Here is a 54,771-nt window from a genome sequence, read left to right as displayed (position 1 = left end):
ATTTGCTAACGGCCAAGAACTGGCGTATATCGGCTCAAACGTATAGCGTTGCCATCAACGCTGGTGCGCCCACTGTTTCGAATGAGTATGCTAGCTCAGCAGCCTGCGAGCGCGACAATTTTCTTAAGTTTAATACCAACAAGTCGCTTACCGCTGATGAGGGCGCTACCAAATGCAGCTCATCAGACCCTCAAACGCAAAGTGGCAGCTGGGACTTGACTACCAACGATACGAAGCTGACCCTCGCTGACCCTATGCAGGGCGGGGCAACTATTCCTTTCGATGTAGTAGACCTGTCGGCCACTACTTTGCACATACGATACGCTGCAACTGTCGCGCTTGGTGGCATTTCTACTACTTCTATCAACGACATCACTTTTACCGCTTTCTGATAGGTGCTCTTTCTAGAGGCAAAAAACTAAAGCCGTCAGTTCAAGAAGAACTGGCGGCTTTGTTTTATTCATAAGCAAGCGTCTGCTACACCGGTAGTAAGGCCATTGCCTGCGCAATGAGCTGGGCGTGGTGGCGGCCGTTCTCAATAAACCAGCGGCTGGTGGCCAGGCCGCCGCACACGGTGCCGGCCACGTACACGCCGGGGCGGGCCGTTTCGTGGGTCGTTACATTGAAGATGGGCGGGCGGGCATCGTCGGTTTCATCCAGCGGCAGGGCCAGCATATCCACAAGTAGCGTATAATCAGGGCGGTAGCCGGTGAGGGCGTACACGTAGTCGGCTTTGAGAGAAAGCGGACCATCGGGCGTGGTTACCTCCACCGAGGTGGGCGTAAAGGCGTCGATGGTTGTGTTGAAGTACGCCGTAATGCGGCCTTCCTTGATGCGGTTGAGCAGGTCGGGCCGAATCCAGTATTTCACGGTTTCGGCCACTTCGGGGCCGCGCACTACCAGCGTGACCCGGGCCCCGGCGCGGGTGAGCGACAGCGCCGCCTTGGCCGACGAGTTTTTGGCGCCAATCACTACCACGTCTTGGCCGGCGTGGGCGTAAGGCTCTTTAAAATAATGGTTTACGTGCGGCAGGTCCTCGCCGGCAATGTTCATGCGGTTGGGCACATCGAAGAAGCCGGTGGCTACTACCACGGCGCGGGCCGCGATTTCGCCCTTGCTGGTTTCGACCACAAAGTCGCCGGCCTGGCCGCGCAGGCCGGTCACGCGCTCGTAGAGGTGCAGGTCGAGGCGCTCGGCGGTGGCCACGCGCTGGTAGTAGTCGAGGGCGTCTTCGCGGTGGGGCTTGTAGCTGGCCATTGGGAAGGGGTGGCCGCCAATTTCGAGCAGCTCGGGCGTCGAGAAAAACTCCATCTGGGTAGGGTAGCCCACCAGCGAGTTTACCAGCGCGCCCTTATCCACCACGGCCACAGTGAGGCCCTGGCGCTGAATTTCGAGGGCGCAGGCCAAGCCTACGGGGCCAGCCCCAATCACAACGGCGTCTAGCATTTCAGTTAACATTTAATAGGTATCATTTAACAGCTCACTTGGTAACCCAACGGCCCGCCGCTAGGTTGGGTTCTAGTGCTGAACTTTACGGGTAGAATCAGCCACATCTATCAGCCGGCCATTTCGCCTGGTAAATGTTAAATGATACCTGTTAAATGAACACCTTGCGTCACTGTGACCTGTGCGGAGCTACCAGCTTCGAGCCCCTGCCCTTCTACTATCTCTTTGACGGCCAGCGCCTGCAAGGTACCCGCTGCCTGAGCTGCGACCTGGCTTTCCTGGACCCGCAGCCCACGCCCGCGCAGCTCGAAAAGCTCTACGGCAAGGAGTACTTCACCGACCGCCCCAACTACGACCGCACCGAGAAGGACAAGGCGTTTATCGAAGAAGGTAAAGCACTGGATTTGAGCCAGGTGAAGGAAGATAAATTCACCCGCTACATGCAGCAGCACTACCCCGGCCGCCGCTTCCGGTACCTGGAGGTGGGCTGCGGCCCCGGCTACACGCTCAAAAGCCTGCAAAGCCTGGGCTGGGAAACTCACGGCCTCGAAATAAGCGCCCACGCCGCCGACTACGCCCGCCGCGAGCTGGGCCTGCCCGTGGTCACCGGCAACATCGAAACCACCGAAGACTTCCAGGAAAGCCAGTTCGACCTCGCCTACCTCGGCGACGTGCTGGAGCACCTGCTGTCGCCGGCGGCGGCCATCCGCAAGTTTGGCCACATCCTGGCGCCCGGCGGGCTGCTGGTACTGGCCCTGCCCAGCGTCACCAACCTACCCAGCATGCGCCTGGGCTTCGCCGCTTACAAAGCACTAGGCCGCCAGCGCCGCATGGATATCCCACCCTACCACCTCTACGAGTTTACGCCAAACACCATTCGTAAGATGCTGGCTAAGAATGGGTTCTCAGTAGTCGATTTGCTGAACCCGGTGAAGGCCCCGGCCAATATCCGCCTGGGCGGCAATGTGGTGGAGCAGGCCACCAAGCTTGGCACGCAGTACCCTACCTACTGGCTGAACAAGCTCACCGGCCGCTTCGGCGACCGCATGTTTGTGGTGGCTCGAAACGAGAAGGCGCAGTAGCGCACCCGTCGTGCGTTTAGAGCTTCTGCGTTCTAAACGCGTAATCTATGTCATCGCCAAGTAGGTAGCGGTCAGTCAATTGCTGTTCAGATTCTTCCTCCACGCCCTCGCCAAGCAGCGCCTCTAGCTGGATGAGCTCGAACAGCAGGTACTGGTTGAAATCGGTGAAGACTTTGCCCTTCCGCACCGGGTCGTGGGAGTAGAGGTAGAGTTCGCCCGTGGCTTGGTCGAAGCACAGTGGGTCATTGCCAGGGCTATCGGCAAAATAGACCATGCCGGCCACCTCCTCCGGGGTGAAGTATAAGCTAACGAACTCAAAGCCAGCCGTTGCCAGCGGCTCTACTTCCGCAAGGGGCAGCAGGCCGTACATAAAATCCGAGCTTTGGCTGCCGCCAAAAGCCAAGTAGTAAGCGCGCATAGTGGCGGGTAGCGGGGCACTCAGCCTGGCTTCGCAAGCCGCCAGTTGCGGCGGCGTCACGCCCTCACACGCAATGTCATAACCCTCCAAGTGCTGGCGCAGCTTAGCTTCCCAATCCGGCTCCCCGATGCTAGTGAGCGGAAATTTGAATGAGCTTTCCATTGATAAATAGCTTTTTATGGAGGGCGCTATTTAGAAACGTGTTGAGAATCAAGTAGAACGTCCTGCTGAGCTTGTCGAAGCAGGACGTTCTACTTGATTCTTAACACGTTTTATGTACTTTGCTATACTATTAATTATCAGCTACTTAGCTGCTTGCTTGCGCCAGGTTTTCCAGGCCCCGGTGCTCCACAGCGCCACGCCGATGAGCACGGGCTGGCCGAACAACCGAGCCAGCCGTTTGCCATCGGTATCGAGGTTGAACGCCGACAGGTGCTGCGTGTACTGGTGAATATTGCCCGGAAAAATGGCCACGTAAAACGCCGCCAGCCCCAAGCCCATGCGTACCCGGTTTTTGCCTTTCAGGAAGAGCAGCGCCAGCCCCAGCCCGATTTCGACCACGCCCGAGAGCAGCACCACGGTGTCTTTGCTCATGGGTACAAAGTCGGGTACTTGCGCCTGAAAATCGTGGCGCACGAAGGTGAGGTGGCCGGTGCCGGCCCCTACCATAAAGCTGCCCAGCAGGCAGCGGGCCACGTCCTGTAATGGGGTAGTTTTGGGGGCCGGGAGGTTGGCTAGTTGGCGAAGGGTGGTTTCCATGCCCCTGCATACGGCTAGCTGCTGGCTAAGGTGCGCGGCGGCTTAGCTCACGGCCAGTACCCGCACCGGCTTGCCATTGAACAGCACTTCTTCACCGGGCCGCCGCCCGTGCAGCGCCACCGCCAGCGGCGCGGCCGCCGACACGGCCATAAACTCCTGGCCCTCAGCTGTGGCTAGCCGCCCCGCGCTGATGCTCACGTAGAACAGCCCCAGGCTGGTGCTGGCCAGCGCGCCGGTGCGCACGGTATCGCTGGGCAGGTCGGGGTTTATTTTTTGCAGCGTGGCCAGTAGCTGCTGGGCCTCGTGCAGCTGGGCGGCGTGGCGGTCGCGCTCCTGCTGGGCCATGGCGCGGCCGGTTTCGTACTTGTCGCCGGCGCTGCTCTTAGTTTCGGAATTGGACGACTCCTGGGCGGCGGCCATGCCGGCGCGGGCCGCGTCGAGGCGGGTTTGCACGTAGGCCAGGCAGGCGGTGTGGAGGGTGGGTTTGGGAAGCATACGCCGCAAAGCTAGTTGGCCAGCCACTGCGTGGCCCAGTATTGGCCGGGCCCGAAGAACAGGCGCAGCACCTCATCCATTAGCTTGGGGCCATTGGCGCTGTTGGTGAAAATCAACAAGCTTTCTTGCTTGCCGGGCAGCGTCATAAAAAAGCCTTTGAAGTTGCCGTTGTCGCCCCATTGCCATTGGGCGAGGCCCTGGCTGGTGGTGGCCAGGCCCACGCCGCAGGCCCAGGCAATGTAGGGGTCGGCCGCGGTGGTGGGCTGGCCGCAGCGGTCGGCAGGCGTGGCGGCGATGAGCAGCAGCTTAGCGGTAGCCGGGCGCAAGCCCTGGCCCGTGCGCAGCGCTTGCAGAAAGCGGCTGTAGTCGGCCGCCGTGGCGTAGAGGCTAAACCCCGCATTCGGCTCGGTAAAGTGGTCGATGGGCGAGGGCTTGCCCGCGCCATCGTGGCCGGCGCTGGCTGTGGCAGCAAATGACTCGCGCCACTCGAAGCTGCTGTTTTTCAGTCCTAACGGCTTGAATATCTCCTCCGTAGCCAGCGTTTCCAGCGGCTTGCCGGTAATGTTCTCCAGCGTTTTTTGCAAAAACGTGTAGCCCTCGCCCGAGTAGTTCCAGCAGCTATCAGGGGCGTATTTCACCACTAGGGCCGAAGTTTTCCAGCCGGGGCTTGTTGGGTTTTCAGCCCAATTGGGTAGGCCGGCCGTGTGCGAGAGCACCATGCGCGCCGTAATGCGGGCGGCCCGCGCCTGGCCTTGCAGCCGGGGGTAGGCAGCGTATTGCAGCAGCGGCTTGTCGAGGTCGAGCAGGTGGCGGTCGAGCAGGCGCAGGGCCACGTAGGCCAGCATTTCCTTGCCCAATGAGGCCGCCTCAAACGTGGTGGCCGCCGTAACGGGCTGGCTGGTCCCCGCTTCGCGCACCCCCAGGTTGTAGGCCTCCACGGTCTTGCCCTTGGTGTACACCACTTGCATGCCGGGCACGCCGTGGCGCTGGAGCAGGGCCGTGAGTTCGGCCGCTCGTTGCGCCAAAGCCGTTTGAGTAAGGAGGATGAACAGGAATAATAGAGAAATCCGCATGGGGCGGTAGGGTATTGCTTAGCTAGGCCTGGTAGCTCAGTTTCTGGCCTATGAGGCCATACTGGTGTAAATCATGGCTACATAGGCCAGGCAGGCGGCGTAACGGGTAGGTTTGGGGATAGCAGCACCGATACCTATCGAATATGCTGGCTTAGGAAATCGCGCAATGGTTGTACTTCAGCCGCGTCTAAGTCCCAATACGCTGGGTTATCGAAGAGTTTAGCGCTGCGGCGCTTCTCTAGCTTTCGCTCTTCGGCTGGGGTGAGCGGCAATACTTCCAGGTATGCAAAAATGCGAGACTTGTTGACTGGCAATCGGTAGGGTTGGCCATCGGGGGCCTGTAATCCGCGCACGCAGGCCTCATAGGCGGAAAAGCAGTTTGTGACCTGTCGATTACCCACCGGAATTAGGTCGTTCAACAAATCTTCAAGTTGACCGTCTTGTCCATCGTCCGGCAACAGAAATAACTCAAAGGAGAGTTGGTTATCCGCCTTCATTTGCAGCAGTTTACCTCTGCGATAGGTGTACCCGCCCTGCTGCCCGCCCGGCCGGTCGGCATCGTAAATAACCAGGTTTAAGATATCTTCCTGGAGTGACTGTTTCAACTCAGGAAACAGGTTGCCCCCAACCAGCTTCGTCCAGCCCTCGGTTGGGTTAAGATTAATTTGATTATTCCCAACCGTAACGCCTGTGAATGCTTTGCCCGCTTCCTGCCAGCTTGCGACTTTGCCTAGCTTCACCAGTAAGGCAGCTACCAGTTCCTGGTCCTCGTAGCCTTCCACAAATACGTTGATTTTCATGGCTACCGACGCTTAGTTACGCACTTCAATGTCGTTGTCCATTGCAAACTCAAGCTGCTCATAGTCGTAGCGGAAACTGCGCACGGTATCGTCTTTGGCCCGGATGAGGGTGTAGGCGGCTACATCGTCGCGGTAGTCTTTGTATTCCTCATCGTCAAGAACCCAGGTGAGATGACGTAGGGCTTCAGCACTGTGCGTAGTGGCAAAAACCTGCACATCGTATTCACGGGCGGCTTTTAGAATACCCTTCCATAGAATGCGCAGGGCGGAATAATGAAGGCCGTTGTCAATTTCATCGATTAGAACAACGCCACCTCCAACATTTGCAAAAGCAGAAATAACATCAAGCAAACGTTGCACACCTTCTCCCATCAAATTTAACGGTACTAATGTTTGAAACCCTTCACAATCAAGATAAATTTGATTGTTACCCCCTAGCTGTATTTGTCTAATACGGGAATCAACAGTTTGAATAAGTAGCAACAATGGCCCTTCTCGTTTATTTACTTTTATAGCTTCAATTTTATGGCTTAATGTTTCTTGGTCAATCGTAGTCGTCAAAATTTCGGAAAAAGCGTGACGCGCTGTGAACGGAAAATCAAAATCCCCTGCAACTGCTTTTTCAGCGCCTTCAGAAACCGGAATGGCATAAAACTGTTCGCGTTCTACTCGGCCAGTTTCGAATATAATAGGGACTGAAACGGCAGGAGATTCTATAGCCGACATTAATACTGTTGTCGAATTTCTCAACGAGAAGTTAGATGCCCCTTGCTCTCTCGTTACTGCACGATTTTCTAGTCTAAGGATAATATTTTCTAGCATCAAATGGGGATTCGAATTATTAGTAAATCCTCTATGAGCAACAGATAATTTAATAAGGCGCTTAATATCAAATAGATAGAATAGATATTTAAAATCGGCTCTCTCCCCGTGCAATCCCCGTTCTCGTTCAATGATAGAAAGCCAGTCAACACCCCCTACTCCCAATACAGCAATTAGCGCTTCTAACACTGACGTCTTCCCCGAGTTATTCTTCCCCACCAGCAAATTTACCCGCGCCAGCTTCTCTAGCTTCAAGTGCTTTAGGCTGCGGAAATTCTCGACTTCGAAGGAATCCATTAACATAGCAGAGCCGCTCCTCGGCTAGTCGGGGAGCGGCTCAAATGTCGGGCTAAAACAGTGATTACTGACCTAGTGTGCCTTCAGCCAGTTGTCCCCCACACCCACTTCCACTTCCAGCGGCACACCGCGGGGCAGCAGCAGCGCCTGGGTCATCAGCTCGCGGATTTTGGGGGTCACGTAGTCCACTTCCTCGCGCACGGCATCGAATACGAGTTCATCGTGCACTTGCAGTATCATCTTGGTGCCTAGACGTTCCTTCTCCAACCAGGCGTGGATGTTTATCATGGCCAGCTTGATGATGTCGGCGGCCGTGCCCTGGATGGGGGCGTTGATGGCGTTGCGCTCGGTGTAGCCGCGCAGCGTGGCGTTGCGCGAGTTGATGTCGCGCAGGTAGCGGCGGCGCTTGAGCAGGGTTTCGGCGTATTCGAGCTCGCGGGCGCGGTTGATGCTGTCGTCCATGAACTGCTTCACGCTCGGGAACTCCTGGAAATAGGTGTCGATAATGTCCGTGGCCTCCTTGCGGCTGATGCCGATGCGCTGGGCCAGGCCAAACGCCGAGATGCCGTAGATGATGCCGAAGTTCACGGTCTTGGCCTTGCGGCGCATTTCGGCATCTACCTCACTAAGAGGCACATGAAAAACCTTGCTGGCTGTGCTGGCGTGCACGTCCTGCCCCAGCCGGAAGGCCTCAATCATAGTGGCGTCACCCGAGAAGTCGGCCATGATGCGCAGTTCCACCTGCGAGTAGTCGGCGGCCAGCAGCACGTGGCCGGCATCGCGCGGCACGAAGGCCTTGCGGATTTCGCGGCCCTTCTCAGTGCGGATGGGGATGTTCTGGAGGTTGGGGTTGGTGCTGCTGAGGCGGCCAGTGGCCGTCACGGCCTGGTTGAAGCTGGTGTGCACCCGGCCATCAACCGGGCTCACGAGCTGCGGCAGGGCCTCCACGTAGGTGCTGCGCAGCTTGCTGAGCTGGCGGTATTCCAGGATGAGGCCGGCGATGGGGTTGTCGGCCGCCAGCTGGCTCAGAATTTCCTCGCCGGTAGCGTACTGGCCAGTCTTAGTTTTCTTGATTTTGCCTTTCCCAATGTCCATTTTATCAAACAGCACCTCGCCGAGCTGCTTGGGCGAGCCGATGTTGAATTCCTGGCCGGCTTCGCGGAAAATCTGCGTTTCCAGCTCCTGCACGTAGCCTTGCAGTTCGGCCGAGTACTCACCCATGGCTACCGAGTCGATGCGCACGCCCGCAAACTCCACGTCGGCCAGCACCGGCACCAGCGGGTTTTCGACGTCGTTGAGCAGGCCCAGCAGGCCCAGTTCCTTGAGCATGGGCTCGAACACGTGGCGCAGCTGCAGGGTCACGTCGGCGTCTTCGCAGGCGTAGTCGCTCACGGCGGCCGGGGCGAGGTCGGCCATCGTTTTCTGGTTCTTGCCCTTGGCCCCGATGAGGTCGGTGATGGGCACCGGCGAGTAGTGCAGGTAGGTTTCGGCCAGCACGTCCATGTTGTGGCGCATGTCGGGCTCGATGAGGTAGTGCGCCAGCATCGTGTCGAAAAACGGTCCGTTCACCCGCACGCGGTAGTTCTTGAGAATCAGCAAGTCATACTTGATGTTTTGCCCGATTTTCAGAATGTCGCTCTCGAAAAACGGGCAGAACTCCTCCACCAGCGCCTGCGCCGCGTCGGTGTCGTCCTGCGGTACGGGCACGTAATAAGCCTCGCCTGGTAGCCAGCTAAACGACAGGCCCACCAGCCGCGCCGTCTGGGTATTTAGGCCCGTAGTTTCGGTGTCGAAGCTTACTTCCTCCTGCTGTAATATAAAGTCTAGCAAGGACTTACGCAGCTCCGGCGTATCGACCAGATGATATTGGTGGGGCACGTCGGCCAGCTTCTTCTTGGGGCCGGTGTAGTACTCGCCGGCCTCGCCTTCCTCAAACTCGCCGTTTTCGGCGGCGTTAATAATCGCCGCGCTGCCTTCGCCAAACAGCGAGCCCTGCGCGCTCGGCGCGGCCACCTTGGGCCGGCGCGCCCCACGCCCCACGGGAGCGGCCGGGCTACGGTCGGCGCTAGGCGCGGCCGCGCCGCCGCTGCCCAGTACCCGCGCCGCCAACTGCCGAAACTCCAACTCATCGAACAACTGCCGCAGCTGGGCCTCGTCGGGCGCGTCCAGAGTCAGGGCCTCGGGCTCGAAGTCGATGGGCACGTTCACGTGGATGGTGGCCAGCTCCTTGCTCAGCAGGCCCTGCTCGGCAAAGTTGCGCACGTTTTCCTGCTGCTTGCCCTTGAGTTGGTCCACGTTGGCAATCAGGTTTTCGACCGAACCGTACTTCTGAATCAGGGTCTTGGCCGTTTTCTCGCCAATGCCGGGGATGCCGGGAATATTGTCGCTGGCATCGCCCTGAAGGCCCAGAATATCAATTACTTGCTCCACCCGCTCAATCTCGAAGCGCTCGAGCACGTGGGCCACATCAAGCACCTCGGCCGCGTTGCCCATGAAGGCGGGCTTGTAGATTTTGATGCGCTCGGTCACCAGCTGGCAATAGTCCTTGTCGGGCGTCATCATAAACACGTCGAAGCCGTGGGCCTCGGCCCGCTGCGCCAGGGTGCCAATCACGTCGTCGGCCTCAAAACCCTCCATTAGCAAGATGGGGATGTGGAAAGCCTTGATAATCTGCTTGATATAGGGTAGGGCCGTGCCAATATCCTCGGGCATGGCCTGGCGCTGCGCCTTGTAGGCCGGAAACTGCTCGTGCCGAAACGTCTTGCCCGCATCGAAGCACACGCCAATGTGGGTGGGTTTTTCCTTGAGCAGCACCTCCACCAGCGTGTTGGTAAAGCCCAGAATGGCCCCCGTATTCAGCCCCTTGGAGCTGATGCGCGGGTTTTTGGAAAAGGCAAAGTGCGAGCGGTAGATAAGGGCAAAGGCGTCGAGCAGGAACAGCTTTTTGGCGGGCGCGGGCGTAGGGTCAGACATAGAGGACAAAGTACGGGCCAGCAGGGAAAAATGCTGGCTAGCCTACGTTTTTTTGCTAAGGGCAGTGGCCCGGATGGCCGCCGCTAGCCCCGGCTGTTCGCCCTAGCATAGAAGGCTCGCGCCCTTATGTTTGTGCAGCTAAATTCCCCGATTTGTATACTTTCTACTTTTCCGATGCTCCGCAACAATCATCAACGGGCCAAGCAGGTAGCTACCGTTTACTTGCTTTCAGTGGTCGCGTCCATTGGCCTGTGCCTGGTCGATGGCTTTGGCCTCACGCGGGCTGACTGGCCGGTCAATGGCCAAGGCGTCACTACGTATCTTACCCTCAATACCTTCTACGTTCGGCTGTTCTTGCTACTGGTCAAGTTTGGGCTGATTGTCGGTGGCTACGTAGTTCTTATTTGCTGGCTGCGGCGCGCTTACTACAACCTGCATCAGCTGCCCGACGTCTACCCCGAGTATTCCGACGGCTGGGCGGCAGGTGCCTGGTTTGTGCCTTTCATCAATCTGGTACGGCCTTTCACTATCATGCGCGAGGTATGGCAGTTTACCCAGCGCGCGGCCTTTAGCCAGGTAGCGGTGCCCACTACGCTACTCGGCTGGTGGTGGGGCGTCCACTTGGTCAACAGCACGCTGTCAACGGCAATCGCGCGGTCGAATGCCGACGCTACCTCGCCCGAAGTGGCCCTCAAATCCGAGATTATCAGCCAGCTATTCAGTATCGCGGCCGCCGTGCTCACGTGGCGCGTTGTGCAGCGAGCGGCCACCTTCGAAGATGCGCTCATCTACCGGCTTAAGCTGGAAACTCTGGGCCAGCTCCAAGAGCTGCCGGCGCTGGCCGCCGACCAGTCGGACTACGGCCAGGAAGACGGCTACTAACGCAAAAAGGCCGCCTGCGCATTGCAGGCGGCCTTTTTTGCGGCGGTGCTGTTGCCTAGAAGTTAGGTGACAGCGAGTACTTGTGGTAGAAATCGTCAATGATTTTGACGGCCTCGCTGGCGTCGTCCACGATGTGCACTAGGTCCATGTCCTCGGCCGAAATATTGCGCTCCTCGCCCAGCATCACGTCCTCAATCCACTTAAACAGGCCGCCCCAGTAGGCCGAGCCCACCAACACGATAGGGAAACGGCCGATTTTCTTAGTTTGAATCAGCGTGAGCGCTTCAAACAGCTCGTCGATGGTGCCGAAGCCGCCGGGCATGCCCACGAAGGCCTGCGCGTACTTCACAAACATCACCTTGCGCACAAAAAAGTAATCGAAGTCGATGCACTTATCCTGGTCGATGTAGATGTTGTGGGTCTGCTCGAAGGGCAGCTCAATGTTGAGGCCCACCGACTTGCCGCCCTCGGCGCGGGCGCCTTTGTTGCCGGCTTCCATAATGCCGGGGCCGCCGCCCGTAATCACGCCGTAGCCGTGGCGCACCAGCTTGGAGGCGATTTCCTCGGCCAGCTTATAGTATTGGTTATCAGGCTTGGTGCGGGCCGAGCCGAAGATGCTCACGCAGGGGCCGATTTTGGACATCTTCTCGAAGCCCTCCACAAACTCGGCCATCACCTTGAAAATCTGCCAGCTATCGGCGATTTTAATCTCGTTCCAGTCCTTGTCCACAAACGCTTTGCGGATGCGCTGCTCGTCGGGGTCGTGGCCGGTTTTGGCCAAGCCCCCGGTTTGCTGGCGCAGCTCCGTGATGCTGGTCAGCTTGTTATCGTTTACGTTGGGCTGCACGATGGTCTTGCCGGAGCCCGCATTTAGGTTGTCGTCGGAGGACTTGGTACGACTGGTTTTCTTAAGTTTTGACATACTGCCAGGGTGGGGAAAAACGAAACCGCCCCGGCTCGGAAAGCGGGGCGGCCAAAAGTAGGGGCGCGAAGATAGTGTGTAGCGTAAGCTTTAGCTTGCGAGTGAGCGCCAGCGAGTAATCACGTTGGCAGGCGCTCGCTTACGCTACTGCTCGCTGCGCTCACTCGCAAGCTGAAGCTTATGCTACTTCGCTCTTATCGCAATAACGGGGTCGAGGTTGGCGGCCATCACGGCCGGGATGATACCGGCCAAAATGCCGATGCCCACCGACACTAGCAACCCCAGCGAGATATTGCCGAAGCTCAGGGTGAGGGCCAGCGCATCCTGCGGCACCAGCGTGATTAGCCAGACAAGAAAAATGCCCGAAGCCCCACCCAGCAGACACAAAAACACGGCTTCGAATAGAAACTGGAACAGAATAAAGTAGTTCTTGGCCCCCAGTGATTTCTGAATGCCGATGATGTTGGTGCGCTCGCGCACCGACACAAACATGATGTTGGCGATGCCGAAGCCGCCCACCACCATGGCAAACGAGCCGATGATGGCCCCCGCTATCCCAATGACGCTGAAGAGCTTACCAATCATGTCGGCCAGCATTTCGGGGCGGTTGAGGGCGAAGTTGTCTTCCTCACGGGGCTTGAGGCCGCGGATGATGCGCATGTCGCCCTGCATCTCGGCCTCCAGGTTGAGCAGGCCGGGGTCGTCATCGCGGCCCTTCACGGCCAGCGAGGGCGAGGGGCCACTCATGCCAGTGCTGCTCATGGCGAAGATGCTGGCAAACGAGCCGAACGGAATGAGGCAGTTGGAGTCGTTGCTGGGCGTGTCGAGCAGCTTTTTGCCCTCCTTCTTCATCACCCCAATCACCGTGAAGTAACGGCCCTGGGTCTTAAACTGCCGGCCCACGGGCTCGCCCTGCGGGTAGAGGTTTTCGGCGATGGTGGCCCCGATGATGGCCACCGGCCGGCCGCCATCCATTTCCTGCTGCGTGAAGTAGCGGCCCACCTCAATGGGCACGCTCGACACGTTGCGGTACTCGTAGCTCACGCCCTGCAAGGCACAGTCGCTCACCGAGTTGATACCATCCTTGAGGGTGTTGCCGCCCTTGGCCACAAAAATGGCCACGCCTTTTTGGCTGGTGGCGGGCAGCATGCGTTGCAGCTGCCGAAACTCGCGCACCGTGGGCACGGGGCGGTTGAAATACTTCCACCAGGGCCGGTCGGGGTCAAACACCCAGGGCCACTTGCCCACGTACACCACCTTGTCGCCCAGGAAATTCATGCTGCTGCGCACGTTCGACTCCAGCGAATCGACCACCATAAACACGGCGATAATGGAGAAAATACCCACCGTGACGCCCAGCAGCGACAAGATGGTGCGCAGCAAATTGGCCCGCAGCGCCTGCCAGGCAAAGGCGAAGCTTTCGAGTACGAGGCGAAGGGTTAGGAACATGGTGAGGCAGAATGAGAAGCCAAATAACGGCAGGCCGCCCGCCCCGCCGGCCAACAGCCAACGGCTACCAGGTTATTTTTCTGGAGCAACTAGCGCCAAGTGCCCAGCGTACCAACAATATAAAAACAAAAGCGTACCTTTGCCCCCCGAATTTTCGGTAACTTCCCCCTAGTACTGCCCATCATGGCGATGAAACTGCATGAGTTCAAGTTCGAACTCCCCGAAGAGCTGATTGCCAGTCACCCTGCCCGCCACCGCGACGAATCGCGCCTGATGGTGGTACACCGCGCCACCGGCCAAATTGAGCACAAGATGTTCAAAGACTTGCTCGACTATTTCGTGGAGGGTGACGTCTTCGTTTTCAACGATACCAAAGTGTTTCCGGCCCGCATGTACGGGCAAAAAGAGCGCACCGGCGCTCAAATTGAAGTATTCCTGCTCCGCGAGCTCAATAAAGAAGGCCGCCTGTGGGACGTGCTCGTGGACCCGGCCCGCAAAATTCGGGTGGGCAACAAGCTGTACTTCGGCGAGTCCGACATCGTAGCCGAGGTGATTGACAACACCACGTCGCGCGGCCGCACCATTAAGTTCCTGTTTGACGGCACCGACGAGGAGTTCCGCAAGGCGCTGCACGAGCTGGGCGAAACGCCCGTGCCCAAAGAAGTGCTGAAGCGCGAAACCGAGCCCGCCGACAAGGAGCGCTACCAAACGATTTTTGCCGAAAACATTGGTGCCGTGGCTGCCCCCAGCGCCGGCCTGCACTTCTCCCGCGAGGTGATGAAGCGCATGGAAATCAAGGGCATAGAGAAAGCCTACGTGACGCTGCACGTGGGCCTGGGCACCTACCGCAACGTAGACGTGGAGGACCTTACCAAGCACAAGATGGACTCGGAGCAGTTCTTCGTGAACGCCGACGCGGTGAAGGTGGTCAACAAGGCCATGGACACCAAGAAGCAGATTTGCGCCATCGGCAGCACCACCATCCGCGCCCTCGACGCCTCGGTGTCGGCCAACAGCCGCATTAAGGTGACCTCGGGCTGGAACGACAAGTTCATCTACCCGCCCTACGAATTCAAAATTGCCGATTCGCTGCTCACCAACTTCCACTTGCCCGAAAGCACGCTGGTGATGATGGCCTCGGCCTTCGCCGGCTACAAGCTGATGATGGAAGCCTACCAGGAAGCCATCAAGGAGAAGTACCGCTTCTTCGCCTACGGCGACGCGATGCTGATTCTGTAAGTAGCTGATAGTTAGATAGAATAAACAAAACGTCTGTCATTGCGAGCGTAACGAAGTGGAGCGCGGCAATTACACTAGAACGACTCGGCTGGTTTGCGCTGGTATCGTTCCGGTGCGATTGCCGCGCTCCACTTCGTTACGCTCGCAATGACAGACGTTTTTACTAATTCAATCGACTTAAAATCAATTCGCTACGCCATTATTGTGGCGGGCGGCAGCGGGCTGCGCATGGGGGCCGACCGGCCCAAGCAGTTTCTGCTGTTGCGTGGCGAGCCAGTGCTGCTGCACACGTTGCGGCGCTTTGCCGAGCCCGCGCTGGGCGTGACCCAGCTGGTGGTAGTGCTGCCGGCTGACCAGTTGGGCTATTGGCAGCAACTTATTGAGCAGTACGCGATTACTATTTCGCACCAGCTGGTGGCGGGCGGGGCCACACGCTGGGCCTCGGTGAAGGCCGGCCTGGCCGCGCTGCCCGCCGAGGCCCCCGCTGGGGCGCTGGTGGCCGTGCACGACGGCGTGCGCCCGCTCGTTACGCCGGCCGTGATTGAGGCGGCCTACCAGGGGGCGGCGCAACACGGCGCGGTGGCCGTGGCGGTGCCGCCCAAAGACTCGGTGCGGCTGCTGGGCGCGGCCAGCTCGTCGCCGCTCGACCGCCGTCGCCTGCGCCTCATGCAAACGCCCCAAACCTTCGACCTGGCGTTGCTGCGCCGCGCCTACCGCCTGCCCGAGCTACCCACCTTCACCGACGATGCCAGCGTGGTCGACGACCTGCACCCCGTGCAGCTAGTGGAGGGCGACTACCGCAACCTCAAAATCACCACGCCCGAGGACTTGCTGCTGGCCGAAGCAATTTTGTCCGAACCGCGGATTTAGCGGATTCATCGGATTAGTCGGATTTTGGTGGCAAGCCTGGCGAGCCCCAGCGGGGCGGTATGTCAATAGCAACTAACCCACGCAAAACCAAAGCTCCGGAGGAGCGACACCAGACGTCTACCAACGTCTGGTGTCGCTCCTCCGGAGCTTTGGTTTCTAGCTATTCTCGATAACTATTAACATGCCGCCCCGCTGGGGCTCGCCACCGAAATCCGACTAATCCGATGAATCCGCTAAATCCGCGGTTCGGACATTACTTGAGGTAGATGGTGCGGGTGCGGCCGTTGATGGTGACGGAGGCGATGTTATCGCAGGCCGAGGTGCCGGTGGGGTCGTAATCGAGCAGCATAGCCTTCTCCTTGGAGTTGGTGATTTGGATGGTGCCGGCCACGAAATGCCGGGCGCAGCCCAGGGTGAATTTCTTGATGAGCGGGCTCTGGATGGTGGCGTCGTAGCTGATGTTGCGGCGGTTGGTACCCGTGATGGAGCCCGTGATGCTGTAGGCATCGTCGAGGATGGTACGGGTGCCGAAGCCGGCCGTGCGGGCGTAGCGGCGCGTGGAAGTCCAGGCTGTGGTGCCGCCGTTGTTGGCGAAGATGATGCTGGCGTTTTGCACGCTCAAGTCAAACGAGCCGCCGCCCAGGTTGGTGATGACGCGGGTGCCCAGGTGCTGGTTGTCGTTGACGAAGTAGTTGGTGCGGTTGATGGTGACCACTGCGCCGGCCAGGCGGTAGGGCCCGCTAAACACGGCCGTGATGACGCCACGGCGGTAGCGGCCATCGGGGCACAGGCAGTTGGTGGGGCCGAAGTCGAGGGTGAGCGTGCGGCTGGCGGCGTCGTAGCTGCGCTTGGCGCAGCCCGAGAGCAGGCCTTGCAGCTCGGTAGCGTCGGCTACGGTGGCGCTGGCCGAGGCGGTGGCATCCTGGGGGGCGGCGGCCTCCACGAGGTCAGCGGTGGCGGCGTTTTCCTCGTCGCCGAGGCCGGCATCCTGGGCCGAGGTTACGTCGTCGGCCACCACGTCGGCGCGCTGGCAGGCGGTGGTGAAGAGCAGGCCGCTGGCCAGGGCGGCCAAAGCGAGGGTGCGGAGAGGAGTAGCGTGGCGCATACGGGGCGGTAAAAGGTGGGAGGCGAAGGGGTTATACCACTCAGAGCGGTGGCTCAGCCCAGGGTTTAATGCACGCTGAAAATAAAATTGGGCGGGTACCTCAACAGCCACCGTTCTGCCTTAGTTGGTAGTCAAGGTCTTATAAAAAGAGGGTAACTAGTTAGCTAAAATGTTCGTAATCAGCTAAATTACCTCTCATTCCTTTTCCCAAGTCCTATGTTCCGCTCCACTTTGCCCCTGTTGGGGGCCTGCCTGCTCGCCTTAAGCTCGTGCGGCTCCGGCACCGATACTACTAGTACCACTGCCGCTACCGGGGCAGCCGCCGACTCTACCGCTGCCATGACGGGCGCGCCGGCCGCCGATAGCTCGGCCTCGGCCATGGCACCCATGGCGGGCAAGGCCGACCCCAAAGGCCCCACGGCCCCCCACGCCGACGATAAAGAATTTATGATGTCGGCCGCGCATTCTGACCAGAACGAGATTCAGTTCAGCAAAATGGCCCTGGCCAAGGGCGTGACGGGTATGACTAAAGCCTTCGCTGAGAAGATGATAGCCGACCACACTAAGAGCACGGCCGACCTCAAGCCCATTGCGGCCAAAGCCGGCGTAACGCTGCCCACCGACATGGACGCCGACCACAAAGCCATGGCCCCGATGATGGACAAGCTGAGTGGTAAGGCCTTCGAAGACAAATACAACACTCAGATGGTGGCCGACCACCAGAAAACGGCCAATACCATGGCCGCCCATCAGCAGATGACCAAAAATGCTGATTTGCAGAAGTTTATCACCAATATCTTGCCCGTGGTAGAAAGCCACCTTTCGATGGCCGACAAGGATGCCAAAATGAAGATGTAAGTAACCGGCCCAGCGCCCTGGCGCTACGGTTCGGGCCCGCAAAAAGCCGCTTCGGAAAGTCCGGAGCGGCTTTTTTGTGGGCGGGCGCTACTTTTAGTTGTCCATCAGTACTACGCTATGAGCCAGCCCGATACCGCTCTCGACCACCACGACCGCACCGAGTTTCAGCTGGAGCGGCTCATCCTGTTTACCGACGCCGTGTTTGCCATCGCCATCACGCTGCTGGCCATCGAAATTCGGTTTCCCGAGCTGCACCGCCTGCCCACCGATGCCGACATCTGGCGGGGCCTGGGCGAGCTGGCCCCCAAGTTTATGGGCTTCCTCATTGGCTTCGCCATCATTGCCCAGTACTGGACGGCCCACCACCGCATTTTCCGGTTTGTGCGCAACTACGACACCAAGCTACTGTGGCTCAATATGTTGTTTTTGCTGTTTATCGTGCTCATGCCGTTTTCGTCGGGCCTATTCAGCTCCTTCGGCATTGTGCGGGCGGCGTTTATAATCTACGCCATCACCATTATGCTGGCGGGCCTGGCGCAGGTGCTGCTGCTGCGTTACCTGCTGGCCCCGGCCCACGCCCTCATCCTGCCCGAAGACCGCACCCACCCTGACCTCGATACCTGGCGGCCGCTGGTGGCGGTGGTGGGCTTCGGGCTGGCTATACTGGTGGTGGTGCTGCTGCCCAGTGGCAGCCCACTGTCGCTGCTTATTCCGTTCACGTCGCTGCTCACGCTGCCGTTTTCGTGGCTGCACCGGCGACGGCACGCGCGCCTGCACCGCGCGCATTTAGCTGGTTTGCAGTCTATTGGTGAGGTAGCGGAGGGAGCGGAGCCGGTAGTGGCTGCCTAGCGTGTACGTCAGCTTGCTATACGCAAAAGCCTCCACGTTGCACAACGTGGAGGCTTTTGTTAACCTATTGGTTGATAATTACTTAGCCGCTACGGCGGCGCCGGCTTCGCTGAGGCGGATGCTCATGTGCGAGGCGTGGTAGCGCACCTGGCCATCTTGCAAAAGCAGGAGCTGCGGCGACTGGTGCTCCACGCCCAGCTCGCTGGCAATCTGGCCCGAGATGGGGCGGAAGCGCAGCAAGTCGAGGTAGTAGATGGCCGTGTCGGCGGGCAGCGAGTTATCGGGCCACTGGCGCTCAATCTTCGACTTGGCCGCCGCGCTGATGGAGCAGGTAGTGCTGTGCTTGAAGATGATAACCGGGTGCTCGTGCGACTCTTGCACCAGTGCGTGCAGCTGCTCAGATTCGGTAAGGGGAAGCCAGGGGGTAGCCATAAAAAAGGGGGAAAATTGAAGACAGGGGAGAAAGGCAGCCCGGCCACTGGCCGGGCTGCCAGGCCCTTTAACCGCAGAGCTAAGGCTTGGGTTCGCGGGCCGCGCGGCGCAGCAGGCCCGGCCGCCCCTTGCGGGTGACGCGCGGGGCACCATCGCGGCCAAAGCGCGGCTCGTGGGTGGGGCGGGGGCGGGTGGCGGCGCTGCCCAGGCTGGCGGGGTCGAGGTGGCTGTCTTTGTAGGGCGCTTCTACGCGGCGGGCGTCGCGCTGGGCCTGGCGCTCGGCGGCGCGCTGCTTGGCCTGGGTGGTGGGCGCTATCTGGGCGGGCACCTTAGCTAGTAGTAAGCCCGCAAGTAAGTAGGTAAGCATGAGTACGATGCGAAAAGCAGCTACTCGCCGGGCGCGGGCTGCGTGGGGTCGGGCTTGAGTACAAGCGCTTTTTTATCCTTCTTCTTTTTGGGCTGGGGGGCCGGCTCGGGTTCCGGCTCGGTGAGGTCGGGCTTGGGAGCTATTTCTTTGGTGCTCTTGGCTTTAGGGCTTTTAATTTTGGGCTCGGCAGGGGCTGTGGGCTCGGCGGCGGGTGGGCCGGGGTCGGGGCCGGTATCGAGGGCGGGGTTTAGGGGCTGGTCCTTTTCTTTCTTATCGCGGCGGGGCGCGTCTTTGCCGTGGTCGGTGTGGCCTTTTTTGCGCAGCTTGCGGTTTTCGGCGCTGGCTTCGCGCGGGGTGAGGGGGCGGGTGTCGTAGTGGTGCAGCTTGCGGCCGTTGATGGCCATCCGGTCAAGCTTACCCTTTTTTACCAAGCCCTGCTTGTCGTATTTCAGCTTGGTCCCCTCGGGCAACTCGCTGTACGACATGGTTTTCTTCTTGTCACTGGCCCCCGCGCCGCCGCTGGGCGCGCCGGGCTCCCCGCCGCCGTCGGTGCTGGTGGCATTAGTGTCGGTGGCGTCGGCTGCCTTCAGCGAAGTGCCTTTGTGGCGCGCTTTTTCGGCCGCCCGGGCTTTGGCCTTGGCGGTGGCGTCCATTTTGGGCGTGCCCAGCCGGTGGGGATGAAACACGGAGTCGTACACTGCGCAGCCGCTCAGCAGCCACAGGGGCAGCAGCAGGACAACGCAAACGGGTAGCTTTCTAAATATAGACTTCACAGCAAGGAGATTGGGCCAGGCACAAGCAAGATACGGGCCATGCGCCGCGGCTAGTAGTCGCGCAGGGCCCGCAGTTGCTCGCGCAGCCGCTGCTGGGGCAAAAAGTCGGCCTCCAGCTGCGGCGCAAACGGCACGGCCGTATCGAGGGCGGCCACGCGGCGCACTGGTGCGTCGAGGCTGGCAAAGCAGTGCTCGGCAATCCAGGCCGCGATTTCGCCGCCCAGACCGCCAGCCAGCGTGTCTTCGTGCAGGACAAGCACGCGGCCTGTTTTGCGCACCGAGCGGCCCACAGCCTCGGTGTCCCAGGGCAGCAGCGTGCGCAGGTCGAGGATGTCGGCCTTCACGTCCAGCTCTTTGCAAGCGGCCAGCGCCCAGTGTACGCCCAAGCCGTAGGTAATGATGCTCAGGTCGTTGCCTTCCTGCGCCAACGCCGCCTGCCCGATGGGCGTGGTGTAGTACGCCTCCGGCACTGGCCCGCTTAGCGAGCGGTACAGCAGCTTGTGCTCAAAGTACAGCACCGGGTTGGGGTCTTCAAAGGCGGCGCAGAGCAGGCCCTTGGCGTCGTGCGGGTTGCTGGGGTACACCACTTTCAGGCCCGGCACGTGGGTAAACCACGCCTCGGTGCTTTGCGAGTGGAAGGGCCCGGCGGCGGTGCCCGCGCCAGTGGGCATGCGCACCACCACGTCGGCGTTCTGGCCCCAGCGGTAGTGGCTCTTAGCTAAGTTATTGACAATCTGATTGAAGCCGCAGGTGACGAAGTCGGCAAACTGCATCTCCACCATGCTCTTCTTGCCCCGAATGCTCAGGCCCAGCCCAGCCCCCACAATGGCCGACTCGCAGAGCGGTGTGTTGCGCACGCGCCCCTTGCCAAACTCGGCCACGAAGCCCTCCGTTATCTTAAACACGCCGCCATACTCGGCAATGTCCTGGCCCATGAGCACCAGTTCGGGGTAGCGCTCCATGCTCTGGCGCAAGCCCTGCGAAATGGCGTCGATGAATCGCTTCTCGGGTTGATTATCATTAGTTAATGAATCATTGCTCACTGCTAACTGCTCATTGTTCACTGCCGAAGGCGCATACATATCGGCCAGCTCGGTGGCCGCGTTGGCTACGGGCACGGGGGCCGCTTCGGCTTCCTGCCAGCCTTGCTCAATCTCCTGCTTGATGGTTTCAAGCAGTTGGGCGCGGCCCGTTTCGCTGAGGATGCCCTCGGCCAGCAGCCACTTTTCGTAGTTCTCGACCGGGTCTTTGGTGGCCCACTCCTGCATGAGCTCGGCGGGCACGTACTTGGTGCCGCTGGCTTCCTCGTGGCCGCGCATGCGGAAGGTGAGGGCCTCCACCAGCACGGGGCGCGGGTTTTGGCGCAGGTCGGCGGCCAGGGTGGCTATTTTATCATACACCTCCAGCACGTTGTTGCCATCGACCTGCACGGCCTCCATGCCATAGGCGGGCCCTTTATCCACGAACGACTTAAAGCGGAACTGCTCGTTGCTGGGCGTGCTGAGGCCGTAGCCGTTGTTTTCGATGAGGAAAATAACCGGCAGCTGCCACACCGCCGCCACGTTGAGCGCCTCGTGAAAATCGCCCTCGCTGGCCCCGCCATCGCCCGAGTAAGTGAGCGTCACGCGGGGCTGCTGGTCGAGCAGGTCGGCCAGCGCAATGCCGTCGGCCACGGCCAGCTGGGGGCCGAGGTGCGAAATCATGCCCACAATGTGGTGCTCGTTGGTGCCGAAGTGGAAGCTGCGGTCGCGGCCCTTGGTGTAGCCGGTGGCCTTGCCCTGCCACTGCGCAAACAGCCGCCCCAGCGGCACCCCGCGCCCCGTAAACACGCCCAGGTTGCGGTGTAGCGGCAAAATGTACTCGTCGGGGTTGAGCGCCAGCGTGCTACCCACCGAAATGGCTTCCTGCCCGATGCCTGAAAACCACTTGGTTACCTTGCCCTGGCGCAGCAGAATGAGCATTTTTTCCTCAATCATCCGCGGCTTCAGCAGCTCGCGGTACAGGCGCAGCAGCAGGTCGTTGGGGTAGTCTTTGCGGTCGAATATCATGAGGATGGCGGGGCGGGTTGGGGGCGGCAAAGGTAGCGGCGGCGCTCATACGGGCGGGCTGGCTTCTCGGCGTACACTAAAATAAGGCTACTGCTATACCTCGGCAGTTAGCTCACACGTAGCTTTGCCGCTTCACCGGCTTTTCATTGCATGACCTACTCCTACTTTCTGCCTTTTATACTGCTCATTACCTTGCCCGCCACGGCCCAAACTGGGGCGGCTTTAGCTACTGCCAGCCCCGCCGATACGGTGCGGGGGGCGTTTCGCGGCACGCTGCCTGACTCGCTGGCCGAGGTGCCCACGCCGGGCGGTACGTTTCGCTTGCAGGGGCCGGAGCAGCCCATTCGTCCTTTTCTAACTATTCAGGACCAGCTGCGCATGGTGGCCGGCGTGCAGGTAACGCCTTACGACGGCAGCCCCGGCAGCGGCAGCGTGGTGCGCATTCGGGGGGCGAGCGTAGCGCTAGGGCAGGCCCAGCCGCTGTATGTCATCGACGGCCTGCCCGCCCTCAACGACGAGCTGACGGTGGGCCAGGCCCCCGGCATGACGGCGCCCCTGCCGCCCTTTTTGCCGCCGAGTAGCAGTAGTCCTTCGCCGAGCACCATCGCGGAGCAGCACGCCGAAGCGGGGGCCAACCCGCTGCAGCTGCTGCCACCCGAAAGCATCGAGAGCGTGGAAATACTGGCGGGCCCCGCCGCCGTGGCCCGCTACGGGCCGCTGGGCGCGAATGGAGTCGTTAGCATCCGCACCCGCCGGGGCCAGGAAGGCCGGCCGTTGCGCGTGCGTTACGCCGCCTACGCCGGGGTGCAGCAGGTGCGCCAGCGCTACGACTTGCTGCCGGCCGGCGAGTACGCCGCGCTGGTCAACGAAGCCATGCGCAACGACAACTCGCCAGCGCCCTACCCCAACACCAACCTGGGCGCGGGCACCGATTGGCAAGCCGAAACCTACCGGGTGGCAGGCTTGCAACAGCACCAGGTAAGCCTGGATGGTAGCCATGCCAACACCACGTACTTGCTCAGCGCCGACTACCGCCAGCAGCGCGGCGTGCTGCGGGGCTCCGACCTGACGCGCTTCGGCCTGCGCCTGGCCCTCGACCAGCGCGTAGGAACCCACCTGCGCCTACACGGCACTGCAGCCCTGGGCCAGACCGACCAGCGCCTGCCCTACACGCAGGGAGACCGCGGCAGCACCCTCGCCGCCCTGCTGGCCCCGCCCACCCAGCCGGTGCGCACCGACCAAGGCAACTACAGCGGCTACGGCTCTTTTACGGGGCAGTACGACAGCCGCAATAATTTCACCAACCCGCTGGCCATCAACGACTACACGTACCGTAGCCCGCGCACCCGCCGTCTGCTCACGCAGCTAGCCGCCGATTACGAGCCACTACCACACCTCACGGTGCAGGCCGCCGCCAATTTCCAGCGTACCCTGCTCGACGCCGAAAGCAGTGCGCCACCCTTCTACACGTATCAGGCCCCGGCCAGTAGCCAAACCTATGCTACCCAAATTTACCACACCAGCCAGTGGGCGGCCCAGCTGGCCGTGCGCTACCAGCGGCAGCTGGGAGCCCGGCACGAAGTAGGGGCCGAGGTGAATTACCAATACCAGGCCGCCGACTTGGTATCGCGCACCGATTACTACTTCAGCAATAAACCTGCGCCCGGTACCGGGACCAGTTATAGCAGTGGCTTTTACCAGTTGGGGCCCGGCGAAACGCGCCTGCACCGGCCCTGGGCTAGCCTGCATTACACCTTCGACAGCACCCTGACGGTGCAGGCTGGCCTAAGCTATGGCCATTACCGCGGCGATAGTGGCACCCAGTATTACCCTAATGCCCAACTTAGCTGGCAGGCTCGCCCTGGCCGCGCCGACCTGCGCCTGTGGCTGGGTGCGGCCCGCACCGGCGTGCCGCTGCTGGGCTACGGGCCTTTCGGGCCCACCCCACTCATTGGGGGAGGCGCTTACCCGGACTACCGCTACCAATCGCCCCTCCACACCGACCAGGTTGAAGCAGGTATGCACTTGGGCCAACGCGGCGGCCACCTCACGGGTCAGCTCGTGGCCTACCAGCGCACCAGCTATCACGCGCTGATTAGCAACGCTCTAGCTGTTCCAGATTTTGTTAATAACGGGGTTCCCATTACTGGGTTTGACGAGGCTACTATCCGCAACCGGGGCCTGGAATTAACGTTGACTGCTAGGTGGCAGTGGGGCCGCCTGCAAGGCGCTACTTCGCTGGCAGCCAGCTACAACCACAACCGCCTGCAAGAGAACAGCCCAATTAATGCGAACAGTACGCCCCAGTCGCTCGGGCCGGTGTACGACAACCAGCCCACTGGCGCTTTCTACGGCTTCCAGCAGGACGGCCTGAACGCCAACGGTACGTTGCGGTTTCGTACGCAAAGCAGTGGCGGCCAGACTCTTTTAACCCAAGCGATAATCGGCAGCGGTATTCCGGCCCAGCTCGCGAGCATGAGCCAACAGCTGCGCCTGGGCCGCCTGGGCCTCGACGCGCAAGTAGACGGCATGTTTGGCTACCAGGTGCTGAACTACCAACGCGACTTGCTGGACACACCAACTGGCTACACCAACAACGCCACCACCGTGCGCGACCGGTGGACGCCCACGCACCAAAACACGGCCATTCCGGGGGCGGGCTATTCGGGCAATTTTAACTCTACCTACGGCACTCCCCTAACAGACCGCCTACTGGAAAACGGCAACCATGTGCGGCTGTCCTCGCTCACCCTCACCTACCGCCTGCGCCAAACGGCCACCCAAGACCTTAGCCTGTGGATTGGCGGCCAGAACCTGCTGGTGCTAACTGGCTACCGCGGCTACGACCCCAACGTGAGCAGCGGGGGCCCCACCCCCTTGCTGGCTGGCCGCGACTATGGGGCGGTGCCCGTGCCCCGCACCTGGCTGCTGGGTGTGCGGGCTTCTATTTAAAAGTTGCAAACCAAACTAAGCATAAAGCGCAGGCTGGGGCGGGAGTCCCGGCCTGTCTGCTTTTGTGTTCGTCCGGGTCACCGCCTACCCAGCCCTACGCTAGCTAGCCCCCGCCGCCGCGCGTCCCGCCGCCCGGCCCGAGAAGATGCAGCCGCCCAAAAACGTGCCTTCCAGCGCCCGGTAGCCGTGCATGCCGCCGCCGCCGAAGCCCGCCACCTCGCCCGCCGCAAACAGGCCGGTAATGGGCTGGCCGGCCGCATCCAGCACCCGGCCTTGCAGGTCGGTTAGCAGGCCACCCAGCGTTTTGCGGGTGATGAGGTGCAGGCGCACCGCAATGAGCGGGCCATTGGCGGGGTCGAGCAGCCGGTGGGGCTTGGCCGTGCGAATAAGCTTGTCGCCCAAGTACTTGCGGGCGCCGCGCACGGCCGTCAGTTGCTCGTCTTTGCCAAAGGGGTTGGTGAGCTGGCGGTCGCGGTTTTCAATTTCGGCCTGGATGGTGGTCAGGTCGAGCAGCGGCTCGGGGGTGAGGGCGTTCATGCCGGCCACCAGGTCGGGCAGGTTGTGCTTGACTACGAAGTCGGCCCCTTTTTCCATGAAAGCCCGCAGCGGCGGGGTGCCGCCGCCGCGCACCCGGCCCAGGGTTTGCCACACGCTTTTGCCGGTGAGGTCGGGGTTTTGCTCCGAGCCCGAGAGGGCAAATTCCTTTTCGATAATCTTCTGCGTGAGGATAAACCAGGTGTAATCGTAGCCCGTTTTTTGGATGTGGGCCAGCGTGCCCAGCGTGTCGAAGCCGGGGTAGAGCGGCCCCGGCAGCCGCCGCCCCACGGCATCGAACCACAGCGACGACGGCCCCGGCAAAATGCGGATGCCGTGCATCGGCCAAATGGGGTCCCAGTTCTGAATGCCCTCCGTGTAGTGCCACATGCGGTCGGAGTTAATGAGCTGCCCGCCAGCCGCTTCCGTAATGCCCAGCATGCGGCCATCGACGTGCGCGGGCACGCCCGAAATCAGGTTTTTGGGGGCCGTGCCCAGGCGGGCGGGCCAGTTGCGGCGCACCAGCTCGTGGTTGCCCCCGATGCCGCCGGCCGTGACGATAACGGCCCCGGCGCACAGCTCAAACTCGCTCACCACGGTGCGGCTACTCGACTGGCCCCGGCCCACGGCGCTGGGCTCCAGCACCTCGCCGCGCACGCCCGTTACGGCCCCATTGGTGAGTATCAGCTCATTAACCCGGTGCCGAAACCCGAACGTGAGCAGGCCGCTGGCCTCGGCGGCGCGGGCTTGCGCAATGAAGGGCGCCACCACGCCCGGCCCGGTGCCCCAGGTCACGTGGAAGCGCGGCACCGAGTTGCCGGGCCCGCTGGCCCCCGCGCCCCCGCGCTCGGCCCAGCCCACCACCGGAAAAAACCGCACGCCCCGCGCCCGCAGCCAGCTGCGCTTCTCGCCGGCCGCCCACTGCACGTAGGCCTCGGCCCAGCGGCGCGGCCAGGCGTCCTCGGGCCGGTCGAAGCCCGCCGTGGCTTGCCAGTCGGCCCAGGCTAGGTCGTAGCTGTCGCGAACGCCCAGCCGCCGCTGCTCGGGCGAGTTCACCAGAAACAGCCCCCCAAACGACCAGAAGGCCTGCCCGCCCAGGTTCTGCTCGGGTTCTTGGTCGAGCACCAATACTTTTTTGCCGGCGGCGGTGGCTTCGGCGGCGGCTACCAGGCCGGCCAGGCCGGCCCCGATAACGAGAACATCGGCGGAAAGTGGGGTTTTCATGCCGAAAGATAGTCGGCGTGCCGACTAGTTTTGCGTACACTTTTTTGGCACTGGGGCTGTTAAGTTTGTCTTATTGTATAGTTGTTTTTTCAATCCGAGATGATTCACTTTCAGGAATTTACCCTACCCAACGGCCTGCGCTGCCTGGTGCACGAAGACTTTACCACGCCGCTGGCCGTGCTCAATATCTTGTACGACGTGGGCTCGCGCGATGAAAGCCCCGACCGCACGGGTTTTGCACATCTATTTGAGCACCTGATGTTTAGTGGTTCGGTTAATATCCCGAACTATGACGAGCCGCTGCAAAAAGTGGGCGGCGAAAACAACGCCTTCACCTCGCAGGACATCACCAACTACTACCTCTCGCTGCCGGCCGCCAACATCGAAACCGGCTTCTGGCTCGAAAGCGACCGCATGCTGGATTTGGCTTTTTCGGAGAACGGCCTCGATGTGCAGCGCAAAGTAGTAGTGGAGGAGTTCAAGCAGAACTACCTCAACCAGCCCTACGGCGACGTGTGGCTGAAGCTCAAGCCCTTAGCCTACCAAAACCACCCGTACCAGTGGAACACCATCGGCAAGGAAATCAGCCACATCGAGGAGGCTGAGATGGCCGACGTGCGCGCCTTTTTTCGCCAGCACTACGCGCCCCAAAACGCCATTCTGGTAGTGGCTGGTGCCGTGGCGTTTGATGAAGTTAAGCGCCTGGCTGAGAAGTGGTTCGGGCCCATTGCGGGCGGCGAGCGCCAGCCGCGCCAGCTGCCCCAGGAGCCCGCCCAAACTGAAGCCCGCCGTGCCGAAGTAACGGCCGCCGTGCCGCTTTCGGCCCTCTACAAAGCCTACCACATGCCCGCCCGCCTCGACCCGCGCTACCACGCCATCGACCTGCTGGGCGACTTGCTGGGCCGCGGCAAAAGCTCGCGCCTGCATCAGCGCTTAGTTAAAGAGCTTCAGCTCTTTAACAATATCTCCTCCTCCGTGACGGGGGCCCTCGACCCCGGCCTGTTCGTGGTGAGCGGCAAGCTCAACGCCGGCGTGGCCCTCGAAGAGGCCGACCGCGCCGTGGAGGCCGTGGTGGCCGAGCTGCTGCGCGACGAAGTGCCCGCCGACGAGCTGCAAAAAGTAAAAAACCAGGCCGAAGCGGGCTTGGTCTTCGGCGAAATCGAGCTGCTGAACCGCGCCCTGGCCCTGGCCATCGGCAAGCTGCTCGGCAACGCCAACCTCGTAAACGAGGAGCCCGCCCAGCTGCAAGCCGTGACGCCCGCCGACCTGCGCGCCGCCGCCGAGCTGGTGCTGCGCCCCGAGAATTGCAGCACGCTTTATTATCAAGCGGCCGAGTAATAACTTGATTATTAGCTATTTATGATTCACGCAGAAGGTATTTGTCATTGCGAGTGCAACGAAGCAATCGCATTCGAATGACACCCGAACAGTTCGTGCTGGTGCGATTGCTTCGTTGCACTCGCAATGACAAATACCTTCTGCGTGAATCTTACACTACTAAAAAAGGCCCGTTGCAAGAGATTGCGACGGGCCTTTTTGGTCACTATGGATTGGCTATTTCACGGTGCCGAGCGTGGTCTTGGTGCGGGCCGCGCCTTTAGGCGCAGGGCCGTCGTAGGATGGCGTGTTTTTGCCATTGTCCTCCACATTCACCGGTTGGCCGGGCGCGGCGTACACGTTGTTGCCTTTGCCATTGTCGTTGGTGCCGCGCAGCGGGTCGGCGGCGCGGGCGGCGGGCGTGGTGTTGGGCACCATGCGGGTGGTTGGCTTGCGGGCCGGGTTGGCCTTGGGCGAAGTTTGGGCGTGCGCCGATAGGGTCAATACTGCTGCCCCCAGCAGGGGTAGGCAAAGACTGCGAATGGAAAGCATAAAGGCCTGATGAAGAAGGTGAACAACCGTGCCGCAGCGGGCTAAGCCAGCTGCCGGGCAGGTCATACTACGCAAAGCGGCCACGAAAGGCTAGCTTCCGTGGCCGCAGAGAGGCAGGCAGAAAAAAGGGAGAAAAGCGGGCGACTAGCGCCCCGTAGAAATGGTGGTGCTGGCCACCTCGCGGCGCAGGGGCCGGCCGTTGTAGTCGGTCGTTACGCCGTGGCCCACTTGGTTGATGGGCATGCCGGGGGCTACCGACAGGTTGGCGGTGGGGCGGTGCTGGCCATTGCCTACCTCCTGAGCCGACGACACGGTTTCATCACCCCAGCCGTTCCAGCTAGTGCTGCTGGCGGTGGCGGGCACCTGGGCGGCGGCTACGGCGGCTTGGGCAGCTTCGGCCTTGGCGGCGGCTTCGGCAGCGCGCTTCTCCCGGGCGGTGAGGGTGCGGCCGGTGCGGGCCACGGGGCGTGCGTACGCGCTGGCGGCCGGCTTTGTGGCGGGAGCGGTTTGGGCAGTAGCCGCCTCGGTGGCGAAGAGAGCAAGACCCAACAGCGGAAGGAGGAAACGGCGTGCCATGATACAGAGAGGAAAAGGATGGGAAGGGGGTTGAAAGCTGATAAGGCTTTTGCAAAGCCGGTGCCAGCTTTTGAAAAGCAGCCTGGCTAAAACGCTTTACTTATTTTTGCCAGGTAGCCAAATTGCTCATTATCAAGTAAATAATTTTTATTGGCAGTTGGCGCGGGCCGGCGGTTTATACCGCCTTGCTGCCGGCCGTACCTTTGCAGGTATCATGCAGGAATCTATTTCGGGCCTGGCCGCTGAGGTGGCCGCCGCCGACGTCAGCACCGCCGCCGCCCTCGACCAGTTTCGCCTTCTCTACCTGGGCCGCAAGGGCCGCCTGGCCGACCTTTTTGACCAGCTCAAAACGGTGCCCGCCGACGACCGCCGCGCCATTGGCCAGCAGCTCAACGGCCTCAAGCAGCAGGCCCAGGCCCGTTTCGACGAGGCCCAGGTTGCCGTGGAAGCTGCCGCCGCCAACCAGCCCGCCGACGCGGGCTTCGACTACACGCTGCCCGCCGTGCCCCACACGCTGGGCACCCGCCACCCCCTGAACCTGGTGCGCGAACAAATGCTGCGCATTTTCAGCCGCATTGGCTTTGCCGTGGCCGAGGGCCCCGAGATTGAAGACGACTGGCACAACTTCACAGCTCTCAACTTTCCCGAAAACCACCCGGCGCGGGATATGCAGGACACGTTTTTCGTGCCGCCCACTGAGGGCGATACCCAGCCCGGCCTGCTGCGCACCCACACCAGCACCGTGCAGGTGCGGGTGATGGAAAACGAGCCGCTGCCCATCCGCCGCGTGATGCCCGGCCGGGTGTACCGCAACGAGGCTATTTCGGCGCGGGCGCACATGCTGTTTCACCAGGTAGAGGGTCTCTACATTGATGAGAACGTGAGCTTTGCCGACCTCAAGCAGACTATCTATTACTTCGTGCGTGAGCTGTTTGGCGAGGATATCAATATCCGGTTCCGGCCCAGCTACTTCCCCTTCACCGAGCCCAGCGCCGAAATTGACATCACCTGCCTCATTTGCAAGGGCGCGGGCTGCAACATTTGCAAAGGCACCGGCTGGGTCGAGATTGGTGGCAGTGGTATGGTAGACCCCGCCGTGCTCGAAAATTGCGGCATCGACTCGGAGAAATACTCGGGCTACGCCTGGGGCATGGGTATCGAGCGCATCACCATGCTCAAATACCAGGTGAAGGACCTGCGCCTGTTCACCGAAAACGACGTGCGCTTCCTGCGCCAGTTTGAGGCGCTGTAACCCGCTAAGAAACCCTAAACCGCCCCGCCGTGTTGCCTAACGCGCAAGTAGCGTAAGCTTTAGCTTGCGAGCAAGCGCAGCGAGCAGGCGGGACCGGACGGCCCTTGCGCAAGCTGCTCGCTGCGCTCACTCGCAAGCTAAAGCTTACGCTACACCCGTGCTAATCCGTGATTTATGAAAGTTAGAACCCTTAAACAGAATAAAGTCAACGTTATAACGCTGGGCTGCTCCAAGAATCTCGTCGATAGCGAGGTGCTCATGGGCCAGCTCAAGGCCAACGACTTCCAGGTGACGCACGAGGCGAAGAAGTCGGATGCCAACATCGTGATTATCAACACCTGCGGCTTTATCGACAACGCCAAGCAGGAAAGCATCGACACCATTCTGCGCTACGCGGAGGAAAAGGAGAACGGCAAGCTGGAGAAGCTGTACGTAACGGGCTGCCTGTCACAGCGTTACAAAGACGAGCTGGAGGTGGAGATTCCGCAGGTCGATGCCTATTTCGGTACCCTGGAGCTGCCCCAGATGCTGAAAGTGCTGGAGGCCGACTACAAAAAGGAGCTCGTGGGCGAGCGCCTGCTCACCACGCCCAAGCACTACGCCTACTTCAAAATTGCGGAGGGCTGCAACCGCCCGTGCTCGTTTTGCGCCATCCCGCTGATGCGCGGCAAGCACGTGGACCGGCCCATGGAAGACCTCGTGACCGAAGCCAAGCGCCTCGTGGGCATGGGTACTAAAGAGTTGATTCTCATTGCCCAAGACCTTACCTACTACGGCCTGCAAGCCTACGGCGAGCGCAAGCTGCCCGAACTGCTGGAGCGCCTCTCTGACGTTGCCGGCGTGGAGTGGCTGCGCCTGCAATACGCCTACCCGTCGCAGTTTCCGCTGGCGGCGCTGGATGTGATGCGCGAGCGCGACAACATTTGCCGCTACCTCGACATGCCGTTGCAGCACATTTCGGATAACATGCTGAAAAGCATGCGCCGGGGCATCACGGGCCGCCGCACCAAAGAGCTGGTGCGCGAAATCCGCGACCGGGTGCCGGGCATTGCCCTGCGCACCACGCTCATTGCCGGCCACCCCGGCGAAACGGAAGCCGACTTCGAGGAGCTGTGCGAGTTTGTGCAGGAATCGAAGTTCGAGCGCCTGGGCATCTTCACTTATTCGCACGAAGAAAACACCCACTCGCACACCCTCGCCGACGACGTGCCCGCCGAAGTAAAGCAGGAGCGCGCCGACCGCATTATGGAAATTCAGCAGCAGATATCGCTGGATTACAACGAGTCGCGCGTGGGTCAGACGTACAAAGTGCTCTTCGACCGGCTCGAAGGCGGCTACTACGTGGGCCGCACCGAGTTTGACTCGCCTGAGGTAGACAACGAAGTATTGGTGCTGGCTACCAACAACTTGCATATCCCGCAGGGTAGCTTCGCCAACGTGCACATCACGGGCGCGTCGGACTTCGATTTATACGGCGAAGTAGTGCGCTAGCGCCTTTTTCAACATCCGTCATGCTGAGCTTGCGAAGCACCTTATCACCTCTGAACAATCGTTCGAGCGCGATAAGGTGCTTTGCAAGCTCAGCATGACAGTTTAAGGCCGTTCCTAACTTTTTGGGTTGCGCCGGGTTTTGGCCTGAATTTCGCGCCCACTTTTCCCCGCGCTCATGGCTGCTGCCGACTGTATTACCCTGCCCTACGCTGCCACCGGCGCGTTTTCGGGCCTCCTCACCGACTACTTGGCCCAGAAGCCGGCCCTGGCGCCCTTCTACCATCGCTTCCCCGAACTCGCTGCTTTTCAGGCCCAAATCGACGAAAAGCAAGCCAGCTACTCGCCCGAAGCCCGCCAGCGTCTTGTGGCCGACCTGCGCGCTCAGTACGCCGAGCTGGGCGGCGAGGTGCCGCCCACCGTGGCTGCCAACCTCGACTTGCTGGCCCGCGACACCACGTTTACCATCACCACCGGGCACCAGCTCAACCTGTTTACGGGGCCGCTGTACTTTGTGTATAAGATAGTTACGGCCATCAAGCTGAGCCGGGAGCTGAAAGCCGCCTACTCTGCCTACGACTTCGTGCCGGTGTACTGGCTGGCCACCGAGGACCACGATTTCGCCGAAATCAACAGCTTCCCGCTCTTTGGCAAAACGTATAGCTGGGCCGGGCCCGGCGGCGCGGCCGGCCTGGGCGGGCCCGTGGGCCGGCTGGGCCTGCAAGGCCTGGACGAAGAGCTGCTAAGCCAACTACCGCCCGAAGTGCCCGCCGCCTTCCGCGAGGCCTACGCGAGCAGCCAAAACCTGAGCGAGGCCACGCGCCGGCTGGCTACCAGCCTCTTCGGCGAGTATGGCCTGCTGTGCCTCGATGCCGACCGGCCCGCGCTCAAGCAGGCTCTTAAGCCGCTGCTGGAAAAGGAGATACGCGAGCAGTTTTCCAACCAGGCGGTGCAGGCCACCAACGGCCGCCTCACGGCCGCCGGCTACAAGCCGCAGGTGTACTCGCGCCCGCTCAACCTGTTTTTCCTCACCGACGAGGGCAAGCGCGAGCGCCTGGAGCCCGACGCTGCCCCCGGCGCCGACTGCACCCAGGTAACGGTGCGCGGCACCGCCCGCTGCCACTCGCAGGCCGAGCTGCTGGCCCTGGCCGCCGCTGAGCCCGAGCGCTTTAGCCCCAACGTGGTGCTGCGCCCGGCGTACCAGGAAATCCTGATGCCCAACTTGGCCTATATCGGCGGTGGGGCCGAGGTGGCATACTGGTTTCAGCTCAAAGACGTGTTTGCCGCGCTCGGCGTGACCTACCCGCTGGTGCTGCCCCGCAACTCGGCCATGTACCTGAGCCGCGCCAACGCCGGCAAGCTCGCCAAGTTGGGTGTCACGGCCACCGACATTTTCAAGCCGCTGGCTGAGCTCAAAAAGCAAGTTGGCGCGCAAATCGGCCAGGAGGAAATCAGCCTGGCGGCGCAGCAGCAGGCGCTGGCCGCCGCCTACGAGCAGGTGCAGGCCCTGGCCCAGCGCCTCGACCCCACGCTGGTGAAAACCGTGGCCGCTGAAGCCCAGAAAGCCGCCGGCAGCCTCGCCGGCCTCGAAAAGCGCCTCAGCAAAGCCGCCGAAGCCAAGCACGAAACGGCCTACGCCCAGCTCACGGCTCTCAAAGACAAGCTCTTCCCCGAAGGTGGCTTGCAGGAGCGGACGGATAACGTGCTGAGCATCATGCTCAACAACCCCGGCTTTATCGAGCAGCTGCTGGCCTGCTTCGAGCCGCTAAAACTGGAGTTTGCGGTGGTGCAGGAGGGGTAGAAAAGCGGGTAGTCGTAGCTAGCTTAGCATAATAATCACCTTTAATTATTTTCTCTATGTGTCGCTACGCTATGACTGCTTATAAATCGCACTATGCTTGCTTTACTTGTCGTAAGACATTTAAACGCCGACTCCTACACGACGTGGCGCGCGACGAAACAGAATCAATAGCTGCTAAGTGTCCGGAATGCGGGCAACTAACGGCGAGCATGGGCCTTGACTTTGAATCGCCGTCTAAAGATGATGTAAAGGCTTGGCATCACTTGTGTAATTTATATTCTGTGGGTATCACCTACCACTCATGTGGCTGTAGCGGCCCTGGCTATATACCTGCTACGTCCGAAGCCATAGTAGATTATTTGGGAGAAAAGCTTACCGATTATGTCCGTGAGTTGCGCTACTGGCTTAATCGAACTACTCCTGACTCTAAAGCCGAACGGGATAAAGACAATGATAAAAATTGGTCGCACAACCAGCGTTTGCATCCTTCTTTGCGTGGAAAAAATGGCGGCATCATCACGGCTAATGCTATTGCTCATTGGCAGCAATTAGTCGATGATTTGGACTGCCGTTTGAGTAAAGCCAAAGCCCAAGTAGTAGTAAAGTAAGTTGCTAGAGGCAACCGATAACCGCCACCCCGCATCTACCAGAGCCTAGCGCCGCCCCGGCGCTGGGCTCTTTCTTTGTGGCTATGTTTCGCTATTCGCTGCTCGTGTTTTTCTGGTTGCTGGTCGTCGCGGCCGGTGCCCAACCCATAACTGGGCGCGTGACGGATGCCCGCACCGGGCAGCCGCTGCCGTTTGTGAACATCGGCGTGGTGGGCAAGGCGCTGGGCACCGTCAGCAACGAGCAGGGGCAGTACGGCTTAGCGTTTCAGGAAAGCCTGGCCAATGATACCGTGCGGGTGTCGTACCTGGGCTACCAGCCGCGCCTGCTCACGCTGCGGCAGCTGCGGGCCCAGCCGGCGGTGGCCCTCACCGCGGCCGCCGTGGCGCTGGCCGAAGTGCGGGTGGCGGGCACCAACACGCTCCGGCGCACGCGCACGCTGGGCTTCGACGGTGACTCCGAAACGACCACGCTCACGGTGAGCAATGCCAAGGACCTGGGGGCCGAAATCGGCACCATCATCCACCTCAAGCACGCGCCGAGCCGGGTGCTCAACGTCAAGTTCAACGTGGCCTACAACCACGGGAGCGACTTCGCCTTTCGCGTTAATATCTACCGCCTGCGGGCCAATGGCAAGCCGAGCGATGACAAGCTGCTGCGCCGTGAAGTGGTGGTGCGCACCACGCCGGCTACTAGTAAAGGTCCGATTATCATTGACTTAACCAGCGATAAGCTGTTGTTAGATGACGATTTCTTTCTGGCTGTGGAATGGGTTGCCGGCTCCAGCGCCGTGACGCCCCACAAGGACTTTGCCTTTTCAGCGGGTCTGGGCTACGCCAACAACGACATTTACTACCGGGCCGTGAGCCAGGATGCCTGGGAGCGCCTCTCGGCCGGGGCTGTGCTGGCCGGCATGCAGCCCAAGGTGAGTTTTTACGCTACCGTGCAGGATTAATACCGAGTCTATGAAGAGCTATTTTCAGCTTCTGAGTGTTGCCGGACTGCTGGCCGGCTCCGCCACTGCGGCCGTGGGCCAGGCCGCCTACGTGGGCACGGTGGGCACGGCCTCCATCGAGCTGGCCCTGAACTCGGTGGACGACAACCAGCCGGTGGGAGTCTATTTGTATACTAAAATCGGCACGCCGATTAAGCTCAGCGGCCGGCTAAAGCAGGGTGCGCTCACCCTCACCGAGCCGGATGCTTATGGCAAGCCCACCGCCACGCTCACCATTCCGGCCTTTGCGGCGGGGGCTCACCAGCTCACCGGCACCTGGCGCAGCCTAGCTACTGGCCGGCAATTGCCGGTGGTGCTTACGCAGCGCGCCGCAGTGGCGGCTGGTGAAGCCGGCCTTGGGCTGCTGCAAGCTGAGAGCCTGCCGAACAGCTATTTCAAAGTGGTGCTGGGTAACGGAAAAGGGGAGGACGACGGGGCTGTGAGTGGGCTGAACCTGGTGGAGAAAAAAACCAGCCGCGTGCTGCAACACCTGACGTTGGAGGGCCAGCCGATGGGTATTTACAGCGTGACGGTGGGCGACTACAACTTCGACGGTCTGCCCGATTTTTCGGTATTTGAGAGCAGCTACGCGGGGCCCAATACCTCCAGCCTCTACTACCTGTATGACCCCGCCAAAAAGCGGTACGTAGCCAGCAGCTACACGGGTACGTCGCTGGAATTTGATGCCAAGAAGCGCCGCGTGTACGAGCATAATTCCTGCTGCGCCGGCTCTTCGGTAACCAACGTGGAGTATAAGGTGGTGAATAACAAGCTGGTAGCCCTAGCCCGCCACTGCTACCGCTGGGACGAGAAAAAGCAAACCTTGGTGGAGCGGCCCTTCAGCGCCTGCCAATAACCCGCTATGCAGCCGCTCACCAAAGCCGCCCTGCGCCGCGCCGCCTTGGCCCGCCGCCAAGCCCTGCTACCCGCCGACGTAGCCCAGCGCAGCGCGCAGCTCCGCGACCAGCTGGTAGCGCAGTTTCCGGTGGGTGCGTGGCGCTGGCTGCACGTTTTTTTGCCGCTGGCCCGCAAAAACGAGCCCGATACCTGGTTGCTGATTCGCCGTCTCTGGGCCGAGTGGCCCGTCCTGCGCCTGGCCGCACCCGTAGTGCAGGCAGACGGTATTTCGTTGAAGCACTACGCGTTAACTGCCAGCACGCCGTTGCTGCTCAACCGCTGGGGTATTCCGGAGCCCGCCCCCGACCCGGCCACCGAGGTGCTGCCCGCGCAGCTCGATGCGGTGCTGGTGCCGCTGCTGGCCTGCGACCAGCAGGGCCAGCGCGTGGGCTACGGCGGGGGCTTCTACGACCGGTTTCTGACCCAGTGCCGGCCCGGGGCGGTTTTCATCGGCCTGAGCTTACTGGAGGGTGCGCCGGTGCCCGCGCTGGCCGACGTGCTGCCCACCGACGTACCGCTGCACGCCCTTATTACGCCGGGCGGCGTGTGGAATTTCTAACGGCGGGGCATCAGTCGGGTAGCTGCTGCTTGTGGTAGCGCTGCGGAGGCGCGGCGCGGGCATCGGCCTCATTCCCAATCCCCAATCCCCTATCCTGATGGCTGCCATTGACCAACCCGCCCCTAAAGCCGGCAAAAAACCGCGCGTCCGCAAGCACAACTTTCGCCTCGACATGACGCCGATGGTGGACCTGGCGTTTCTGCTGCTCACATTCTTTATGCTGACCACCACCTTCGCAAAGCCCCGCGTGATGCAGCTCACCATGCCAGTGAAACCGCAGTCAGCTGACCAGAACGAGCCCCTGCGAGCGTCGCGTGCCATGACCATTGTGCTGGGTGCGGGGCACCGGGTGTTTTACTACTTTGGGCTAAACGCGCCCGCCGACCCGAGCGTGGCAGTGCCTACGCTGCACACCACCGATTTTGGACCGCATGGTATTCGGCAGGCGCTGCTGGCGCGGGGTCGCCAGAAGCCTGGGCCTATGGTGCTTATCAAAGCCGGCCCCAAAGCCAAGTACAGCGACATGGTGGATATTCTGGACGAGATGAATATCACTGGCCAGACGAAATATGCCCTCACCGACCTCACGGCCGCCGACCGCCAGCTGCTGCCCCCTAGCGAGCGGCAGTAGCCCGCAGGAGCTCTACGCGCTCGATGCGGGCCTGGCCCCAAGGCGCGATGCTGACGCGCACGCGCACCGCGGGGCTGGTTTTGCCCAGGCGCAGGGGGCTGTCGCCGGGCACGTAGTAGCGCTCCAGGTTGTAGCGCAGGCCCAGGGTGCGCGGGTACACGTCGGTAACCCAGCCGCGCAGCACGGCCTGGCCCGCGCCGGGGCTCAGGGTTTTGTCGTAGACGCCAGCCACGGTGGCGAGGCTGTCGGGGTCCGGCACCGCGTTCAGCAGCACGTACACCGACTGCCGGCGCTGGGGCGGGCCCGCGCCGTGCCAGGCCGTGAGCGGGGCCGCGGCGGCGGTGTAGCGCAGGCGCACGAAGCTTTCGTACTGCAAGCCGTGCAAATCGACGGGGCTGGTGCTCAGCCAGATATGCTGGCCGTAGGCCGTGGTGGCGTAGCCGGCCCCGGCCACGCCCAGCACGTAGAGCACCTGCGCCGCCACGAGCAGGCGCAGCAGCATTCGGTGCGAAGGAGAAGTGCGCGTGAGCATAGGTTACGCTGGTTTAGGAGCTTCGGGGGTGGCCGTGACGGCGGCCGCGCCGGCCGCCAGCCGCTGGGCATTGCGGCGGCGCAGATACCAGCTCAAGCTCAGCAGCAGCACGCCGCCAATTAAGAAGAACAGCGACTTATCCAGAAAAGCCCAGGTCAATTTGAAATACGCCACCATGGTAGCCACCACAAACAGCACCGTGCCCAACGTTAATTGCCCCGCCTCGCCCGAGCGGTGAGCGCGGGCCAGCACCGAGCCAGCGTGGGCATACAGCACCACCAGCGTGGCAATGGCTAGCGGCAGACCGCCCGGCAGGTAAAAGCCCGGCAGCAGCAACAGCCAATCGGGCAAGCTACCCAAAATGCCCCGCGCCCGCTTGCCCGCCACCGACAGCCCAAACACCACCGCCAGCGCCCCCAGGTAGGCCAGCACCGGCGGCCGCAGCAGCCCGGCGTACTGGTCGGTTTCGCCAAACAGCGCCAGGCCCAACGCAAATAAATAGGCCGCTACCAGCGGCGGCCCTTGCAGGGCGCGGCCGGCGGCACGGTCGCGGTGCCAGTCGCCGGCCGCGTACACGAGCATGGCCGGAATAAAAAACCAAGTGATTTTGGCGTGGCTGAGCGCCACCCACAGCGCCGCCTGCCACAGCAGCCCCAAGGCCAGGATGGTGGCCACCAGCGGGTCGGGCCGGCGCCACCAGCGGTAGCCGCTGCCCAGCGCCACCAGCGCCACGGTAGCGTAGCTGAACGTGCCCAGCGCCTGGGTGCAGTACGTCTGCACCGCCGCCCCAATGACTATGGGTAGTAGCACAAGGCTCTGGCTATCATATAAATAACTGAGCAGCACGCCTGCTACCACCCACGCCAGCAAGCCGCTCACATCGTAGCCCACCAGCTGGTAGAGCTGGCTAGTAAGGATAATGCCGGCCCCGAATAGCACCAAACCCAAACCCAGCAGGCCGTGGCCCACCCGCCGGTTGCCGCGCCGGAGGAAGTATTCGCCGGCCGCGTAGGCCGCCAGCATGCTCCCCAGCAGCAGCCCCAGCCGCACGGCGGTGGGCAGGCTCTGCCAGTTGGCGGCCACCACGCTCAGCGCGCTCAGCCCCACCAGTATGCTGCCCAACAGCGGCAACAAGCCCACCGCCTGCACCAGCTCGGGCGGGTAGCGGACCAGCAGGCGCTGGCGCTGGTCCTCGCTGATGAGGCCCTCGCTAACCCAGGCCGGGCTTTCGGTTTCGAGAAATTTACGGCTCATGCTAGGGGTACTAAACGACCACTTGCGTGGGTATCGCCGCTTCCACCAGCTCTTCTACCAGCGCATCAAGGCCGTGGTACCAGTCGATGTGCGCCGACGTGACGCCGCAGCCGCCCGGCCGGGGCGGGCATGTGGTCACAACCCAGCGGTAGTGGCACTTGGGGCAGGTGCCCGCCGTCTCAAACGTATTCCAGACGTGGCCGCAGCGGCACTGCCAATGCGCCCCGCCATCGGGCTCCCACTGGCAGGCCGGGCAATAAATTTCGATGGGGGAAGAAGCAGGCATAAAGCTAAGATTAAGAATGACAAATAGTTAAAATGGTTTACGGGCGCGGGTCATTTCGCGCTTACCGGGCGGGCCGGGCAGTTTTTCGGTAAGCCAGCCCGCGGCCCGCAGGTTGCGCCGAAACTGGCCCTGCGCGCAGTAGCTCACCAGCACCGCGCCGGGCGCGGCGGCGGCGTAGATTTTGGCAAATACGGCTTCGGTCCACAGCTCGGGCTGTTTTTCGGGGGCAAAGGCGTCGAAGTAGATGAGGTTATATAGGTCAGTGCCTAAGTCAGACTGTTGCACTGGTTGTTGAATCTTAGTTAGAAAGAGCGTTTCATCAATTTCTAGCATCATGTTCCAGGGAGCCGCATGTAATTGTTTAAAGGCTGATTTGAGTGCTATACTATAATCCCATTGTGGTGCTAGTGCAGCCATGACGGTGAGTGGCAAAGGAATAGTCTCGTAACCGTCGTAGTCAATTATAGCTTTGGCTACCCTAGCCACTTCCAGTGTTAGCAGTGCGTTGAGGCCGGTGCCGAGGCCCACCTCCAAAATGTGTAGCGGCCCCTCGTCTGGATGCCCTAGCCCTGCTGCCAGCAGTGGCGCTAGTCCCGCCTCAATAAACACGTGGCGCGACTCCTGCGCCGCGCCGTGCGTACTGTGGTAGTGCTCATCGAGGGCCGGCACGTAGAGCGTGGGCGAGCCGTCGGCGGTGGCGCGCACCTCTATTTTTGACGCGTAGTCGGATTGCTCACTGCTCATTGCTACTTATTCACTGAAAAGATGCCCCGCGTAAAAGTAAGTTTGCCCGCCAGCTTTGGCTTCGCGGTGACGATTCCCGTTCGCATCACCGACCTCAACTACGGCGCGCACCTCGGCAACGACGCGCTGCTGAGCCTCCTGCACGAGGCGCGGGTGCAGTTTTTGGCCCACATAGGCGCGGCCGAGTTTGACCCTACCACCCGGCAAGGCTTCATCCTGGTTGATGTGGCGATTGAGTACAAGGCCGAAGCGTTTCACGGCGACGTGCTCACCATCGCGCTGGCCGCCAACGACCCCAATAAGTACGGGTTTGATATTATGTATCAGGTTAAAAATCAGATTAATAAAGAAGTGGCCCGCGCTAAAACCGGGATGCTCTGCTTCGACTACACCACCCGCAAGCTGCGGCCGCTGCCGCCCGAGCTAGCGGCCCAAGTCGGCTAAGCGGTCTATGTTTCGCCTGCTACTTATTACGGCCCCCACGGCCCTGCCCAACGAGCCCCGCCTGCTCACCGAGCTGCTGGCGCAGGGCGTGCCCCGCCTGCACCTGCGCAAGCCCGGCTGGCCGGCCGGCCAGGTAGCCGCGCTCATCGAAGCGCTGCCGCCGCAGTTTCGGGCGCGCCTGGTGCTGCACGGCCACCCCGAGCTGGTGCGTAGCTATCAGCTTGATGGGTTGCACCTTACCACTGCCGGGCGGTTGGCCACCGCCCGCCGCCCGGCGCTGCTGCCGGGGCAAACCCTCTCCACGTCGTTTCACTCACTGGCCGAAATCAGCCGGCACCGGCGGCGCTACGACTACGTGTTTCTGAGCCCCATTTTCGACAGCATCAGCAAGGTGGGCTACGCACGGGCTTTTGAGTTAACTGAGGTGCGGGCTTTTTTGCAAAAGCTGGCTGGCCGGGCGGGCTACCGGCCGCAGGTGCTGGCGCTGGGCGGTGTTGATAGTCAGAATATTAGCCTGGTACAAGAAGCGGGCTTTGCGGGCGCGGCTGTGCTGGGCTGCGTGTGGGGCAGCGCCGACCCGGTAAGGGCATGGCAGCAGCTGGCGGGCTACGCCAGTGCTGCGTCCCAGTCCTTCCACACTGGCTCGTAGCCCTGGCGGCGCAGCATGGCGGCCACCTCGGCGGGGCTGCGCTCATCCGAAATCTCGAACTGCTCCAGCGACTCGGGGGCCACGGCGTAGCCGCCGGGGTTGGTCTTCGAGCCCGCGCTGATACTGGTGATTCCCAGCTTAATAGCCTGGTCGCGGAAGGCCGGCGTCTCGCGGGTCGAGAGCGATAGCTCGACCTCCTCATTGAGCAGCCGGTACGCGCAAATGAGCTGCACCAGCTCGCGGTTGCTCATCTCCACCTTGGGTTGCAGCAGGCCCTCGGCCGGCCGCAGGCGCGGGAAGGAAAGGCTGTACCGGGTTTGCCAGTACGTACTCTCCAGGTAATCAAGGTGGAGCGCGGTGTAGAAGCAGTCGGTGCGCCAGTCTTCGAGGCCGATGAGCACGCCCAGCCCCAGCTTGTGGATGCCGGCCCGGCCCAGCCGGTCAGGCGTGTCGAGGCGGTAGTGGAAGTTCGACTTTTTGCCCTTGGGGTGGTGCTTTTTGTAATCGTCCTGGTGGTAGGTTTCCTGGTACACGAGCACCGTATGCAGGCCCGCGGGGAGGAGGCGCTCGTAGTCGGCCTGGTCGAGCGGCTGCACTTCCATCGACAGCTGGGCAAAGTGCGGGCGCAGCGTGTGCAGGGCTTTTTCCAGATAATCGACGCCCACGGTCTGGTTGGCCTCGCCGGTTACGAGCAGCACGTGGTCGTAGCCCCAGTTTTTGAGTACGGCTGCCTCGGCCAGCATTTCCACGCTACTGAGGGTGCGGCGGGCTATTTTATTATCTAGGCTAAAGCCGCAGTATGTGCAGATATTCTGGCATTCGTTGCTGAGGTAGAGCGGCGCATACAGCTGCATGGTGTTGCCAAAGCGTTGGCGCGTGCGCCGGTGGCTGAGCTGCGCCATTTGCTCCAGAAAGGGCGCGGCGGCGGGCGAAATTAGGGCCTTGAAATCGTCCAGGGTGCGGCGCGGCGCGGCCAGGGCGCGGGCCACGTCGGCGCTGGTTTTGGCGTAGATGCTGGCCTTCACCTCCTCCCAGGGGTGGGCCTCAAAAACGGGGCGGAAGCTCATAACTGAGAAAATTTGTCATTGCGAGCGCAACGCAGTGGAGCGCGGCAATCGCACCAGCACATCGTCGTTTGTTCTTCGTTCGGGTGCGATTGCCGCGCTCCACTGCGTTGCGCTCGCAATGACAAGCGATTGATAATCAATCCAAAAAAGCCGTGAGCGGCGAGCTGGCCACCGCCTCGGCTACCGGCGCGGCCAGCCGCGCCTCGTAGGCCAGCCGGCCAGCCTCCACGGCCATTTTAAAAGCCGTAGCCATCGCTACCGGCTGCCCGGCCACGGCAATGGCCGTGTTCACGAGCACCGCGTCGGCCCCCATTTCCAGGGCGGCGGCGGCGTGCGAGGGCGCGCCCAGGCCCGCATCAATCACCACCGGCACCCGGCTCTGGCCAATTATTATTTCCAGGAAATCTCTGGTTAGTAAGCCTTTATTGGAGCCGATGGGGGAGCCGAGCGGCATCACGGCGGCCACGCCCACTTCTTCCAGGCGCTTGCACAGCACCGGGTCGGCGTGGATGTAGGGCAGCACTACGAAGCCCAGCTTCACCAGCTCCTCGGCGGCGCGCAGGGTTTCGATGGGGTCGGGCAGCAGGTACTTGGGGTCGGGGTGAATTTCGAGCTTGAGCCAGTTGGTTTCGAGCGCCTCGCGGGCGAGCTGCGCGGCAAACACAGCCTCGCGCGCCGTGCGCACCCCCGAGGTATTGGGCAGCAGGCTGAACTGCGGGTGGCCCAGGTGACGCAGGATATCGTCATCGGCGTTGGTTACGTCCACCCGTTTGAGGGCCACCGTCACCAGCTCCGAGCCGGAGGCCAGCAGGGCCTCCTCCATCAGCGCCGACGAGCTGAACTTGCCCGTGCCCGTGAACAGGCGTGAGGTGAAGGTGCGGCCGGCAATTACTAGCGATTGCGTTTTCATGCGGTTGTTACGTAGTAGTTATCAGCTGCTTCGGCTATAAAAAGCGCGGCTGTGGCCATGGGGTCGGCGGCGTGGCCGATGGCGCCCGCCACGGCTACGCCGTGCAGGCCCGTGGCCCGCAGCGCCGCCATATCGGCTAGCTCCACCCCACCAATGCCCACAATGGGCACCGTATGGCCGCCCGCCCGGCACTGCGCCAACAACTCGGTGTAGCCCGCCAGGCCCAAAATCGGGCTCAGCTTTTCTTTGGTAGCCGTGAAGCGAAACGGGCCCAGGCCGATGTACTCCACGCCGGCCGCCACCAGCGCCTCGATGTCGGCAAACGTGTTGGCCGTGCCGCCGATGATAAAGCCTGGCCCCAGCAGCGTGCGCGCCTCGGTGGGCGGCATATCCTGCTGGCCCAGGTGCACCCCGTCGGCCCCAATTTCGAGGGCCAGCGCCGGGTTATCGTTGATAATGAGCGTGGCCCCGTGGTGGCGGCACACAGCCTGCGTAGCCAGGGCACGTTGCCGCCACTCGGCAGCGGGCAGGTTTTTTACCCGTAGCTGCACCCAGCGTACGCCGCCCCGGCAGGCCAGCTCGGCCGCCTGGGCATTGGTGGTGATGTAATGCAGGTTGCTGATTTTCATGTTATTAATTGCCAAAGTGGTAGCCCAGCAGCGTATCGTTGCTACCCAAAAACGCGGCGGCATATGCCTTGCCTGCTCGGCAGGCACTGGGCAAGTCGTTGCCCAGCGCCAGCCGGCCCAGCACTGCCGCCGACAGCACGCAGCCGCTGCCGTGCTTGGCTCCGTGGAGTAGGCGCGGGGCCGAAAATTCGTGGCGGGCGTTGCCCGTCCGCAGCACATCGGTGGCTAGCGCGCCCTTGGCGTGGCCGCCCTTCAGCAGCACCGGGCACCAGGCAGCCAGTGTTTCGGCCGCCTCCTCGGGGGTAGCGGCGGGCAGTAGGCGCAGCGCCTCGGGCCGGTTGGGCGTGATGAGGGCCAGCTCCCGGCAGATAGCTTGCAGCAGCTCTGCTGCGGGCCGGGCGTGAAACTCGTAGCCGGCCGTGGCCTTCAGCACCGGGTCCCAGACGATTTGGATGGCCGGGTTATGCGCTTTTAGCCAGCTGATTAGCTCCAGTAAAACAGGCAGGCTCTCCGTTAAGCCGATTTTGACGAAGCCAACGGCAAACCGTGCTAGTAGCAGCCGAACTTGGGCTTGGATGTCGGCCAGCGGCACCCAGCTCACGCGCTCAAACGTTACGTCGTTCTGCACCGTGAGGGCGGTGCAGGCGGCCAGGCCATACACGCCGCTGGCTTCCAGCGTCTTGACGTCGGCCAGCGCGCCGGCCCCGGCGCTGGGGTCGAAGCCGGCAATGGTGAGGGCGTAGGGGCGCATAGGCAAAGGAGGTAGCGTGGACTCTGTGAGTCCGCGCGTGGGTAGTTCTCGCAAATCGTTCACACGCGCGGACTCGCAGAGTCCACGCTACCTCACAGATAAATCTCGCTGCCCTGGGCCACGAACTCGCGCGACTTCTCGCGTAGCCCCTCCGTCAATACCTGCGCCGCCGTGAGGTCCTGCTTGGCCGCGTAGTCGCGCACTTCCTGCGTGATTTTCATGGAGCAGAAGTGCGGGCCGCACATCGAGCAGAAGTGCGCCACCTTGGCCCCTTCGGCGGGCAGGGTTTCGTCGTGGTATTCGCGGGCCGTGTCGGGGTCGAGGCTCAGGTTGAACTGGTCTTCCCAGCGAAACTCGAAGCGGGCCTTACTCAGAGCGTTGTCGCGATACTGTGCGCCGGGGTGGCCCTTGGCGAGGTCGGCGGCGTGGGCGGCTATCTTGTAGGCAATTACGCCATCCTTCACGTCCTGCTTGTTGGGCAGGCCCAGGTGCTCCTTGGGCGTCACGTAGCAGAGCATGGCGGTGCCAAACCACCCAATCATGGCCGCGCCAATGGCCGAGGTGATGTGGTCGTAGCCCGGGGCAATGTCCGTCGTCAGCGGCCCCAGGGTGTAGAAGGGCGCCTCGTGGCACTCGCGCAACTGCTTGTCCATGTTCTCTTTAATGAGGTGCATGGGCACGTGGCCGGGACCTTCTATCATCACCTGCACGTCGTGGGCCCAGGCTATTTTGGTGAGCTCACCCAGGGTTTCCAGCTCGGCAAACTGCGCCTCGTCGTTGGCGTCGGCAATGGAGCCGGGGCGCAGGCCATCGCCCAAAGAGAAGGCCACGTCGTAGGCCTTCATTATCTCACAAATCTCCTCGAAGTGCGTGTACAGAAAGCTCTCCCGGTGGTGCGCCAGGCACCACTTGGCCATAATGGAGCCCCCGCGCGACACAATGCCAGTCACGCGCTTGGCCGTCAGAGGCACGTAGCGCAACAGCACGCCCGCGTGAATCGTGAAGTAGTCCACGCCCTGCTCGGCCTGCTCGATGAGCGTGTCTCTGAACAGCTCCCAGGTGAGGTCCTCGGCCTTGCCGTTCACCTTCTCCAGGGCCTGGTAGATGGGCACCGTACCCACCGGCACCGGGCAGTTGCGAATAATCCACTCGCGGGTTTCGTGGATGTTCTTGCCGGTGCTGAGGTCCATGAGCGTGTCGCCGCCCCAGCGGCAACTCCACACGGCCTTATCTACCTCTTGCTCAATGGATGAGGTTACGGCCGAGTTGCCGATATTGGTATTGATTTTCACCAGAAAATTGCGCCCGATAATCATCGGCTCGCTCTCCGGGTGGTTGATGTTGCTGGGGATAACCGCCCGCCCGGCCGCCACTTCCTGCCGCACAAACTCGGCCGTAATGTGCCCTTCCGGCGTATTGGCCCCGAAGCTGTGGCCGCGGTGCTGCGTGCGCAGCGGGTCATCGGCGGGTAACTCGTCGAAGCGCTGGTTCTCGCGGATGGCGATGTACTCCATCTCGGGCGTGATAATCCCCTGCTTGGCGTAGTGCATTTGGCTGACGTTGGCCCCAGCCTTGGCGCGCAGCGGCGTGGCAATGTGCTCGAAGCGCAAGTGGTCCAGACTGTTATCGGCGGCGCGCTGCTGGCCGTAGTCCGAGGTAGTGCCGGCGAGCTGCTCCACATCGCCGCGCCCGAGTATCCAGCTTTTGCGCAGGCGCGGCAGCCCTTTTTTGAGTTCAATTTCGACGTTCGGGTCGGTATAGGGCCCGCTAGTGTCGTACACCGTCACGGGCGCGTTCGGCTCCGACGGAAACCCAAAATCGAACTTGCGCTCGGTATCGGCCAGCACAATTTCGCGCATTGCCACCCGAATGTGCGGGTGCAGCTTACCCGGCACGTAAATCTTGCGCGAGCCCGTGAGCGGCTGGCGCTCCACCAGCGTCTGCTGGGGGGCGTGGTCTTTTTGCTTCATCTGAAAAAATGAGTGGTGGGTACCGGTTCACAATTATTTGATTATCAATTATTTATGCGACGCAAGCAATTGCTCACTGTTCACTAATAAATGATAATTGAGATTACCCGCCCTGCGTGGCGCGGATGAGGGTGAGGCGGTCGTGGGGCTGCACGGCGTGGCTGGCCCACTCGGCGCGGGGCACCACCACGTCGTTGATGGCCACGGCGAGGCCACGCGTCTGGGTATGGCCCAGGGCGGCGAGCAAATCGGCTAGCCCCTGATTATCAGCGGCTTCGTGCTCAGAATTGTTTACGTAGCAAACCATGCAACTAGCGTTAGTTGGGACAAGGGCAGGCCATAAACACTAGGCGGCGCCGGCCACGGCACGCCCCAAAAGGCAGCCGCGGGCGGACCAGTACTTTTCCCTTCGCCAGCATTATCTGGTTCAGGTTCGGAGGGTATCGTCTCAGCCTTGCTTGCGCAAAGCACCCCTAAAGTTTATGCGGCGAAGGTAGGCGGCGGGAGCTAAGCGTTGGCTGAGTTAGGCTGCTTTTGCCGGAATTTTATTCAACATAAACCTACTAAGTCTTGATTAAGAAAGCCATCTATTCACAACTAATGCTTGGCCGATTATGCATTATTAGTGTCATGGGCATCTACCATGAGCACTAACCTTATTGTTTATGAAACACCTGATTTATTTTCTAGTAGCACTACTATACTTTGCTCTGCCCGCCACGGCACAGCGCATACCCAGCGATTCAAGCAAGGTGTACATATTCGTTGAGCGCATGCCCGTCTATCCGGGTGGTGGTCTGGTAGCGCTCACAGCCGACTTACGACGAGAGTTTTCAGTGGCCAGCAATGGCACTAGTTGTGCTACTCCTGGTCGCCCGGTACTTGTGCAGTTGATAGTGGGGCCTAGTGGCGTTATTTATGATGCGATGAGTTGGAACAAGGCAGAAACTAGTGGAAGCCAAACTGCTAAACGCACCTTGCCCGAGCTACCGGCTGGGTGCGAAGCCGCAATTGTAGCAGCAGCTCGCAAACTAGCCAGAGCCAAGCCCGGTAGTCAAAATGGCCGCTGTGTGACAGTAAAACTCACAGTAAAGTTGTTTGAAGCATTGTAAATAGCCCATACTTTCTAGGCTCAAGGAACCCAAACCCTTGACCCGTTGTATTTTTGCACTATGTTACTGGAACTCGAACTCGCCCCCGCTAAACGCGACATCCGCAAAACCTCGCCCGACGACCTCAAGGCGTTTATGGTGGCGAATGGCGAAAAGCCTTTCCGCGCCAAGCAGGTGACGGAATGGCTGTGGAAAAACACGGCCGGCTCGTTCGAGGAAATGAACAACATCTCGCTGGCTACCCGCGAGTTGCTGGCCGCAAACTTCGTGATAAACGGCGTGGCCGTGCAAAACCAGCAGCTCTCGAACGATGGTACCATCAAGTCGGCCTTCCGGCTGCACGATGGCAACATTGTGGAGGGCGTGCTCATTCCGCACGACACGCGCATGACGGCCTGCATCAGCTCGCAGGTGGGCTGCTCGCTCACGTGCAAGTTTTGCGCCACCGGCTACATGGACCGCAAGCGCAACCTCGACGCGGCCGAGATATACGACCAGGTGGTGCGCATCCGCGAACAGTGTGAGGCTCAGTACGGTACGCCGCTCACCAACATTGTGTACATGGGCATGGGCGAGCCGCTGCTCAACTACGCCAACGTGGTGGAAAGCGTGCGCCGCATCACCGCGCCCGATGGCCTCAACATGGCCCCGCGCCGCATCACCATCAGCACGGCGGGCATCGCCAAGATGATAAAGAAGCTGGCCGACGACGACATCAAGGCCAACCTCGCCCTGAGCCTGCACGCCCCCAACGACGTGAAGCGCAACGAGATAATGCCCATCAACGAGGCCAACTCGCTGGCCGCCCTCAAGGAGGCGCTGCAATACTACCACGAGAAAACGGGCCGCAAAGTGACCTACGAATACATTGTGTTCGATGGCTTTAACGATACCCTGCAAGACGCCGCTGAGCTCTACATCATCAGCAAGTGGCTGCCCTGCAAGATTAACCTTATCGAGTACAACCCCATCGAAAACGCCGCTTACCAGAACGCGGAGGCCGACAAAATCACGGCCTTCCACAAGTACCTGGCCGACCGCGGCGTGCAAACCAACATCCGCCGCAGCCGGGGCAAGGACATTGACGCGGCCTGCGGCCAACTGGCCAATAAGGAGAAGGCCGAGGCTGCTTAGCCCCCGGCTACTTCGCCTTGCCGAAGCGGTAGGTGACGTCTAGGTGCGGCAGCGGGAAATAAATATCGTAGAGGAGGGGGCCGTAGAGTACGCCCGCCCCCACACTCAGCTGCGGGCCGGCCAGGCGCACGCCCAGGATGGAAGTAGTGTAGCCGCGCACAACGTAAGTTTCATCCGTTAAAAATACCCGCCGCGCCACCCGAATAGTGCCGCCTACTACGAGCAAGGGCGAATTATCAAGGCTTTTTGGCAATACCGCGTAGCCCAGCCCCAGCGTCAGGCTGGTGTTGGCGGTGCCGTAGGTGGCTAGTCCGTAGCCGATTCCTCCGCCCCGCAGCTGGTTTTCATCGAGTTTGCCAAACCCAAGCAGCGCCCCCGCGCCCACGCGGAGCTTATCGGCCACCGGCACGCTAAACTTGGGAGTCAGGGCCAAGAAATAATCGTTTCCTATCGAGAGGGGTACCGTTAGCCCCACTGATAAGTTGTTGGTTACCCCGTAGTTAGCACTCAGCAGGTAAAAGTCGGTAAGCTGAATTTCGGCTTCCCCCCGATATAGGTTGCGAGCCGTGGGAAACAGGTACAGGTGGGTACCATTGCCCACGTAGTCGTAGGGCAGCTTAGCCGGCTTCTCCTCCGATGGGTTTTCCACTAGCTCGCTCAGGTCGGCGCGGGCTACCGTCACGGCCCCCTGGTTCTTGATTTCAAAGGTGAGCGTTTGGGCGGTGGCCCCCACCAGCCGGCCTACGAAGGCCGGGCCCGTGCGCTGGACTACCCGGTAGCGCTGGCCCACTTGCCCGCCGGGCGGCACCGGGCCAGAAGGCACTACCGCAACGGACGGCGCAGTGGGCAATGCCGACTGCTGCGCCGCAGCCAGGTGGGCCAGCAGCACACCGGCGGCCCCCAAAAATAGACGAAAACGCATAACCTGAGGCGGCCGGTAAGTGGCTGGCTGCCTGTGCAAAGATGCCCGCAGGTAGGGCCCCCTTTGCAAGTAGATTTTGCGTAATGTCAGACGCTGGTTTTCTGATTATGCTGGTTGACCCATTCAGCTTTTTGTTTGATAAATCACTAATTATTAGCTATTTGTCTGGCTGAATCTGTCTGCTTAAAAAGGACTTTACAATTGCTTGCCAATTAGGCTTTTTACCCGTTCCAGCTGCCGGTGCTGGGCGGGCGGCCACTGGCTTTTTCGCCTTCCGACTCGCCAGTTGGTATCTCGCGCATTTCCACGCGCACGGCGTGGGCCTTAGGCTGAATGCGCTGCCCAAAGGCATCGGCAAACTCCTGGGTGAACTCGGCCCCGAAAAAGATGATGAGCGACGAGTAGTTAATCCAGACCAGCAGCACGATGGCCGAGCCCGCCGCCCCAAAGGCCGAGCCAGGGTTGGCCTTTGCTATGTAAAAGGAAATCAAATACTTACCTAGAATAAATAGCGAGGCCGTAATAAACGCCCCAATGCCCACGTCGCGCCAGCGAATGATGGCATCGGGCAAAAACCGATAAATCAACCCAAACAGCAACGTGGTGATAACCAGTGATAATACAAAATCGACCAGCTTGATAGCAATGAGGCCGATTTCGGGTAGCAGCCTCTGCAAGTAGCCCGTAAAAACGCCCAGCAATGCACTCACTACAAAGGAGATGAGTAGTAATAAGGCCACGCTCAGGATAAGCCCGAACGAGAGTAGCCGCTGCCGCACAAAATCCCAAATACCGATGCCCTCCGTTTTGACCTTCAGGTTCCAGATGTCGTTGATGCTTTCTTGCAGCGTAACGAAAAACGTGGTGGCGGCAAATACCAGCGTACCCAAGCCGATGGCGGTGGCCAGGCCCGTTTTCTGCTGCAAGGTGAACTGCGCAATGCTGTCTTGCAGGAACTTAGCCGAGTCGGCCCCTACCAGGCCCTTAAGTTGGCTGTATATCTGGCCGGTGAGGGCCTCACCCCCGTACACCGAGCTGGCCAGCGTGATGACGATGAGCAAAAGCGGCGGCAGCGAGAAGATAGTGTAGTACGACAGCGCCGCCGCGTGCCGAAACGAGTTGTTGGTGGTAAACTCGGTAGCCGAGGTTTTGACAATGGTGAGGATATCGGAAAACTTATACTGCGTCATGAGCAAAAGCGGAAATAGCGAGCGTAGCGGCCAGCACCGGAGCCTAGCCAGCTGCCAGGCGCGGCAGCGGGCCGCTCGGGAGTAAGTACTTATCTCCAATACGGCCCGCCCGAATTTTTGCCCGAAAAATGCACGAAAAAATAACTTAGCTCGGCTGTAATATCCAGCACAGCGTTTGGGTGGGGCCAAAGTGCAGCGCCGCCGCCAGCTCGGCATCGTCGCGAAACCGGAGTTGGTGCAATTGCTGGGCTTCTACGCTTACTACCAGCTCTTTATCGGCAAAGGGCCAGGGGCTGACGACTACCGGCGTACCGGGGCCGCCGGGCTGCCGCACTAGGTGCGCCGTGCGGTGGCCGTTGCCCAGCGGGTCGGGGTAGATTTCGACGGCGCGGCCCATTTCGGGCAGTTCGTTGCGGCACAGAATGAGCGAGAGACGGTCACACCAGTGCAGCAGGTGGTAGGCTTGGTGGGTTTGCACTTTGTCGAGGTGCAGCTCCTTCATCCAGCGGGTTTGGCGGGCGCGCAGCTCGTCCAAAAAGTCAACCAGCTCGGGTTTGCTATCACGCAGTGGCTCGTACAACGTGCTCAGGTGCAGGCTAGTAAGTAAGCTGCGCCAGCGCCCCTGGAAGCGCGCCGCGTGCAGCACGCCTTCGGCCTGCTCCAGCGAAAACGGCTGCTGTGTAAAATTGGCCGGGGCGCCGGCGGGCGTGAGGCCGTGGTGGCCACCGCGCCCGTGCCAGGCGGCCTGCTCGTCGTCGTGCTGCGCCGTGGCGGCCAGCAGGCCCACCCAGCGGTCGGCCGATAAAAAGGGGGCCCAGTGCCAGGCCAGCTGCGCGGCCAGCAAGGCATGGGCCTGTTGGTAAATTACTTGCCAGCCGGTGGGGGTTGGGTTGACTATCATGCGCGGGTTCTCGGTATTTTGTCGCAGTTTTGGGTCCGCTTTACGCTAAATAAGAATGCACCGGCAAAGGAGTAACTGTTGAATGGTCAACAATTTTTCTTCTTTCCCTCCAAATTCCGCATTCACCTGCCAATGTACGCCCAACTGCAAGACATCCTCGCGCACCCGCTGCCCTCGCTGGCGGTGGTAGGTAACCTCATCATTATTGAAAGCCTGCTTTCGGTAGACAATGCCGCCGTGTTGGCTACCCTGGTGAGCGACCTGCCCCGCGAGCGCCGTAAGCAGGCGCTGCGCTACGGCATCTTCGGGGCGTACTTTTTTCGGGGCCTGTGCCTGATTTTTGCCTCCTACCTGGTGGGCTTCTGGTTTCTGAAGCCGCTGGGCGGCCTCTACCTGCTGTACCTCACCGTGGACTACTTCCGGGCCACGCGCCCCACCGACGATGATGCGCCCGACAAGCAGAAAAGCTGGCTCTACCGCCGCACGCTGGGGCTGCTGGGCCCCTTCTGGGCCACCGTGGCCGTGATTGAACTTATGGACATTGCCTTCTCCATCGACAACGTATTTGCGGTGGTGGCTTTCAGCAACAACCTGATTCTCATTGTGGTGGGCGTGTTCATCGGCATACTGGCCATGCGGCTGGTGGCGCAGGCGTTTGTGGGGCTCATGGGCAAGTACCCGTTTCTGGAAACGGCGGCCTTCGTGGTCATCGGCATCCTGGGGCTCAAACTGGTGCTCTCGCTGCTCGAGCACTTTGCGCCCGGCCACCCGGTGAGCCAGTTTCTGGCCAGCGAGGCCGCCGACGTGGGCCTCACGGTGCTCACCATTGCCACGTTTGGGGTGCCGCTGCTCACCTCGCGGCTGCTGGGCTGGCCGCGTCGCCTGGGCGGGCGGTAATGCATTATCGCCAATAAGTAATGAGCAACCGGGTTTGAGTTATTCCTGTTTAGGGGGCGTGGCCGGTTTGTTGCTTTACTGAACGGGCATTGCCGCCGATGTCTACTACTCGTTGACTATTAATTGATTACCGCTTTTCGCTCGCTCGCCCACCGCAATTTTCGCCTGTACTACGCCGGGCAATCCGTGTCGCTCATTGGCACCTGGATGCAGCGGCTGGCCGTGAGCTGGCTCGTATACTCGGCTACGCATTCGAGCGTGCTGCTGGGCGTAGTCATGTTTGCGGGCCAGATTCCGACGCTGCTGCTGGCCCCGTATGGTGGCACGGTGGCCGACCGCTACAGCCGCTACCGGGTGCTGCTCATTACGCAGGTGGCCTCTTTTGTGCAGGCCACGCTGCTGGCGGGGCTGGTGCTGAGCGGCTACTATAATACCTGGGCCGTGGCGGGCCTGAGTCTGGTGCTGGGCACCATCAATGCCTTCGATATTCCGGCCCGGCAGTCGCTCATTGTCGAGTTGGTCGATGACCCCACGCATCTCTCCAACGCCATCGCCCTCAACTCGACCATGGTGAACGTGGCCCGGCTGCTGGGGCCGGCCGTGGCGGGGCTGCTGCTCACGTACTTCGGGCCGGGCCCGTGCTTTGTGGTGAATGCGTTCAGCTTCGGGGCCGTAATTGCCTCGCTGCTGCTCATGCGCATCGTGCCGCGCCCGGCCCGCGCCCATCGCCCCGGGGCCTGGGAAGGCCTGCGCGAAGGCTGGGCCTACCTGCGTCAGGCTCCCGCCCTGCGCCACCAAATCCTGCTCATGGCCGGCATCGCCTTCTGCGTCATGCCGTTTGGCACGCTGCTGCCGGTGTTTGCGCGTGACGTATTTCACGGGGCGGCGGGTATGTTTGGCTGGCTCAACAGTGTGGCGGGGTTGGGGGCGCTGGGCGGGGCGCTGTACCTAGCCTCGCGCCCCGCCGGGGGCCACCAAAGCCGGCTTATCAGCTGGGCGGCGCTGGGCTTTTGCGTGGCTATGCTGGGGTTTGCGCTTAGCCCGGTGCTTGGTATTGCTTTGGTGTTTAATATGTTGGGTGGCACGGGCATGATGCTTTTTATAGCGGGCACCAATACCTTTATCCAAACCAACGTAGCCGACCACATGCGCGGCCGGGTGCTGAGCTACTACGTGATGGCCTTTCAGGGCGTGCAGCCGCTAGGCAGCCTGCTGGTGGGCTGGCTGGCCCGGCACCTGGGGGCGCCCCACACGGTGCTGCTGCAAGCGTTGGCGGGCCTGGTGGTGGTGGGGGTATTCTGGCGGGGTGGTCAGAAAAGACTGAAGAGGCTGCCAGCGCTAAGCTTGAGTAGGTAAGCGTCGGGCAAACTCCTGGTCGAACTCGGCGAAGTAGCGGCAGTTGGTTAGCACAGTATCATAATCGACGGCGGCTAATAGAGAAGCACAATGTCCTTCGTCGTACCTGGGCCGGCCAGCCGGAGTAGCCTTTTTAAGAAAAGTGACAGGGTCAGCTATGGTCGTCGGGTCAGCAGGCACTTCGCAAACGTAACCGTAACGTGCGTTGAATGCCGCAATATGAGAGATTATCAGTGCTTCCATTGCCTGAATATTTAAAAGGAAAAGGCATTTTCCTTCTAAACCCCGATTCAAGCGATTAAAAAACTCTTTTCGCTTCAGTTGCTTGGCACGGTTGGTTGCCGGAGCATCTAAGTCACGCGTAATAATGACTAAATCCGGCTTTGTTATGCGATAGTAAATGCGGATAGCAACTTGTGATTTAGGGTCTTCCAAGTTGTCGCCCGTTACTTCTGGGCTGAGCACTACAAATTGCACCCGGTCATCGTAGCGCTGCCGCAGCAACGCTTGCACCGAGGCCGTATCGTTGGGCGACTCGCCTAATAATCCTACTAAAAATTTTGCTCTTGTTGCCTTCCGTGCCATTTCTGTTAGCGCGTGCCATTGAGGTGGTCGGGTAAAAATGGACACGGCGAAAGTAACTTTCCCTTGTCATGGAAGCAGAAAAACCAGCTAGTAAAC

The 54,771-nt window shown here is 61.1% G+C and carries 55 protein-coding genes and 1 riboswitch (1 of these 56 only partly in view); of the genes, 23 read left to right on the top strand and 32 right to left on the bottom strand.

The window, feature by feature from the left end; all coding sequences use genetic code 11:
• Positions 1 to 392, top strand: the 3' portion of a protein-coding gene (locus ACYVGC_RS22805; RefSeq protein WP_460586146.1) for a hypothetical protein. It extends 94 nt beyond the left edge of the window; only the last 392 of its 486 coding nucleotides appear in the window; its start codon lies off the left edge, out of view; the stop codon is at positions 390 to 392.
• Positions 393 to 477: 85 nt separating this feature from the next.
• On the opposite strand, the gene ACYVGC_RS22800 is transcribed toward ACYVGC_RS22805, so the two are convergent.
• A complete protein-coding gene (locus ACYVGC_RS22800; protein ID WP_460586145.1) occupies positions 478 to 1,446 on the bottom strand; it encodes a YpdA family putative bacillithiol disulfide reductase in 969 nt (322 codons plus the stop codon).
• Between the two features lie 155 nt (positions 1,447 to 1,601).
• On the opposite strand from ACYVGC_RS22800, the gene ACYVGC_RS22795 reads away from it, so the two are divergent.
• A complete protein-coding gene (locus tag ACYVGC_RS22795; protein WP_460586144.1) occupies positions 1,602 to 2,528 on the top strand; it encodes a class I SAM-dependent methyltransferase in 927 nt (308 codons plus the stop codon).
• Positions 2,529 to 2,544: 16 nt separating this feature from the next.
• On the opposite strand, the gene ACYVGC_RS22790 is transcribed toward ACYVGC_RS22795, so the two are convergent.
• The 7 genes from ACYVGC_RS22790 to polA all read right to left on the bottom strand — a co-directional run bounded on the left by ACYVGC_RS22790 (position 2,545) and on the right by polA (position 10,165).
• Positions 2,545 to 3,108, bottom strand: a complete 564-nt coding sequence (locus tag ACYVGC_RS22790) for an SMI1/KNR4 family protein (protein WP_460586143.1) — start codon at positions 3,106 to 3,108, stop codon at positions 2,545 to 2,547.
• 141 nt (positions 3,109 to 3,249) lie between these two features.
• Positions 3,250 to 3,705: a DoxX family protein gene (locus ACYVGC_RS22785; protein ID WP_460586142.1), complete on the bottom strand. Its 456-nt coding sequence runs from the start codon at positions 3,703 to 3,705 to the stop codon at positions 3,250 to 3,252.
• A gap of 42 nt (positions 3,706 to 3,747) precedes the next feature.
• Entirely contained in the window at positions 3,748 to 4,200 is a 453-nt protein-coding gene (locus ACYVGC_RS22780; protein WP_460586141.1) for a 3-oxoacyl-ACP synthase, read from the bottom strand.
• 11 nt (positions 4,201 to 4,211) lie between these two features.
• Positions 4,212 to 5,273, bottom strand: a complete 1,062-nt coding sequence (locus ACYVGC_RS22775) for a serine hydrolase domain-containing protein (protein WP_460586140.1) — start codon at positions 5,271 to 5,273, stop codon at positions 4,212 to 4,214.
• Positions 5,274 to 5,407: 134 nt separating this feature from the next.
• Entirely contained in the window at positions 5,408 to 6,073 is a 666-nt protein-coding gene (locus ACYVGC_RS22770; RefSeq protein WP_460586139.1) for a DUF3226 domain-containing protein, read from the bottom strand.
• Positions 6,074 to 6,085: 12 nt separating this feature from the next.
• Complete coding sequence (locus ACYVGC_RS22765) at positions 6,086 to 7,192, bottom strand: AAA family ATPase (RefSeq protein ID WP_460586138.1); 1,107 nt, start codon at positions 7,190 to 7,192, stop codon at positions 6,086 to 6,088.
• Positions 7,193 to 7,264: 72 nt separating this feature from the next.
• Complete coding sequence (gene polA / locus ACYVGC_RS22760) at positions 7,265 to 10,165, bottom strand: DNA polymerase I (RefSeq protein WP_460586137.1); 2,901 nt, start codon at positions 10,163 to 10,165, stop codon at positions 7,265 to 7,267.
• A 174-nt stretch (positions 10,166 to 10,339) separates the two neighbouring features.
• On the opposite strand from polA, the gene ACYVGC_RS22755 reads away from it, so the two are divergent.
• On the top strand, positions 10,340 to 11,047 hold the full coding sequence (locus ACYVGC_RS22755; protein WP_460586136.1) for a DUF4328 domain-containing protein: 708 nt from the start codon (positions 10,340 to 10,342) through the stop codon (positions 11,045 to 11,047).
• A 55-nt stretch (positions 11,048 to 11,102) separates the two neighbouring features.
• On the opposite strand, the gene ACYVGC_RS22750 is transcribed toward ACYVGC_RS22755, so the two are convergent.
• Complete coding sequence (locus ACYVGC_RS22750; protein ID WP_460586135.1) at positions 11,103 to 11,969, bottom strand: LOG family protein; 867 nt, start codon at positions 11,967 to 11,969, stop codon at positions 11,103 to 11,105.
• A gap of 183 nt (positions 11,970 to 12,152) precedes the next feature.
• Complete coding sequence (locus ACYVGC_RS22745; protein ID WP_460586134.1) at positions 12,153 to 13,418, bottom strand: ABC transporter permease; 1,266 nt, start codon at positions 13,416 to 13,418, stop codon at positions 12,153 to 12,155.
• 189 nt (positions 13,419 to 13,607) lie between these two features.
• Between ACYVGC_RS22745 and queA the strand changes: the two genes are divergently transcribed.
• On the top strand, positions 13,608 to 14,657 hold the full coding sequence (gene queA, locus ACYVGC_RS22740; RefSeq protein ID WP_460586154.1) for a tRNA preQ1(34) S-adenosylmethionine ribosyltransferase-isomerase QueA: 1,050 nt from the start codon (positions 13,608 to 13,610) through the stop codon (positions 14,655 to 14,657).
• Positions 14,658 to 14,804: 147 nt separating this feature from the next.
• Positions 14,805 to 15,527, top strand: coding sequence for an IspD/TarI family cytidylyltransferase (locus ACYVGC_RS22735; RefSeq protein ID WP_460586133.1), 723 nt, complete (start codon positions 14,805 to 14,807; stop codon positions 15,525 to 15,527).
• Between the two features lie 253 nt (positions 15,528 to 15,780).
• Here ACYVGC_RS22735 and ACYVGC_RS22730 read toward each other — a convergent pair whose 3' ends face one another.
• Positions 15,781 to 16,632, bottom strand: coding sequence for a hypothetical protein (locus ACYVGC_RS22730; protein ID WP_460586132.1), 852 nt, complete (start codon positions 16,630 to 16,632; stop codon positions 15,781 to 15,783).
• Between the two features lie 216 nt (positions 16,633 to 16,848).
• Here ACYVGC_RS22730 and ACYVGC_RS22725 point away from each other — a divergent pair, with 216 nt between their 5' ends.
• Both ACYVGC_RS22725 and ACYVGC_RS22720 read left to right on the top strand, forming a co-directional pair.
• Complete coding sequence (locus ACYVGC_RS22725; protein WP_460586131.1) at positions 16,849 to 17,490, top strand: DUF4142 domain-containing protein; 642 nt, start codon at positions 16,849 to 16,851, stop codon at positions 17,488 to 17,490.
• 117 nt (positions 17,491 to 17,607) lie between these two features.
• A complete protein-coding gene (locus ACYVGC_RS22720) occupies positions 17,608 to 18,339 on the top strand; it encodes a TMEM175 family protein (protein ID WP_460586130.1) in 732 nt (243 codons plus the stop codon).
• Positions 18,340 to 18,417: 78 nt separating this feature from the next.
• On the opposite strand, the gene ytxJ is transcribed toward ACYVGC_RS22720, so the two are convergent.
• The 4 genes from ytxJ to ACYVGC_RS22700 all read right to left on the bottom strand — a co-directional run bounded on the left by ytxJ (position 18,418) and on the right by ACYVGC_RS22700 (position 21,959).
• Positions 18,418 to 18,771, bottom strand: a complete 354-nt coding sequence (gene ytxJ, locus ACYVGC_RS22715) for a thioredoxin family protein (protein ID WP_460586129.1) — start codon at positions 18,769 to 18,771, stop codon at positions 18,418 to 18,420.
• A 79-nt stretch (positions 18,772 to 18,850) separates the two neighbouring features.
• Positions 18,851 to 19,138: a hypothetical protein gene (locus ACYVGC_RS22710; RefSeq protein WP_460586128.1), complete on the bottom strand. Its 288-nt coding sequence runs from the start codon at positions 19,136 to 19,138 to the stop codon at positions 18,851 to 18,853.
• A 20-nt stretch (positions 19,139 to 19,158) separates the two neighbouring features.
• On the bottom strand, positions 19,159 to 19,911 hold the full coding sequence (locus tag ACYVGC_RS22705; RefSeq protein ID WP_460586127.1) for a hypothetical protein: 753 nt from the start codon (positions 19,909 to 19,911) through the stop codon (positions 19,159 to 19,161).
• 50 nt (positions 19,912 to 19,961) lie between these two features.
• A complete protein-coding gene (locus ACYVGC_RS22700) occupies positions 19,962 to 21,959 on the bottom strand; it encodes an alpha-ketoacid dehydrogenase subunit alpha/beta (protein WP_460586153.1) in 1,998 nt (665 codons plus the stop codon).
• Between the two features lie 150 nt (positions 21,960 to 22,109).
• Between ACYVGC_RS22700 and ACYVGC_RS22695 the strand changes: the two genes are divergently transcribed.
• Positions 22,110 to 24,911 (top strand): SusC/RagA family TonB-linked outer membrane protein, encoded by a 2,802-nt coding sequence (locus ACYVGC_RS22695; RefSeq protein ID WP_460586126.1) that lies wholly within the window; start codon positions 22,110 to 22,112, stop codon positions 24,909 to 24,911.
• A gap of 99 nt (positions 24,912 to 25,010) precedes the next feature.
• Here the strand turns inward: ACYVGC_RS22695 and ACYVGC_RS22690 are convergent, their stop codons facing one another.
• Positions 25,011 to 26,669, bottom strand: coding sequence for an FAD-binding dehydrogenase (locus ACYVGC_RS22690; protein ID WP_460586125.1), 1,659 nt, complete (start codon positions 26,667 to 26,669; stop codon positions 25,011 to 25,013).
• Between the two features lie 99 nt (positions 26,670 to 26,768).
• Here ACYVGC_RS22690 and ACYVGC_RS22685 point away from each other — a divergent pair, with 99 nt between their 5' ends.
• Positions 26,769 to 28,007, top strand: a complete 1,239-nt coding sequence (locus tag ACYVGC_RS22685) for a M16 family metallopeptidase (RefSeq protein WP_460586124.1) — start codon at positions 26,769 to 26,771, stop codon at positions 28,005 to 28,007.
• A 216-nt stretch (positions 28,008 to 28,223) separates the two neighbouring features.
• On the opposite strand, the gene ACYVGC_RS22680 is transcribed toward ACYVGC_RS22685, so the two are convergent.
• Positions 28,224 to 28,538, bottom strand: coding sequence for a hypothetical protein (locus ACYVGC_RS22680; RefSeq protein WP_460586123.1), 315 nt, complete (start codon positions 28,536 to 28,538; stop codon positions 28,224 to 28,226).
• Between the two features lie 144 nt (positions 28,539 to 28,682).
• Positions 28,683 to 29,114 carry a hypothetical protein gene (locus ACYVGC_RS22675; protein ID WP_460586122.1) on the bottom strand — a complete coding sequence of 144 codons (432 nt, stop codon included), beginning with the start codon at positions 29,112 to 29,114 and terminating at the stop codon, positions 28,683 to 28,685.
• A 214-nt stretch (positions 29,115 to 29,328) separates the two neighbouring features.
• Between ACYVGC_RS22675 and pheS the strand changes: the two genes are divergently transcribed.
• The 8 genes from pheS (at position 29,329) to ACYVGC_RS22635 (ending at position 37,342) form a co-directional block, all read left to right on the top strand.
• Positions 29,329 to 30,366: a phenylalanine--tRNA ligase subunit alpha gene (gene pheS, locus ACYVGC_RS22670; RefSeq protein WP_460586121.1), complete on the top strand. Its 1,038-nt coding sequence runs from the start codon at positions 29,329 to 29,331 to the stop codon at positions 30,364 to 30,366.
• A gap of 174 nt (positions 30,367 to 30,540) precedes the next feature.
• Positions 30,541 to 31,857 carry a MiaB/RimO family radical SAM methylthiotransferase gene (gene rimO / locus ACYVGC_RS22665; protein WP_460586120.1) on the top strand — a complete coding sequence of 439 codons (1,317 nt, stop codon included), beginning with the start codon at positions 30,541 to 30,543 and terminating at the stop codon, positions 31,855 to 31,857.
• A 175-nt stretch (positions 31,858 to 32,032) separates the two neighbouring features.
• A complete protein-coding gene (gene bshC, locus ACYVGC_RS22660) occupies positions 32,033 to 33,655 on the top strand; it encodes a bacillithiol biosynthesis cysteine-adding enzyme BshC (RefSeq protein ID WP_460586119.1) in 1,623 nt (540 codons plus the stop codon).
• A 143-nt stretch (positions 33,656 to 33,798) separates the two neighbouring features.
• Complete coding sequence (locus ACYVGC_RS22655; RefSeq protein WP_460586118.1) at positions 33,799 to 34,263, top strand: hypothetical protein; 465 nt, start codon at positions 33,799 to 33,801, stop codon at positions 34,261 to 34,263.
• 83 nt (positions 34,264 to 34,346) lie between these two features.
• Positions 34,347 to 35,216, top strand: coding sequence for a carboxypeptidase-like regulatory domain-containing protein (locus ACYVGC_RS22650; RefSeq protein ID WP_460586117.1), 870 nt, complete (start codon positions 34,347 to 34,349; stop codon positions 35,214 to 35,216).
• Between the two features lie 10 nt (positions 35,217 to 35,226).
• On the top strand, positions 35,227 to 36,111 hold the full coding sequence (locus ACYVGC_RS22645; protein ID WP_460586116.1) for an XAC2610-related protein: 885 nt from the start codon (positions 35,227 to 35,229) through the stop codon (positions 36,109 to 36,111).
• 6 nt (positions 36,112 to 36,117) lie between these two features.
• Positions 36,118 to 36,711: a 5-formyltetrahydrofolate cyclo-ligase gene (locus ACYVGC_RS22640; RefSeq protein ID WP_460586115.1), complete on the top strand. Its 594-nt coding sequence runs from the start codon at positions 36,118 to 36,120 to the stop codon at positions 36,709 to 36,711.
• 97 nt (positions 36,712 to 36,808) lie between these two features.
• A complete protein-coding gene (locus ACYVGC_RS22635) occupies positions 36,809 to 37,342 on the top strand; it encodes an ExbD/TolR family protein (RefSeq protein ID WP_460586114.1) in 534 nt (177 codons plus the stop codon).
• Here the strand turns inward: ACYVGC_RS22635 and ACYVGC_RS22630 are convergent.
• The 4 genes from ACYVGC_RS22630 to mnmC2 are packed head-to-tail and all read right to left on the bottom strand — an operon-like array spanning position 37,326 to position 40,158.
• Complete coding sequence (locus ACYVGC_RS22630) at positions 37,326 to 37,874, bottom strand: GDYXXLXY domain-containing protein (RefSeq protein ID WP_460586113.1); 549 nt, start codon at positions 37,872 to 37,874, stop codon at positions 37,326 to 37,328. The genes ACYVGC_RS22635 and ACYVGC_RS22630 overlap by 17 nt on opposite strands.
• A gap of 3 nt (positions 37,875 to 37,877) precedes the next feature.
• Positions 37,878 to 39,128, bottom strand: coding sequence for a DUF2157 domain-containing protein (locus tag ACYVGC_RS22625; RefSeq protein ID WP_460586112.1), 1,251 nt, complete (start codon positions 39,126 to 39,128; stop codon positions 37,878 to 37,880).
• A 10-nt stretch (positions 39,129 to 39,138) separates the two neighbouring features.
• A complete protein-coding gene (locus tag ACYVGC_RS22620; protein WP_460586111.1) occupies positions 39,139 to 39,414 on the bottom strand; it encodes a hypothetical protein in 276 nt (91 codons plus the stop codon).
• A gap of 27 nt (positions 39,415 to 39,441) precedes the next feature.
• On the bottom strand, positions 39,442 to 40,158 hold the full coding sequence (mnmC2, locus tag ACYVGC_RS22615; RefSeq protein WP_460586110.1) for a tRNA (5-methylaminomethyl-2-thiouridine)(34)-methyltransferase MnmD: 717 nt from the start codon (positions 40,156 to 40,158) through the stop codon (positions 39,442 to 39,444).
• Positions 40,159 to 40,179: 21 nt separating this feature from the next.
• Between mnmC2 and ACYVGC_RS22610 the strand changes: the two genes are divergently transcribed.
• Entirely contained in the window at positions 40,180 to 40,602 is a 423-nt protein-coding gene (locus tag ACYVGC_RS22610; protein ID WP_460586109.1) for a thioesterase family protein, read from the top strand.
• Positions 40,603 to 40,609: 7 nt separating this feature from the next.
• Positions 40,610 to 41,251 carry a thiamine phosphate synthase gene (locus ACYVGC_RS22605; protein WP_460586108.1) on the top strand — a complete coding sequence of 214 codons (642 nt, stop codon included), beginning with the start codon at positions 40,610 to 40,612 and terminating at the stop codon, positions 41,249 to 41,251.
• Here ACYVGC_RS22605 and thiH read toward each other — a convergent pair.
• From thiH to thiS, 6 genes are all read right to left on the bottom strand, one after another.
• Positions 41,209 to 42,318, bottom strand: coding sequence for a 2-iminoacetate synthase ThiH (gene thiH, locus ACYVGC_RS22600; RefSeq protein ID WP_460586107.1), 1,110 nt, complete (start codon positions 42,316 to 42,318; stop codon positions 41,209 to 41,211). The two genes, ACYVGC_RS22605 and thiH, sit on opposite strands and share 43 nt — an antisense overlap.
• A 136-nt stretch (positions 42,319 to 42,454) precedes the next feature.
• Entirely contained in the window at positions 42,455 to 43,228 is a 774-nt protein-coding gene (locus tag ACYVGC_RS22595) for a thiazole synthase (protein WP_460586106.1), read from the bottom strand.
• Positions 43,225 to 43,857, bottom strand: coding sequence for a thiamine phosphate synthase (locus tag ACYVGC_RS22590; protein ID WP_460586105.1), 633 nt, complete (start codon positions 43,855 to 43,857; stop codon positions 43,225 to 43,227). The genes ACYVGC_RS22595 and ACYVGC_RS22590 overlap by 4 nt, the downstream gene beginning before the upstream one ends.
• Positions 43,858 to 43,861: 4 nt before the next feature.
• Positions 43,862 to 44,608: a bifunctional hydroxymethylpyrimidine kinase/phosphomethylpyrimidine kinase gene (gene thiD, locus ACYVGC_RS22585; protein WP_460586104.1), complete on the bottom strand. Its 747-nt coding sequence runs from the start codon at positions 44,606 to 44,608 to the stop codon at positions 43,862 to 43,864.
• Between the two features lie 92 nt (positions 44,609 to 44,700).
• Positions 44,701 to 46,578 (bottom strand): phosphomethylpyrimidine synthase ThiC, encoded by a 1,878-nt coding sequence (thiC, locus tag ACYVGC_RS22580; RefSeq protein WP_460586103.1) that lies wholly within the window; start codon positions 46,576 to 46,578, stop codon positions 44,701 to 44,703.
• Between the two features lie 103 nt (positions 46,579 to 46,681).
• Positions 46,682 to 46,885, bottom strand: coding sequence for a sulfur carrier protein ThiS (gene thiS, locus ACYVGC_RS22575; protein ID WP_460586102.1), 204 nt, complete (start codon positions 46,883 to 46,885; stop codon positions 46,682 to 46,684).
• Between the two features lie 80 nt (positions 46,886 to 46,965).
• Positions 46,966 to 47,063, bottom strand: a riboswitch (TPP riboswitch).
• Between the two features lie 180 nt (positions 47,064 to 47,243).
• Between thiS and ACYVGC_RS22570 the strand changes: the two genes are divergently transcribed.
• Both ACYVGC_RS22570 and rlmN read left to right on the top strand, forming a co-directional pair.
• Positions 47,244 to 47,690 (top strand): hypothetical protein, encoded by a 447-nt coding sequence (locus ACYVGC_RS22570; RefSeq protein ID WP_460586101.1) that lies wholly within the window; start codon positions 47,244 to 47,246, stop codon positions 47,688 to 47,690.
• A 60-nt stretch (positions 47,691 to 47,750) separates the two neighbouring features.
• A complete protein-coding gene (rlmN, locus tag ACYVGC_RS22565; RefSeq protein ID WP_460586100.1) occupies positions 47,751 to 48,824 on the top strand; it encodes a 23S rRNA (adenine(2503)-C(2))-methyltransferase RlmN in 1,074 nt (357 codons plus the stop codon).
• A gap of 7 nt (positions 48,825 to 48,831) precedes the next feature.
• Here the strand turns inward: rlmN and ACYVGC_RS22560 are convergent, their stop codons facing one another.
• The 3 genes from ACYVGC_RS22560 to ACYVGC_RS22550 all read right to left on the bottom strand — a co-directional run bounded on the left by ACYVGC_RS22560 (position 48,832) and on the right by ACYVGC_RS22550 (position 51,837).
• Positions 48,832 to 49,746 carry a hypothetical protein gene (locus tag ACYVGC_RS22560; RefSeq protein ID WP_460586099.1) on the bottom strand — a complete coding sequence of 305 codons (915 nt, stop codon included), beginning with the start codon at positions 49,744 to 49,746 and terminating at the stop codon, positions 48,832 to 48,834.
• Between the two features lie 221 nt (positions 49,747 to 49,967).
• Entirely contained in the window at positions 49,968 to 50,936 is a 969-nt protein-coding gene (locus ACYVGC_RS22555; protein ID WP_460586098.1) for a YihY/virulence factor BrkB family protein, read from the bottom strand.
• Positions 50,937 to 51,081: 145 nt separating this feature from the next.
• A complete protein-coding gene (locus ACYVGC_RS22550; RefSeq protein ID WP_460586097.1) occupies positions 51,082 to 51,837 on the bottom strand; it encodes a DUF3891 family protein in 756 nt (251 codons plus the stop codon).
• Positions 51,838 to 51,969: 132 nt separating this feature from the next.
• On the opposite strand from ACYVGC_RS22550, the gene ACYVGC_RS22545 reads away from it, so the two are divergent.
• Together ACYVGC_RS22545 and ACYVGC_RS22540 are read left to right on the top strand one after the other, a co-directional pair.
• Positions 51,970 to 52,734 (top strand): TerC family protein, encoded by a 765-nt coding sequence (locus tag ACYVGC_RS22545; protein ID WP_460586096.1) that lies wholly within the window; start codon positions 51,970 to 51,972, stop codon positions 52,732 to 52,734.
• 123 nt (positions 52,735 to 52,857) lie between these two features.
• Positions 52,858 to 54,090 carry an MFS transporter gene (locus ACYVGC_RS22540; protein WP_460586095.1) on the top strand — a complete coding sequence of 411 codons (1,233 nt, stop codon included), beginning with the start codon at positions 52,858 to 52,860 and terminating at the stop codon, positions 54,088 to 54,090.
• On the opposite strand, the gene ACYVGC_RS22535 is transcribed toward ACYVGC_RS22540, so the two are convergent.
• A complete protein-coding gene (locus ACYVGC_RS22535) occupies positions 54,073 to 54,720 on the bottom strand; it encodes a hypothetical protein (RefSeq protein WP_460586094.1) in 648 nt (215 codons plus the stop codon). The two genes, ACYVGC_RS22540 and ACYVGC_RS22535, sit on opposite strands and share 18 nt — an antisense overlap.
• Positions 54,721 to 54,771: the final 51 nt, after the last annotated feature.

It is taken from the genome of Hymenobacter arcticus, from assembly GCF_054779975.1.
Note: the sequence above shows the minus strand (reverse complement) of the source record. Positions and strands in the feature narration are given on the sequence as shown.

Coding starts and splice junctions, on each gene's coding strand:
- ACYVGC_RS22800 (WP_460586145.1), bottom strand. CDS start 1,446: ATGCTAGACGCCGTTGTGATTGGGGCTGGCCCCGTAGGCTTGGCCTGC.
- ACYVGC_RS22795 (WP_460586144.1), top strand. CDS start 1,602: ATGAACACCTTGCGTCACTGTGACCTGTGCGGAGCTACCAGCTTCGAG.
- ACYVGC_RS22790 (WP_460586143.1), bottom strand. CDS start 3,108: ATGGAAAGCTCATTCAAATTTCCGCTCACTAGCATCGGGGAGCCGGAT.
- ACYVGC_RS22785 (WP_460586142.1), bottom strand. CDS start 3,705: ATGGAAACCACCCTTCGCCAACTAGCCAACCTCCCGGCCCCCAAAACT.
- ACYVGC_RS22780 (WP_460586141.1), bottom strand. CDS start 4,200: ATGCTTCCCAAACCCACCCTCCACACCGCCTGCCTGGCCTACGTGCAA.
- ACYVGC_RS22775 (WP_460586140.1), bottom strand. CDS start 5,273: ATGCGGATTTCTCTATTATTCCTGTTCATCCTCCTTACTCAAACGGCT.
- ACYVGC_RS22770 (WP_460586139.1), bottom strand. CDS start 6,073: ATGAAAATCAACGTATTTGTGGAAGGCTACGAGGACCAGGAACTGGTA.
- ACYVGC_RS22765 (WP_460586138.1), bottom strand. CDS start 7,192: ATGGATTCCTTCGAAGTCGAGAATTTCCGCAGCCTAAAGCACTTGAAG.
- polA (WP_460586137.1), bottom strand. CDS start 10,165: ATGTCTGACCCTACGCCCGCGCCCGCCAAAAAGCTGTTCCTGCTCGAC.
- ACYVGC_RS22755 (WP_460586136.1), top strand. CDS start 10,340: ATGCTCCGCAACAATCATCAACGGGCCAAGCAGGTAGCTACCGTTTAC.
- ACYVGC_RS22750 (WP_460586135.1), bottom strand. CDS start 11,969: ATGTCAAAACTTAAGAAAACCAGTCGTACCAAGTCCTCCGACGACAAC.
- ACYVGC_RS22745 (WP_460586134.1), bottom strand. CDS start 13,418: ATGTTCCTAACCCTTCGCCTCGTACTCGAAAGCTTCGCCTTTGCCTGG.
- queA (WP_460586154.1), top strand. CDS start 13,608: ATGAAACTGCATGAGTTCAAGTTCGAACTCCCCGAAGAGCTGATTGCC.
- ACYVGC_RS22735 (WP_460586133.1), top strand. CDS start 14,805: ATGACAGACGTTTTTACTAATTCAATCGACTTAAAATCAATTCGCTAC.
- ACYVGC_RS22730 (WP_460586132.1), bottom strand. CDS start 16,632: ATGCGCCACGCTACTCCTCTCCGCACCCTCGCTTTGGCCGCCCTGGCC.
- ACYVGC_RS22725 (WP_460586131.1), top strand. CDS start 16,849: ATGTTCCGCTCCACTTTGCCCCTGTTGGGGGCCTGCCTGCTCGCCTTA.
- ACYVGC_RS22720 (WP_460586130.1), top strand. CDS start 17,608: ATGAGCCAGCCCGATACCGCTCTCGACCACCACGACCGCACCGAGTTT.
- ytxJ (WP_460586129.1), bottom strand. CDS start 18,771: ATGGCTACCCCCTGGCTTCCCCTTACCGAATCTGAGCAGCTGCACGCA.
- ACYVGC_RS22710 (WP_460586128.1), bottom strand. CDS start 19,138: ATGCTTACCTACTTACTTGCGGGCTTACTACTAGCTAAGGTGCCCGCC.
- ACYVGC_RS22700 (WP_460586153.1), bottom strand. CDS start 21,959: ATGATATTCGACCGCAAAGACTACCCCAACGACCTGCTGCTGCGCCTG.
- ACYVGC_RS22695 (WP_460586126.1), top strand. CDS start 22,110: ATGACCTACTCCTACTTTCTGCCTTTTATACTGCTCATTACCTTGCCC.
- ACYVGC_RS22690 (WP_460586125.1), bottom strand. CDS start 26,669: ATGAAAACCCCACTTTCCGCCGATGTTCTCGTTATCGGGGCCGGCCTG.
- ACYVGC_RS22685 (WP_460586124.1), top strand. CDS start 26,769: ATGATTCACTTTCAGGAATTTACCCTACCCAACGGCCTGCGCTGCCTG.
- ACYVGC_RS22680 (WP_460586123.1), bottom strand. CDS start 28,538: ATGCTTTCCATTCGCAGTCTTTGCCTACCCCTGCTGGGGGCAGCAGTA.
- ACYVGC_RS22675 (WP_460586122.1), bottom strand. CDS start 29,114: ATGGCACGCCGTTTCCTCCTTCCGCTGTTGGGTCTTGCTCTCTTCGCC.
- pheS (WP_460586121.1), top strand. CDS start 29,329: ATGCAGGAATCTATTTCGGGCCTGGCCGCTGAGGTGGCCGCCGCCGAC.
- rimO (WP_460586120.1), top strand. CDS start 30,541: ATGAAAGTTAGAACCCTTAAACAGAATAAAGTCAACGTTATAACGCTG.
- bshC (WP_460586119.1), top strand. CDS start 32,033: ATGGCTGCTGCCGACTGTATTACCCTGCCCTACGCTGCCACCGGCGCG.
- ACYVGC_RS22650 (WP_460586117.1), top strand. CDS start 34,347: ATGTTTCGCTATTCGCTGCTCGTGTTTTTCTGGTTGCTGGTCGTCGCG.
- ACYVGC_RS22645 (WP_460586116.1), top strand. CDS start 35,227: ATGAAGAGCTATTTTCAGCTTCTGAGTGTTGCCGGACTGCTGGCCGGC.
- ACYVGC_RS22640 (WP_460586115.1), top strand. CDS start 36,118: ATGCAGCCGCTCACCAAAGCCGCCCTGCGCCGCGCCGCCTTGGCCCGC.
- ACYVGC_RS22635 (WP_460586114.1), top strand. CDS start 36,809: ATGGCTGCCATTGACCAACCCGCCCCTAAAGCCGGCAAAAAACCGCGC.
- ACYVGC_RS22630 (WP_460586113.1), bottom strand. CDS start 37,874: ATGCTCACGCGCACTTCTCCTTCGCACCGAATGCTGCTGCGCCTGCTC.
- ACYVGC_RS22625 (WP_460586112.1), bottom strand. CDS start 39,128: ATGAGCCGTAAATTTCTCGAAACCGAAAGCCCGGCCTGGGTTAGCGAG.
- ACYVGC_RS22620 (WP_460586111.1), bottom strand. CDS start 39,414: ATGCCTGCTTCTTCCCCCATCGAAATTTATTGCCCGGCCTGCCAGTGG.
- mnmC2 (WP_460586110.1), bottom strand. CDS start 40,158: ATGAGCAGTGAGCAATCCGACTACGCGTCAAAAATAGAGGTGCGCGCC.
- ACYVGC_RS22610 (WP_460586109.1), top strand. CDS start 40,180: ATGCCCCGCGTAAAAGTAAGTTTGCCCGCCAGCTTTGGCTTCGCGGTG.
- ACYVGC_RS22605 (WP_460586108.1), top strand. CDS start 40,610: ATGTTTCGCCTGCTACTTATTACGGCCCCCACGGCCCTGCCCAACGAG.
- thiH (WP_460586107.1), bottom strand. CDS start 42,318: ATGAGCTTCCGCCCCGTTTTTGAGGCCCACCCCTGGGAGGAGGTGAAG.
- ACYVGC_RS22595 (WP_460586106.1), bottom strand. CDS start 43,228: ATGAAAACGCAATCGCTAGTAATTGCCGGCCGCACCTTCACCTCACGC.
- ACYVGC_RS22590 (WP_460586105.1), bottom strand. CDS start 43,857: ATGAAAATCAGCAACCTGCATTACATCACCACCAATGCCCAGGCGGCC.
- thiD (WP_460586104.1), bottom strand. CDS start 44,608: ATGCGCCCCTACGCCCTCACCATTGCCGGCTTCGACCCCAGCGCCGGG.
- thiC (WP_460586103.1), bottom strand. CDS start 46,578: ATGAAGCAAAAAGACCACGCCCCCCAGCAGACGCTGGTGGAGCGCCAG.
- thiS (WP_460586102.1), bottom strand. CDS start 46,885: ATGGTTTGCTACGTAAACAATTCTGAGCACGAAGCCGCTGATAATCAG.
- ACYVGC_RS22570 (WP_460586101.1), top strand. CDS start 47,244: ATGAAACACCTGATTTATTTTCTAGTAGCACTACTATACTTTGCTCTG.
- rlmN (WP_460586100.1), top strand. CDS start 47,751: ATGTTACTGGAACTCGAACTCGCCCCCGCTAAACGCGACATCCGCAAA.
- ACYVGC_RS22560 (WP_460586099.1), bottom strand. CDS start 49,746: ATGCGTTTTCGTCTATTTTTGGGGGCCGCCGGTGTGCTGCTGGCCCAC.
- ACYVGC_RS22555 (WP_460586098.1), bottom strand. CDS start 50,936: ATGACGCAGTATAAGTTTTCCGATATCCTCACCATTGTCAAAACCTCG.
- ACYVGC_RS22550 (WP_460586097.1), bottom strand. CDS start 51,837: ATGATAGTCAACCCAACCCCCACCGGCTGGCAAGTAATTTACCAACAG.
- ACYVGC_RS22545 (WP_460586096.1), top strand. CDS start 51,970: ATGTACGCCCAACTGCAAGACATCCTCGCGCACCCGCTGCCCTCGCTG.